Below are 50,770 nucleotides of genomic sequence, written 5' to 3' on the forward strand. Positions count from 1 at the left end.
CGTTCAATCAATAAAAAGTATGATAAAAAAATGTTATGATGCTCTACATCGAGAAATGTTGAATAAAAAGCACCTTGGCAGGGCTTTAAATGGATAAGCATGACAAAGCGTAGAGTAAAACCAGAGCATGTGCGACGTGAAGAAATTATTAGCGCCGCATTTTATGTAATTTCTGAAGTGGGGTTATCCAATACCACCATTGCACAGATTGCAAAAAAGGCCGAACTATCGACTGGTATTGTGAGTCACTATTTTGGTGACAAACAGGGATTGATCAATACCTGTATGCAAGAAATGCTCAACGTTTTGCGTCAAAAGACTGACCAATACAAAGCCGAAGCAGATACGCATCCAGAAAGCCAGATCAAGGCCATTATTGATTCCAACTTCGATATCAGTCAGGTCAACAAACAAGCCATGCGGGTCTGGTTAGACTTTTGGTCTGCCAGTATGCACCTTCCCGAACTTGGACGTTTACAACGAATTAATGATCAACGCCTGTATTCCAACTTGAAACATTATTTTCTTATGTTGGTCGATGATAAACAACAGGCAAGCATCGCTGCTCGCGGATTAGCAGCTTTGATTGACGGATTATGGTTACGCGGCAGTTTAAGTAGTCACGACGAGTTTGACAGCCAACTGGCCCGTTCCATTGCTTACGATTATGTAAAAACGCAAATTCAATTTGCGAACAAGCCTTTGCAGGAGAAACAGAATGAGTGATGCACAAGTTCACCAGTTATATATCCACGGACGTTATGTCGCAGCGACCAGTGGCAAAACATTTAACAGCATTAACCCTGCCAACGGTGAAGTGATCGCAACACTTCAACAAGCATCACAACAAGACATTGAAGCGGCTGTTCAAAGCGCACAACAAGGCCAAAAAATCTGGGCAGCGATGACGGCGATGGAGCGTTCACGCATCTTACGTCGTGCAGTTGATATCTTACGTGAACGTAATGACGAACTTGCCCAGCTCGAAACCCTCGATACCGGTAAAGCCTATAGCGAAACCTCAACTGTGGATATCGTAACAGGCGCAGATGTACTCGAATACTACGCAGGTCTTGCAACCGCGATTCAAGGCGAGCAAGTGCCACTGCGCGAATCAAGCTTCTTTTATACTCGTCGTGAACCCCTCGGTGTAGTGGCTGGTATCGGTGCTTGGAACTATCCAATTCAAATCGCCATGTGGAAATCTGCGCCTGCCCTAGCAGCGGGTAATGCCATGATTTTCAAACCAAGCGAAACCACCCCACTGACTGCATTTAAACTTGCTGAAATCTATACCGAAGCGGGCGTACCAGACGGCGTATTTAACGTGGTCCAAGGTGCGGGTCGTGATATCGGTCAATGGTTAACTGAACATCCTGTGATTGAAAAAATCTCGTTCACGGGTGGTGTCGAAACAGGCAAGAAAGTGATGGCCAGTGCTGCGGGTTCAACCTTGAAAGAAGTCACGATGGAGCTGGGCGGTAAATCCCCCCTGATTATTTGTGATGATGCCAACCTCGACCGCGCTGCGGATATCGCAGTGATGGCAAACTTCTTTAGCTCAGGTCAAGTCTGCACCAATGGTACCCGTGTGTTTGTACCAAAAGCCTTGCTTGCTGACTTTGAAGCAGCCGTTGTGGAACGGGTAAAACGTATCCGTATCGGTGATCCGATGGCTGAGCAAACCAATTTCGGACCTCTCACCAGTTTCCCGCATATGGAAAAAGTGTTGTCTTTCATTGAGTCAGGCAAACAGCAAGGTGCAAAACTGTTGATCGGTGGTGGCCGTGCCACTGAAGGCGACTTAGCCAAAGGTGCTTATGTACTCCCGACGGTATTCAGCAACTGCCAAGATGATATGGCAATTGTGCAAGAAGAAATCTTTGGCCCAGTGATGAGCATTCTCAGCTATGAAACTGAGGAAGAAGTAATCCGTCGTGCCAATGACACCACCTTTGGCTTAGCCGCAGGTGTTGTGACACAAGACATCACCAAAGCGCATCGCATGATTCATCAACTTGAAGCAGGTATCTGCTGGATCAATACCTGGGGCGAATCGCCTGCGGAAATGCCAGTCGGTGGCTACAAGCAATCTGGTGTTGGCCGTGAAAATGGCTTAACCACTTTGGGTCATTACACCCGTATCAAATCCGTTCAAGTTGAGTTGGGTGAGTATCACAGCATTTTCTAATGCCCTTAGCTTTCACCCTCAAAATTAATCCTCAATGCCGAGCAATCCCATGATTGCATCGGCATCCTCAAGAATAGAAAAAGGGATAACGATGAATACTCAAGCATATGACTACATTATCATTGGCGCAGGATCTGCCGGAAATGTGCTCGCAACACGTCTGACTGAAGACAAAGACGTGACTGTTTTATTATTGGAAGCAGGTGGTCCAGACTACCGTTTAGATTTCCGTACTCAAATGCCAGCTGCTTTGGCTTTTCCTTTACAAGGTCGTCGCTATAACTGGGCCTATGAAACCGATCCTGAACCACACATGAACAATCGCCGTATGGAGTGTGGTCGTGGTAAGGGCTTAGGTGGTTCTTCTCTGATTAACGGCATGTGCTATATCCGTGGTAATGCCATGGACTTGGATCAGTGGGCAACAATGAAAGGTCTGGAAGACTGGACCTATGCAGACTGCTTGCCGTATTACAAAAAAGCCGAAACTCGTGATATCGGTGGTAATGACTACCACGGTGACAAGGGTCCAGTATCCGTCGCAACCCCTAAAAATGGCAACAATGTCTTATTCCATGCCATGGTTGAAGCAGGCGTACAGGCAGGTTACCCACGTACCGATGACTTAAATGGTTATCAACAAGAAGGCTTTGGCCCAATGGACCGTACTGTGACCCCAAAAGGTCGCCGTTCTAGTACAGCCCGTGGTTATCTGGATCTAGCCAAAGGTCGTCCGAATTTGACCATCGTCACGCATGCCACCACCAACCGCATCCTGTTCAATCAAAAACAGGCCGTGGGTGTGGAATATATTATTGGTGCAGACAAAGCCAATATGAAACAGGCACAAGCGAAACGTGAAGTCTTGCTCTGTGCAGGTGCAATTGCATCGCCACAAATCTTGCAACGCTCAGGTGTGGGTGAAAGCAACTTCCTGAAATCGATGGATATTGATGTCGTGCATGACTTGCCGGGCGTAGGTGAGAACCTGCAAGACCACTTAGAAATGTACTTGCAATACCAATGTACGCAACCTGTATCACTCTACCCTGCACTGCAATGGTATAACCAGCCTGCAATCGGTGCTGAATGGTTATTCAATGGCACTGGCGTTGGCGCGAGCAATCAGTTCGAAGCGGGTGGCTTTATCCGTAGCTCGGAAGAGTTTGACTGGCCGAATATCCAATATCACTTCTTACCTGTTGCGATTAACTACAACGGTAGTAATGCAGTAAAAGAGCATGGCTTCCAAGCCCATGTCGGTTCAATGCGCTCACCGTCGCGTGGTCGTATCAAGCTGAAATCAAAAGATCCGTTTGAGCATCCAAGTATTCTGTTCAACTACATGTCAACTGAACAAGACTGGCGTGAATTCCGTGATGCGATCCGTATCACCCGTGAAATCATGGCGCAACCTGCACTTGATCCATATCGTGGTGAAGAAATCAGTCCGGGTAAACATATCCAAACCGATGCAGAACTAGATGAATTCGTCCGCACCCATGCCGAAACAGCATTTCACCCATCATGTAGCTGTAAGATGGGCGAAGACGATATGGCCGTAGTCGATGGTCAAGGTCGCGTTCATGGCGTACAAGGCTTACGTGTGGTTGATGCTTCCATCATGCCACTGATCATTACTGGTAACCTGAATGCCACCACCATTATGATCGCAGAAAAAATTGCCGATAAAATCCGTGGCAAGAAACTCCCTCGCTCTGAAGCGGGTTATTACAAAGCGGGTACAGCACCTGTACGTCAAGCGCCGTTACGTCCAATACTATAAGGAAGATATTCCTCAGGGGATACCCGAAGCTCAGCTTCGGGTTTCACTTCATTCAGGGAGAAATGATGAAAAAAACTTTATTCTTAATTGCACCTTTGGCTTTTTACTTTCAAAGCACCCACGCCACTGAAACCCCTTCACCCTACTCGGCCAATATCACTGCGGCCAGCCAATACGTTTCTCGCGGTTTTCAACAAACTTGGGGTAAACCTGCCTTACAAGGTGGACTGGATTACAACCATGCCAACGGTTTTTATGCAGGGACTTGGGCATCGACGGTAAGTGATCATTTTATTCGGGATGCCTCGGTCGAGTGGGATGTATATACTGGCTATAGCCACAGTTTTGGTGATATCACCGTTGGCACCAAAGTCGCTTATTACTATTATCCTGGGGCAAAAACCACTGCGGATACCGGCCATACCCGTTTTGATTATGGGGAAATTATCCCTGAGATCAGCTATGGGCCACTCAGCGTTAAATATGCGATGACCTATACCCAAGATTATTTCGGCAATAACTCGGATACTTTGGGCGTCGGCAACAATAAGCATTCACGTGGCTCGGGGTATTTGGATGTCAATTGGCATCAACCGATTACGCAAGGTTGGTCTGTCGATGCCCATTATGGCAACCAACGCATTAAAAACTTTTCTGCAGCCAGCTTCCAAGATGCCAGTTTTGCCGTCAACAAAGAACTGCCATATAACCTTTCAAGCAGCTTGACCTATAGCAAAGCATGGGATAAAGACGGTTTTTATCAGCAATACAGCAATGGTAATCCCAACGCCAAAGTATCGAATCCGATTGATTCAACCGTAACCCTGTCATTGACCAAAAGTTTCTAATCCAAACGGGATCAAGACTTCTGACATAAAAAAGCCGCTTCATTGAAAGCGGCTTTTTAGAATCTTGAATATTAAGGCTTGATCAGTTCAATCGTTGAACCTGCACGTTTTGGATCAATCAAAATCTTGGCATGTTGCTCTGGGTCGCGCAGCGCCTCAAACGCATTGCCGACGCCTTCCAAACCGACCACACCCGTGATCAATGGTGAACAATCAACTTTACCTTCCGCAATCATATGCAGGGTGTCACGGAACTCAAGTGGGGTATAACCCAGCACATACTGGATTTCTAATTCTTTATTGATCGCCAACGCAGGTTCGATCTTATCACTTTGCATACAAACCCCTACTCCGACAATACGTGAGAATAAAGGTGCACCCTCCAAGATCTGCTGCATGATCCCAGCCACACCCACGCATTCAAAAATCACCGGACGTTTTGGCAGTAACCCGAGTTTATCCCCGACACGCATGGCATTCACCCACGGTAATGAGTAGGTCTGAACCTTATCAAAAATCCCCATGCCCATATTAATCGCTTCTGAGACATTGCCCAATAAGCCAAGCTCTTTCCAACTGCTAAATGGCGATTGCTGTTTAGGATCAATCAAGATATCTGCACCACACTGCTCGGCCAAGCGACGGCGATTCGGTGAAAAATCACTGGCGACTACGGTTTTGACACCCGCTGCTTTGAGCATAATAATCACACCCAAACCCACGGGACCACAGCCAATCACAATCGCTGGCTCATTTTTCTTGATTCGACTACGACGTACTGCATGCAGCGCAACAGCCATCGGCTCAGTCAGTGCGGCACTGTCCGCATCTAAACCATTCGGCACTTCAAACATCAAACTGGATTGCACTAAGACCTGTTCTGCATAACCACCTGAAGCACTCGGTGACAGCCCCGTCGGCACATAGCCTTGTGGATCGACATTTAATAAGGGCATGGCACAAACCAAAGTATCGGCTTTCAATTTACGGCGTGTTTTTGGACCGTAATCCAAGACTTTGCCGCAGAACTCATGCCCGAAAACCAATTTATCCGAGGACTTTGCCACCCCATTAAAGCCAACTCGCGCTGCCAAATCATGCATATGATCACAGTGATGCTGCATGTGTAAATCAGAACCACAGATACCGCAACGTACCACTTCAAGTAAGACTTGCCCCTTTGCAGGAACCAATTGAAGGCTGTCTTCCAGTTTTAACTCAGCGTTATGACAAATCAGAGATTTCATAGGATGCTTTCCTTTTTTGTTTTATTCCCATTGTTCGCTTTTAGCACTTTGACCCGTTGCTGTACCAAGCAAACAACACATGACTCAATCCTGACAAGGATAATTGTCAAAAACTATGACCTAAATATCAATATATCGCAGTAATAAAGTCAGCAAATGATGTATTTTAAAATCGCTCAATTGATTCAAAAAAAGTTTAAAAATTATTCTCTTTTAACTTCAAATAGATGAATCTATTTTTCTAAATTGCTTCCCTATTTTTATTAAAACAATCAAATTTAAACCTTGCATTTAATAGTGTCTTTATGACACTATATATTTACTGGCTTTAAGCCACTATAAAAGAGAAATTAAAAATGACGATTCAACTTATGACAACTCAAGCCAATGTTCCCATCGAGTTTTTGCAGTTTTCAGGTGGTGAACGTCATATTCAACTACAACCTGAGTTATTGAACCAATTACAAGCTGACACGCAGATCAAAGCCTCACTTCAGAACAGTACAGATGTGATGGATTATCTATTATTGGAAAATGTGTTACTAGAACAAGGCACTCGCCTTTCGGTGGAAATCCCTTATTTTCCCTATGCACGTCAAGACCGTATCTGTGCACAAGGTCAGGCCTTCTCTCTAGATTTAATGACCAAGCTATTGAATAGCAATAGCGAAAAATTTGTGGGACAACGTCAGAAAATTGTGGTGTGGGATTGCCATAGCCCAGTGACCCTTGAGCTGTTACGCAAAAATACCAGCTTCCAACAGGTAATCAATATTGAACCGATTGAGATTATCCAGCAAAGCCCAGCATTAATGCAGATTTTAAGCGCCGACAATACGGTATTGATCTGCCCTGATGCAGGTGCAATACAACGCACCCAAGCGATTGCAAACGGTATCAATCCGAAACGCCAACAGACCATTGAAGTGATTCACTGTGAAAAGAAACGTGATCCAAGCACTGGCAAAATTAGAACAACGGCGGTGGATAGCCCTGATTTGACAGGAAAAACAGCCGTGATCACCGATGATATTTGCGATGGTGGTGCCACCTTTATTGGTATTGCCAAACAACTACGCAGCCTAAATTGCCAAAACATTATTTTGTATGTCACCCATGGCATTTTTAGCAAAGGTCTCGCGGTATTTGATGGCTTGGTCGATCAGCTCTTTACCAGCAATAGCCTGCCACAAGCAGAAGCAAGCAAACTCAATATCATCAATTTTCAAAATCAAGATTAAAGCAAAAGGCCGATAAAAATGAGTATTAAAATTAACCCACTCAATGCAATTGATTTCTATAAAGCAGACCACCGTCGCCAGTATCCAGTGGGAACTGAATACGTCTATGCCAACTTTACCCCGCGTTCATCACGTTTAGCCAAAATGCTGCCTGACTTTGATGACAAGATTGTGTTCTTTGGTCTGCAAGGCTTTATCAAACACTTTCTGATTGAAACTTGGAATGAAGGCTTCTTCAATCAAGCTAAAGCCAAAGTGGTGGCAGCCTATAAACGCCGTATGGACAACGCTTTAGGTGAAGGTGCTGTGCCCGTCGAGCACATCGAAGCCTTGCACGATCTTGGTTATTTACCATTAAAAATTAAAGCCTTGCCAGAAGGTAGCCGCGTCAATATCAAAGTACCAGTATTGACCATCATCAATACTGATCCGAATTTCTTTTGGTTAACCAACTATATTGAAACCGTGCTCAGTGCCGAACTCTGGAAAAGCTGTACCACCGCCAGCATTGCCTATGAATACAAACGCTTGTTGACCCAATATGCAGAAAAAACAGGTGCACCTTTAGACTTTGTTGCTGTTCAAGGCCATGATTTTAGTAGCCGTGGGATGAGTGGGATCTATGATGCAGCCCAATCAGGCGTGGGGCACTTGACCAGTTTTATCGGTACCGATTCAGTTGCATCAATTGACTATGCTGAAGAATATTATAACGCCACTGGTGTCATCGGTGTTTCAGTGCCTGCAACAGAACACAGTGTGATGTGTATGGGCAGTGAAGAAAGTGAAATCGAAACCTTTAGACGCCTGATCTGTGAGCTTTATCCTGCTGGGGTAGTCAGTATCGTTTCAGATACTTGGGATTTCTGGCGTGTGATTACCGAGTTTAGCGTGGAATTAAAAGCAGAGATTTTAAAACGCCAACCGAATGCCCTCGGACTCGCCAAAGTGGTGTTTCGCCCTGACTCAGGTGATCCCGTGAAAATTATCTGCGGCGATCCTGATGCTGAGCGAGATAGTCCTGCTTATAAAGGTGCAGTGCAATGTTTATGGGAGATTTTTGGCGGCACAGAAACAACGCAAGGCTATAAAGTACTGAATGAGCGTGTTGGCTTAATCTATGGTGACTCAATTACCCTAGAACGTGCACAAAATATCTTAAAAGGTTTGGAAGCCAAAGGCTTTGCTTCCAACAATCTGGTTTTTGGAATTGGCAGCTATACCTATAACTATTTGACTCGCGATAGCTTTGGTTTTGCTGTAAAAGCCACGTGGGGGCAGGTCAATGGCGTCGGTCGCGAACTGTTTAAAGATCCAGTGACCGACTCGGGTGTTAAAAAATCAGCCAAGGGCTTATTACGGGTTGAACAAACCGAAAATGGTTTTGAGCTCTTTGATCAACAAAGCTTTGAACAGGAGAAGATGGGGGCACTGCAAACAGTATTTGAAAATGGTCAATTGTTAAGAGAATGCTCGCTCGATCAAATTCGGGAGAGATTGGTCTAAGCAATATCAAGACCTCTAATTTGCAGTTCATCTACGTTACATCATGACAGGCGGCATGAATGCCGCCCATTTAACAATCTTGCACGAAATTCAGAATGCTATTTTGAACTGGGCTCAGGATGCAGCATCAACTAACCGCAGCAATGAACAGTTTTTGCTTAGGCCTTATCCCCAAAAGTATGCAATTGCCAATACACAAAAGTTTTGATTTCTCGATGACGAATGTTGCTATGCCGAAACAAGCTAAACTGTTTTTTCATTTATAAACAGCACATTCAAATCTATAAAAACCTTTATACTTGATTCACTCATCCATGAGATAACACCAAATGACCTATACGTCCGAACAGGAATACCTTGCCCACTACCAAAAAACAGACTATGACACCCCACTGTTTACGGTCGATATGGCAATTTTTTCTGTGGCAAAAGGTCAATTACAAGTCTTAATGATTCAGCGCTCCAACTTTCCCGAAAAAGGCAAATGGGCGCTACCGGGTGGCTTTGTCGATTTAAAAACCGACCCAGACTTAATGGCAACGGCACACCGCAAACTACTTGAAAAAACAGGGATTCATTCCCCTTACCTAGAACAAGTCGAAACCATTGGCAATCAACATCGTGATCCACGCGGCTGGTCGATTACCGCTTTATATTTTGCCCTGATTGATTTTGACAAATTTGAAATTCAAGCAAGTCACACCACTGAGCATAGTCAATGGCTTCCGATCGATCAAGCATTACAACTGGATTTAGCCTTTGATCATCAACAACTGCTCCAACTCGCTTATGATCGCCTTGGCAACAAAACCCGTTACACCGCTCTACCCGCCAGTCTCATGCCTGAGCTTTTTACCCTGACCGAATTACAAACCATTTATGAAATTATTTTAGGTCATACATTAGAAAAGAAATCATTCAGACGGCGTATGCAGGAAGCAGGTGCAGTTGAAGAAACAGGACAGCAAAAAATTGTCGGCAAGCGCCCTGCTCAATTGTTTCGCTATGCACTGGAAAATTATAACTTCACCTTTCCACGTATGTTGGAAACGCCACGCAACAACGCTGAAAATGAAAAGAGCTAAGATATTTCTAGCTTAGCTCCAATTACTGATCGTTTAAGTTTACTTCCACGTTTGACGAATTAAGTCCACCGCTTTTTCAGCAATCATAATCGTCGGTGCATTGGTATTACCATTCACCACGGTTGGCATAATGGAGGCATCAATAACTCGCAGTCCCTCAATACCATAGACTTTCAGTTCAGGATCAACCACGGCCATCTCATCCACACCCATTTTACAACTGCCGACTGGGTGATACACCGTATCGACACGTTGGCGTAAAATCTCACGAATTTCATCATCAGACTGCACATTGGCGGTAAACATATCCTCTTTAATTTTTTCACTTAAAGCGGGTGCGTTCATTAACTTTTGCGTGACTTTATAACCATCGACCATATCCTGAAGATCTTGTTCATCCTCAAGGAATTTAAAGTCAATCAGCAATGGATCATCCACATGTTTACCACTGAGTTTGACTGAACCACGCGCACGCGGATTCAACAAACAGACGTGGCATGAAATCCCGTGTCCCATATGCATGGTGCGCGCATGGTTATCCACCACCGCAATCACGAAATGCAGTTGTAGATTTGGCTTATCCAGCTCAGGACGAGTTTTTAAGAAACCACCACACTCAGCAAAATTGGTGGTGATCAAACCGCGACGCTCTTTACGATAACGTCCAATCTGCTTGACTAGATCTAGGCTTCCACCCACTGACACCCCAAAGGTTCCCTCCATTTGCTTGGTCTTATAAGCAAAAATAAAGTCTGGATGGTCATGCAGGTTTTCACCCACACCCGCCAAATCTTTAACAACGGGAATACCGTGCTTTTCAAGCTCTTGACGTGGGCCAATACCAGATAGCATCAAGATTTGTGGTGACTGGAATGCTCCTGCTGACAATAAGACTTCTTTCTTGGCTCGAACAACTGTGCTTTGTTCATTGTGTTTATATTCGACCCCAACAGCACGACCATTTTCAATCACAATTTTTGACACCAAAGCTTTGGTAATCACATGTAGATTGGAGCGCTGGCCTAAATGAGGAAATAGATAACCTCGGGCAGCACTCCAGCGTTCGCCATTTTTTTGCGTGACCTGATAAACACCGAGTCCTTCTTGTTCTGCACCATTGAAATCATCATTGAGTGGATAATTCACCTGCTTCGCAGCTTCAACAAAAGTTTTTTGATAAGGATTATCTGAACGTAATTCACTGACATTAAGTGGACCATGCTGCCCATGATATTCATTACGAATGCGCTCGTTATGCTCTGATTTTATAAAATATGGTAAAACATCGTCATAAGACCATCCCGCATTACCCAAAGCAGCCCAATGATCGTAGTCACTGCGATGTCCACGGATATACACCATTGCATTGATGGCAGAACTTCCACCTAAGCACTTACCTCGCGGTTGATAGCCTTTTCGGCCATTCAATCCTTTTTGTGGAATGGTTTCTAAAGCCCAGTTATTAATTTTAGTCGGAATACTAATCACTGCTGCTGAAGGTGTATTCACCAACCAACTATTGCCATCACCACCAGCTTCTAATAAACATACCGAAATATTTGGATTTTCTGATAATCGCCCAGCCAGTACCGATCCTACTGAACCACCACCTATAATTACAAAATCAAAAGCTGTTTCTGTCATCGCTATACTCTGTTTTTTCTTTTTAAAAAGTGGAAGCATTATGCCGAACACGGCATTTAAATACTGTTGTAGTTGTCTAACCAATTCATATCAATATAAGCAACTTAACTGGATCATCCTCAAAGCGCAATAGCCAAATCAAGCAATGCCCTTGCAGTAAAAATGCAATCTTTCAGAAGCCAATAAGTCACCTCCTAATAATATTCATTCATGTCTATTTAAAACTGGCAAAAGGCTCAGAATGGACTCATCAATCAACACTTCAAACTTACTCCTTTAACACATCAGGACAATGTTTGCATTCCACTTTACTTTGAATAGCCAAACCAAGTAAATAAATCACTTATTAGTTTTATTAAAACAAATTTTTCAAATAACTGAATATTATTTACTGGATAAAATAATGAAGGCACTCATCACCAAAGGTTGTCATACAGACCACGGTGGCATAGTACAAGAGGCAGATCACACCTTTCTCATTGAAGGGATTCCAGCACATGTAGAAGGAATGAAGCACTATTGCCCCAAATGCCAAGTGATGGCTACAGCTCAATCCTCAGGCAAAGGCTTTTTAATGGCAGGCACTAGAACAATTATTATGGCAGGTGACAAAGCCACTTGCGGCGCAACCTTTTTCCCGAATCAAAGCCTTGTGGTGAGAGATAACGGAATCGGTACAGGCCCGAATAGTTCATCCGCTGTTAGCAACTTCCTCAATACCAGCAGCCCTCAGGTTTTCGATGAACAAGTGGCAGCTGAGTTTAGTTTTGCCGAAGGTATGCCCTACTTGATCGAAACAGCTGACGGTAAAATCTTTCAAGGCACAATTGGTACTGATGGGAAACTGCCACGGATTGAAACCGAGGGACATGCTTCTTATAAACTCTATTTAGGTGAAGAAGCACTCACCAAGCGTGGTGGTGATGCCAGTTAATCAATCGGGGACTGTTAAAACAAATCCCAAACGAGGTTCTGTTGCGGCTTGTAGTATGGTGGGTATTGTGCCAATAACATTTAAAGAGTTATGGGATAATTACTATGGTGACAAAACTCCACCTTATACTGTAAATGGAAAAATACCTGACGAGTTTGAAAATCAATGTGCAATTCGAATGAGTGTTACATTTCATCGCACTGGTATAAAAATGACTTCTTTCTCAGAAAAACTAATAAAACCAGAAAAAAATGAAGCAACTATTGGTCGCTTACTTTTAAAAGGATTACCCACCTCAACAAGAGCAAATGAATTTGCCCAGTGGTTACAAACACGTCCAGTTTGTGGTATCGGCCCAGCGGAGGATATCACTGGCAAAGATTGGCAGAAAAAAATTAAAGGCCGTACAGGAATTGTTTACTTTGGAGACTTTTGGCAAAGAGATGGGCTAGAAGAGCTTAGAGATATTGCCTCTGGAGGACATATAGATCTATGGAATAATTTTAGGCTAACCAATAATTGGACAACAGTACCTAGATTCTTTTTTGGTATAAATAGAATGAATATAGGTCGATATCAATATACGGATTATGCTCAATCCAAGCGAATATTATTTTTTGAGGTCAAATGATAAAAAAGATTATATACCCTATCTTAAGTCTCATCATTATCATTGTTTTAATGCAACTTTCGCATGAAATTTTTATTAACTTATTAAAACATAAAAGGCCATGTATAGAAGGTTGCAGTGGTTCATTTAAGAACTTTTTAATGATCTATACTTGGTTTTGGTTCATCTTAAGCATGTTGGCTGGTTATCTTATAGCAGCCAAAAAAGCGAGCTATAAATTCATCATGATCTTAGTTCTTGTATTTTTAATCTCTACATTTATCGTGAATTGGTACGCCGCGACCTACGGCTACGGACTCAATTTAAGCTATTAAATTTAAAAAATCCAGACGTAAAAAAACCGCTAACTTAGCGGTATTTTATCTCATCTTTTAAGATGATGGTCGGAGCAGTAGGATTCGAACCTACGACCCCCTGGTCCCAAACCAGGTGCACTACCAGGCTGTGCTATGCTCCGAAATTGGGGTGAATGACGGGATTCGAACCCGCGACAACTGGAATCACAATCCAGGGCTCTACCAACTGAGCTACATCCACCATCAAAACTTTGATTCTATATACCAAGCTGCCAAATGGCGCGCCTGACAGGATTCGAACCTGTGACCATCCGCTTAGAAGGCGGATGCTCTATCCAACTGAGCTACAGGCGCATAACGATGATAATACTATCACGATACTTCGCCGATATTTAAAACTATGTTTTTCAACACATTTTAAATGGTCGGAGCAGTAGGATTCGAACCTACGACCCCCTGGTCCCAAACCAGGTGCACTACCAGGCTGTGCTATGCTCCGATTTCTTTTCAGCTTTTAGTATATCGCACATCGTGCGGTACGGTGTGCATTCTAGGCGCGACGCCCTAGAACGTCAACACCTATTTTCCAAAAAACTAATAAATCCTTATCAAATGTATATTTAACAAGCATTTTCAGACATTTTAGCGTTTCAAAGAAGCACTAAAGTTCAACATTCGATCTAAGGGTAATTTCGCACGTTCAGCTAAGGCTGGATCGACGTGTATTTCTTGATCAGCATGCTGCAATACATGCAAAATACCATCCAGTTCATTCATTGCCATCCACGGGCAATGTGCACATGAACGACACGTTGCACCCTCACCTGCAGTTGGCGCTTCAAATAATTCTTTATCTGGTGCGGCTTGCTGCATTTTATAGAAAATGCCGCGATCTGTTGCCACGATCATTTGTTTATGCGGCAAGGTCTGTGCTGCTTTAATCAATTGCGAGGTACTTCCCACCGCATCAGCAATATCTACCACCGATTCAGGTGACTCAGGATGAACCAAGACCGCAGCATCAGGATAGAGTGCCTTCATTTGCGCAATACCACGGGCGCGGAACTCTTCATGCACGATACATGCACCATCCCACAACAACATTTCAGCGCCTGTTTTCTTTTGAATATAGCGACCTAAATGCTGATCTGGCGCCCAAATAATTTTTTCACCCAAGCTATCTAAGTGCTCAATGATCTCTACCGCACAACTTGAAGTCACCACCCAATCGGCACGTGCTTTCACAGCCGCCGAGGTGTTGGCATAGACCACCACGGTATGATCAGGGTGCTGATCACAGAATGCAGTGAATTCATCCACAGGACAGCCCAAATCGAGTGAACAGGTTGCTTCTAGGGTTGGCATCAACACGGTTTTTTCAGGGGATAAGATTTTTGAGGTTTCGCCCATAAACTTCACGCCTGCCACCACAAGCGTTGTTGCAGGATGATCACGACCAAAACGCGCCATTTCCAATGAATCAGAAACACAGCCACCCGTGAGCTCGGCAAGCTCTTGCACTTCCGGATCACAGTAATAGTGAGCCACAAGCACTGCATTGCGTTTTTTCAACTCTGCTGCAATTTGGGCAAACTTTTCTTGTTTCACTTCTGGGCTAAGGCTATTGTCCTTTGGCTCGCCCAAACGATCTAAATGCGCCTGCACAATATTTTTGGCTTCGTTCGCAATTAAATTCGCATCATTCATAAAACGTCTTCTCTATCCTGCGTGCTTGCATCACTGCAAACTTTTAACGTGGGTAATGGCGTGATCATTTGGGAAAAATCACCTCATCCACAAACTAGCTTATAAAAAAAGCCCCACTGTGGAGGCTTTATTATAACGCAAATTTATGAGCGATAATCGGCATTAATTTTGACATAGTCGTAAGAAAAGTCACAGGTATAAACCGTATCTTTTGCTGTACCACGACCAAGATCGATACGAATGCTAATTTCCTTCTCCGCCATGACGGCTGCGCCTGCTTCTTCGGTATAGTCTGGGTTTGCACCACCATCTAAGCAGATTTGTACATCACCAAGCCAAACTTGAACTTTGCTGCTATCTAGGTTTGGCACGCCCGCCTTACCAATCGCCATTACAATACGCCCCCAGTTTGGATCTGAAGCGAATAAAGCCGTTTTAATTAACGGTGACTCAGCAACACTATAGGCCACATCACAACATTCTTGGGTATTGGCTCCGCCTTCCACCTGAACAGTAATGAACTTGGTCGCGCCTTCACCATCACGCACAATCAATTGCGCCAAACGATTCATAATACGTGCAAGCACATCGAGCACTTGTTGATAACGTGCATCGTCTTGGCTCTGAATTTCAGCACCGCCAGCTAGACCCGTTGCGACAAAGATACAAGAGTCATTGGTCGAGGTATCACCATCAATGGTAATGCGGTTAAAGGAATGCTCAACCGTGGTTTGCAATAAACGCTGTACCAATTCAGCACTAATCGGGGCATCGGTTGCAACGAAGCTGAGCATGGTTGCCATATTCGGACGAATCATGCCAGCGCCTTTGCTAACTCCCGTCATGGTATAGGTCACACCATCCAGCTCAAACTGTTCAGATGCACCTTTTGGTGTGGTATCGGTGGTCATGATGCCTGATGCCGCGTCCGCCCAACGATCTGCATTTAAATCATTTAATGCAGGTTGAATGCCTTGTACTAAACGTTCAATCGGGAGTTGCTCACCAATCACACCAGTTGAAAAGGGTAAAATCTGATTGGCTTGAACACCGGTTAACTCAGCTAACTTGGCACAAGTCGCTTCTGCATTTTTATAACCAACTGTTCCTGTTGCAGCATTGGCATTACCCGTGTTGATAATCAGGTAACGTGGGGTATTTTCTGTTAAATGCTTTTTACTCAATTGAACAGGCGCAGCCGCAAAAGCGCTTTGGGTAAATACCCCTGCAACATTTGAGCCTTCGGCAAATTCAAAAATGACTAAATCTCGTCGATTTGGATAACGTACATACGCCTCAGTTGAGCCAATTTTTACACCCTGCACCACATGCATAAGTGGCATTGTTACGTCACCAACAGCCATTTTTAAACTTCCATTCAATTTGTTATGAAAAAGAAAATGAATACATACCCTATATATGAGACTCGGAAAGGTCATCTACAACCTGCGTGGTATTTGTAATATCCCGTTTCTGCGATAGATAAAACAAATGCAACAAGTGAACAGGTTTTGTAGATGACAATGCCTTTGGTTACTTTGGGCGAAACCAAAGTAACTCGAACCGAAGGTTATTCCTAATATTGAATTACACTAAGCAAGACACCGCCTCGCTAATAACTGAGTTACGGTTCAAGTCATAAAATATGTCGATTCATATCTGTTAAGTAGCTTATTCCAAAAAGAAATGAAAATCGAGTATTAACACTACAGATTATGGAATTTGGCTTTGCTCTAAACTCAGTAAAATCTGCTTCTTATCCAAACCACCCGCAAAACCCACCAAAGCCCCACTCGAACCAATCACCCGATGACACGGCGCAATAATCGAAATCGGATTCTTACCATTGGCTGCCCCAACCGCACGAACCGCTTTTTCATTCCCTAACTGAATAGCAATGTCTTTATAACTGCGTGTTTCCCCATAAGGAATGCTCAATAAAGCCTGCCAGACTTGTTGCTGAAATGCAGTACCTTGGAAATCAAGTGGTAAATCAAACTGCTGACGTTGCCCTACAAAATATTGTTCTAATTGTTGTTTGACACGATGCAGCATTGGATGCTGGCGATCTTCAATCAGCTCAGAAAGCCGCACCCGTTTATGGTCTTCATTGTCCCACATCACGGCGACAAGTGCCTGATCATGAGCAACCAGTTTTAATGCACCCACAGGAGAATCCATGTACATATACACCAGTTGCATCACGCTCTCCTCAATCATTAATTTGATGATAACTTCATCAACACAAGACCTGAAACGATTAATACCGCTGCGATCATGCGCATAGCCGTCATCGGTTCATTCAAGATCAAAATGCCGACAACAAATGATCCAATCGCACCAATTCCCGTCCAGATGGTATAGGCCGTCCCAAGTGGTAAAGTCCGCATCGACATCGAAAGTAATACCACACTTAAAATCATGAAAACAATGGTCACGATACTTGGCGTTAACTTGGTAAATCCTTCAGACATCTTCATAGAATATGCCCAAATAACTTCAAAAATACCTGCCAAAATTAAAATTGCCCATGCCATTTTATTACGCTCAACTTTATCGAGTGTCGGGTCGTCCCAACGTGATTTTTTCGAGGGAGGTCGTCCTCCTAGGTGCAGTAGTGTACTGTGGAATTTTTAAATATGTGATTTGTTCTGTATCTATATTGACTAAGCTTTTGAAAAAATGAAGCTCTTTATTTAATTCGACTACTGCCAGACAATTTGATCGACCCGCATCAACTCACACGCGCCATTACCCGTATCTTCTCGAGATAAAGAGCTTTTCCAACGCCAACCATCTTTGGCCTGAATCTCAATCAGCGAGCCTTTTAAATACACCAAATCATCTTGTTTAATTTTTTTCATTTGTGTTGCAATTGCGGCATTGGCGGGGACGAGATGCATATTGGCACTGTGTGTTGCAATCTGACGCAGTGGAATGGGTGGCTCATGATCGATAGACCAACGATACCAACGGTTACTTTGGGAAATATCAATCTGTTTATACACCTGAGGGTTGGCCATTTCACCCCAACCTACGGCAATATCCATAGGAGAAAACTCAGCTTCACGCCCCAAGTTATAGTCTTCTCTGGAAAGCACACGGAAGGAACCCTCATAATTTTCTAATGCCACAACTTGTACACCTTGCTGAGTCGTAATCTGACTGATATCAGGTGTAGGCTTAATCCATTTTGTCCACAGCATCCAGCCGAGTGCAATCACTAGCAAGCCATACATCCATCTCGGCATGTTATTGATCCTGTTTATTGCCTAAAGCTTTTATCCATTGCTTAAATCGTGTTAAAGCAGTTGAAAAGAACTGTTGAATCAGGCTTAAGACATTTTCATCTTGCTGCTGATCTTTATTCTGAGCGACTTGTGGTTTAGAGGTCGCCAGTTCCATCGGTTCATAATGCGGCATGGTTTGCTGTAATTCTGCACCAAGATTCAAGCGCTGTAATGCGGCAGTCACCTCAGCAATCGGGTCCTGATGATAGAGGGCTAAATGGCGTGCTTCTAAATCAATACAGTGTTCAATGAGTTGATCTGAAAAAGGCAGTAATGCTTTTCTTACGCGCTGTGCTTCTACTGGGCTGCACATATGGGGAATATAATAAAAACTCACATGCATACTGCCATCGGCAGGAATCAACTCAAGCTGAGAAGCCGACACACGTTGAGATTTTTCTCTCAAGTTAGTCGACGCGTTTAGTTTATCTATTATTGGATTGTCTTGTTGTTCTAAAGCCATTTATGCACCATGAATGACTCAAAAAAGATACTGTCAGTATAAACCAACAGTATCTCGAAAAAATGACATTTTAAACAAAATATCAGAACTTTAGCGACAGACCAGCACCATAGACCCAACCGGTTTTGGAGTCACTGGCAGTTTGCCAGTTGGTTTCCTTACGCCCTTTGCTATAACCATAGCCAACATCGATAAAAGGCATCACTCGATTCTTGACGATTTCATAGCGGGTTTTAACCCCCACTTCAGCATCGGCAAGACCTGTTTTAGCAGCATACTTGGATTCATCTCGCAGTACCCATTCCATTTCCAGATATGGTTGCAGGATCAACTTTTGAGTCAGCAACAAATCTCGTTCTGTTTCCAACACAAAGCGCCATTGTTGGTCTTGTCCGACATACAGATGTGCATCGGTTTCGAAGAAATACTGCGCCATGCCGTGAAAACCGACAACACCCTCAAATTGTTCCTTATCCACCTCACGCTCAGGGTTATAGCGATAATTTACCCCAGCCTGTACATCCCAGAAATCTGCAATATTCCGACTGTATAGCGCAGCCAGACTTTGCTCCGATTTTTCTGACTCGGCCTTGGCATAGTCCGCAATGATGAATAATTTATTTTCATCAGTTCCCACCCAAGTTTTTAACTTGGATTTGAGCGTGCCCTGCCCATCTTCATCAAGTAGCCATTGCGTATCTAACTGCGTCGACTGATAAATCTGTCCGCCATGTTCCTTATAATGGTCAGCATGCCCATCTTGATTCTGTATCTGAGAGGAAATACTTGGGCTTTGATGCTGTGAATGGTCCATCGGCATGGATGCATTCATTGTCATGTTCTGCTGTGCCGACATATCCATTTGCATCGAGTGATCATGTCCTTCATGTGCATAGGTCAATGCACTGAAAGAAGAGACAATGCCACCAATCGCCAATAATTGTGTATAACGTTTCATCTTAGAAGATTGCTTAGTGATGTGCATGGCTCGCTCCTTGAGATGATTGAACTGGTGTTGTTTGTGCTGCTTTGCTGTCATCCACATTGGCGACAATTAACTTACTCATCATGCCCGCACTCATGTGATACAACAGATGACAATGGATCGCCCATTCACCGATTTCATCCGCAGTCAATAAAGCCGTAACGGTCTTACCCGGTGGTACGACCAGAGTATGTTTATTTGGCATATCTTGAGGTGCCTGACCATTTTCCAGCTGCATAAACATGCCATGTAAATGCATCGGATGCGCCATCATACTGTCATTGACAAATTTGAGTCGGATACGCTCACCATAACGCACGGTTAAAGGCTTGAAGTCAGGATCGCTAAATTTCTTGCCATCAATGGTCCAGATATAACGCTCCATGGTTCCACCCAAACGAATTACCACTTCACGTTCTGCTGGACGGCTATAGCTTTCAGGTTGTGGCTTTAAAGATTGCAAATCTGCATAACTTAACGCTTTATGACCTGCTGGCGTTGCTGCATTGGCCCAACCCTGCACGGTATCCGTGTTTGAAGTGTCCGTAGTGGCAGTTGATTGATGCTGGCTATGGTCCATATTGCTCATATCCATTTGAGCATGTGCACTGTGATCCATAGTGGACTGCGAAGTTGTTGCAGTCTTCGCCATGTCTTGCGGCATCTGGTGCTGACTATGATCCATATCCGCCATATTCATTTGAGCATGTGCACTGTGATCCATAGCAGGCTGCGAAGTCGTTGCAGTCTTCGCCATATCTTGCGGCATCTGGTGCTGGCTATGATCCATATCCGCCATATTCATTTGGCCATGTGCACTGTGATCCATAGCGGGCTGTGAAGTTGTTGCAGTCTTCGCCTTATCTTGCGGCATCTGATGCTGGCTATGATCCATCTTGCCCATATCCATTTGACCATGTGCACCATGATCCATCCCCATATCTTCCATGGTTAATAAGGCACGTGGACGCGCTTTAGGAATCTGAACCTTTTGGGTATTGGGCGTCATGCTATTGTGCAGTGAGCCAATAGCAAAGCCAGTACGGTCAATCGACTCTGCTTCAATCTGATAATGGGCTTGTTTAGGCTCAACCAATACATCATAAGTTTCGGCTGTTCCAATACGGAATTCATCCACAGGAACAGGTTTCACGGGCTGGCCATCGGCACTGACCACCGTCATTTTTAAGTTGGGAATACGTACATCAAAGAAAGACATTGCTGAAGCATTGATAAAACGTAAACGTACTTTTTCACCCGCGTTAAAAGCACCAGTCCAGTTTTGTTGTGGTGTCTGACCATTGACCAAGAAGGTGTAGCCATCTACATCGCCCATGTCGGTTTTGGCCATACGCATCTGATTCCATGCGGAACGGTCTTGCCAGGTGGCTTTTAAACCCTGCGTTTTAACTTGTTTCCAGACATCACCCAGTGTTTCACGATGATTTTGGTAGTATTCAGCAGATTTTTTCAAATTCGCCATGATCTTGTCACTTTCCGTTTCATGGAAATCCGACAACATCACCACATAATCACGTTCAGCTTTTTCATGGGCAGCAACAGGTTGCTTGCCTTTTGGATAAATCACCAACGCGCCATACAAACCATCTTGTTCCTGCCCTTTGCTATGTGCGTGATACCAATAGGTGCCGTTTTGACGTACTTTGAAGCGGTATTCAAAACTGCCATTCGGCTTAATCCCTTGGAAACCATTAAAACCTGGTACACCATCCATCAATCCAGGTAACAGCAATCCATGCCAATGCAAAGAGGTATCTTGATTTTTGAGTTGGTTATGCACATGAATGACCGCTTCATCACCCTCTTCAAACTCTAAGAGCGGGGCGATAAATTTACCGTTTACGGTAATGCGTTTGACGGGCTTGCCAGTGACATTCACCATCCCTTCATTAATGTTCAGATGATATTCTTTAATTGCAGCCAAAGTATAAGGCGCAAACAATAGGCTTAAGCTAGCGACAACACCAGCATATAGTTTTGAAGACATGATAATTTCCTAATCTGTTAGCTTTTCAAATTGCTCTGTTCATGAATAGAAAGAGCCGAGTAAAGACAGATCAGGCTTTAGGAGGGCGTAAAATCTCTTGCCAATAACCAGCAAGATGTCGAGCTTGATAGTCCGTATTGGTACGTGTGCTGAGCTCTAAAAATGGTGAAGATGCTAAACTTGGGCTGTTTTGATCTAATCCCAGATTTATGCTTTGACAATGTGAGGTACTATTGCAGTCCAGACAATGTTGATCGCTATGCATGTTCCCATCATGGCACTGTGCTGAACTCAGTGAGTCACTTTTCGAATTTGGCATCTGATGATGTTGATCCATCATTTGCTGATCGTGACACGCCATGCTTGGCATAACCGTTGAAGTATTTTGATCGGATTGAATCGCTTGTACAGCAGCAACAGCCACGCCACTTCCCCCGATGAAAAATATCATCAGGAATACAAACCACAGGCGTTTGTATCGCTTAAGAAGTTGCACTTATGTTCCTTATTCCAATCATCAAAAAAATAACTTAATCTGCCTAGGATAATTTCTTTTGCAGTTATGCACAATCATCTTTGTGTTTGAATTTCGATCATCCCACCCAAACCTCGCTCCAAACTGCTGCTTTATCAAGCTAAACAGCACATCAATAAGTATGAGCAAAAATAAAGCAAAATGAATAAGTTAATGCACAAAAAAAGGACAGAAAACTGTCCTTTTTTCATCATTTTGTTGCCAATATAAACAACTGAAATCATTTTGTTTATTTTAACAACATTTTATCCACCTGGTTATCAACACGGTTATCCACCGAGTTATAAACAAAGTTATCCACAAGACTATGTGAATAATAGAATGAAAATACTAAACTTCTTTTGCACCAACTTGTGCCAACTCTGCACGCATTTGATCAATCACGGTTTTATAGTCTGGCTGACCAAAAATTGCTGAGCCTGCAACAAACATATCTGCACCAGCTTCTGCGATTTCACGAATATTGGCCGGTCCTACGCCGCCATCTACTTCTAAACGAATATCACGACCACTGGCATCAATAATTTTGCGTGCTTGACGAAGCTTTTCCAAAGTCATTGGAATAAATTTCTGCCCACCAAAGCCTGGGTTTACACTCATCAACAAAATTTGGTCAACTTTATCCAATACATAATCAAGATAGTGCAATGGCGTTGCTGGGTTGAACACCAAGCCTGCTTTGGCGCCACCGGCCTTAATCAACTGTAATGAGCGATCAATATGATCCGTTGCTTCTGGGTGGAAGGTAATAATATCTGCACCGGCTTCTAAGAAATCACCGATCATACGATCAACAGGTGAAACCATGAGATGCACATCAATCGGCGCTTTGATGCCATAGTTTTTCAGTGCCTTACATACCCCTGCACCAAAAGTCAGGTTAGGTACATAGTGGTTGTCCATCACATCAAAATGTACAACGTCTGCGCCCGCAGCTAGAACTTTCTCTACGTCTTCACCTAAACGTGCAAAATCAGCAGATAAAATCGAAGGCGCAATTAAATAAGGCTTGGACATGGACGACCTGGCAAACTCTAAGAAAATAATGCAAGGATTATAGCAAATTTAGCGAACTTAAGTCTGTTACAAAGTCATTATTAGGACATTGCAAACTTGCAACAACGCGTTGCATCTGAACTATTTTTATCTTTTCTCAGCTTTGCTATGGTATGGAGTGAAATAAGAGGATGTCTAAAACATGAACAGTACGACTCAAATCACAACCACTGAAGGAAAACGAATCAGTAAGCGCTTACTGAACCATTGGAAACATAAGTTTGAAGTCTTAGAAACCGAAACCCATTCAAAAATTTTTATGCCGACTGCTACGGTGACACTTACACCACAGGAACAACATTTGGCTGTACTGATTGAAAATCAACAAGAAGATGTAGCGCGTCTAGAACAGGTGGTACTGGATCATTTAAACCGGATGGCGCAACAGGAATTCGTTGCTGAATGGCAGCATAGTTAAAAAATAAAAAGTGTTAAATCAGCGGGCAGATCCGTATTTCAACTCAATCTGTCCGCTTAAAATTAAAAATAGTATTTTGTTTTGGATATCATGTATGCCTTAAATAGGGAAAGCATATGAATAAGAAATTTTCATCCGTCATGTTAATGACGGCAATCATCAGCCTAACGACCATCGGTTGTAGTAAAAAACCAGAAAAACAAGAGTCAGCCGAGACAAGTGCCCCGACTCCAGAACATCAATCAGCTGAAGCACAAACAAAAACCGATAGCTTCAATATCGATCAAATTCCGATTTCGAATGTTGAACTTGGAGATTTTCCATTTATTCAACTCCCTAAAGGCTATCATTTTGCTCATCAATCCACTGAAAAATTCGCTCAAATGGAGTTTTGGGTCGGAGACAAACTTGAGAAAGTTGAGGGTCAGCTTTTCAATGGACGGATCGATGCGGAAGAAAATAACAAACAAGCCTCCTTCTTGGAGCTACAGCGTAATTTGGATGCGGTTATTAGCAGCCTAGGCGGCAAAAAAATTACAGACAGTAAAATTCCGACAGAACTCAGCACCCAACTTTCAGAAAAATATGGTGTAGCTTATGTGGATGGATTAGGTGATATTTATAACAATCCAACGCAAAGCTATGTGATTCATCAAAATCATCGAGATATCTGGTTTCAAATCACTCAAAGTGGACTATCAGCGGGTTTATTGGTCTTAGAAACCCGACCTATAGAAATCACCGCACAAGCCCTATCGGCAAATCAGTTAAAAGCAGCTTTAGATCAAAATAATAAAGTTGATATACAGATTAACTTTGAAACAGATAAAGCAACACTATTAGCAAACTCAGATGAACAAATCACCCAAATACTGAACTTATTAAAAAGTGATGATGCGCTAAAACTTGAAATTAATGGCTATACCGATAACTCAGGCGAGTCCGCACATAATTTAAAACTCTCTCAAGCAAGAGCACAAACTGTTGTCAAAGCATTGACCGATGCAGGGATTGATCCATCTCGTTTAAAGGCGCAAGGCTTTGGCGATACCAAACCGGTTTCAAGTAACGAGAGTGAAGAAGGTAAAGCAAAAAACAGAAGAGTCGAATTAGTAAAATTATAATGCTCTAACAAATTAGGGGCTGCTGGCATTTTCAGCTATGCCTTATGTTATAGGCTCAAACAACAGCCCCTAAGCAGAACCTTTCGGTTGTTAATTTTTTTCTAATTGAATCGCATGGAACTGTAAATGATCATCGATAAAACTTTGAATGAAGTAATAGCCGTGATCATAGCCTTGGTGTTGACGTAAAGTCAGGTGTTGCCCTGCATCCAGACAAGCTTGCTTAAACTTTTCAGGGTTCAATTGCGCATAGAACTGATCATCCAAACCTTGATCAATTAAAATTTCATCAAATACACTGCCCTTTTGCTGAACCAAAGCCGTCGCATCATGTGCGAGCCATTGTTGTTGATCAGGACCCAAATATTGGGTGAATGCCTTTTCACCCCAAGGACAAATACTTGGTGCACAAATTGGCGCAAACGCCGAAACCGATTTAAATTGCTCTGGGTATTTAAAGGCCAAGGTTAGAGCGCCATGTCCACCCATTGAATGCCCGAAAATACCGATTTGGTTTTCGATCACAGGCAATTCTTGCAAGACATGTGCATACAGTTCATCTACTAGATAGGACTCCATCTGATAATGCGCAGCCCAAGGCTGTTGCGTTGCATTGAGATAAAAGCCAGCACCCTGACCAATATCCCAGTGATCACCTTGAGCCACATCATCTCCACGTGGAGAAGTATCAGGCGTAATCAAAATCAGACTTAATCGAGCAGCCATTCGTTGCGCATGTGCTTTGATGGCAAAGGTTTCTTCAGTACAGGTCAGCCCTGCAAGATAAAACAAAGCTGAACAAGGCTTCCCCGCTAAAGCAGCAGGAGGCATATATACACCCACCTTACTGCTTCCCTTTAAATGTTGAGATTCCAGCTGATAAATACGTTGCTCACCCTCAAAACAGCGGTTTTTTTGCAGTAGCTGCATGTTCATCATCCTGTGTTTTGGTTATATCTGTCGAAGCGATATTCTGAGTTGGAAATAAATAGGGCTCAAGCTGTGGCAGCATCAGTTCCATATTGCGTCCAATCGCCCACTGGGGTTCAGAAGGTTCTACGCCCTGTGCAATTTCCCATTTAGTCACGGTTTGTTTGGCTTGCTCAAATGCAGTTTTCATTGAATATTGTTCGCGCATCGCCAAATCAAAGAACGCTCGACCAAAATAAGTATAATCCGCTTCATTATTACAGCCAAACGAGGTTTTATCTGCGGCAGACGCCGTAATAATTAAAGTATCGGGTGACTGTAATGCAGGAATAAAACTACCTGAATAACAGGCTGAAATCACGATCACACGCCAGCGAATCCCCGATTTATCCAATGTTTCTCTTAACCATTTAGGATCAACTTGGTCTAAATTTAAGGGTGCATTTTCAATTTCAAAATGATTACGCTCACCATGCGAGGTCATATACAGAAACAAGACATCACTATCCCGATTCATCTGCTGACCAATACGGCGTAAAGCCAATTCCATACTGGTTTTAGAGGCAATCGGGACCTCTAAACGTGTCGCAGGATTATTAATCAGCATAATCGAGCGCCCAAAGGTTCCAAAACGCGTATCGAACTGTTCTCTTATTCGCTCAATTTCAGATTTAAACACATCCACATAGCTATCACCGGCCACCCCCATAAAATACCAATGGCTTTTGGCGATATCACCATATTGAATTTGATCCAGCGCTTTATCTAACAAATGACTTTGTGCATAAAAAGCATCTTCAGCGAAGCTTGGTGGGGTTTCTTCCACTTTCCAAATCGGCTGATCTTTCACTGAAAGCTGCCAAACCACCATAGTGGCAATGGTTGCGACAAAAACCAAGGCACGTTCCCACCACGGCCAATTCAAGGCACGTGAAAAAACCCAGATCACAGCCAAACTTTGCCAAACAAACAGTCCAACAAATAAGGGGGGCAGGAAGCCGTTATAAATACTGTCAGGAATAAAATTGAGATAGCCGTTCGAGCCCAAATACTGAATGATGCATTGCAACAGTAGAATATTGGTATCCAGCACCAACCATAACAAGGCAGGTACCAGCATCAGACGTGGCTGGTTCATGCGTTGCGAAAGGAATATACCAACAATGAGAGCAATGAAAGGCCAAAGTGCATAACCAATTAGACCTTGGGAGTTAAACTCTCCCACTTGGCCTGCGACTAACCAGCTATATAAAGAGTTGGTACATCCTCCGAGAATTCCCCAAATAATCAGTTGGGTAATCGAGGGATGAACGATCTGTAAGGAACGACGAGACCCGAGGAACAACCACATTCCAGCAATTTGGTTACTTTTAAAATCATGCCAAATATTAATAGAGGGTTTAAGGTCTATCATAAAATTCTTCGGGAGTTTCTCTTTTCAAGCCTAAACTGAAAATATGCCATTCTAATCATTGAATGGACAGTACTTTTCCTAAAAAACGCGATGCGCGACTGTAGTGTAAGCTCGACAAGAATTTTTTAGCAATCATGCTTTTGCACTATATCACAAATCTTTACCGAGCATTGACGCAAGCCAAACAATCATTCAATTCTGATTCAAATTTGACCTTTTGGAAAATAGGCATCAAAACGGCAGGCATCACCGAGCCATTGATGATCAGGGGCTTGATCTGCCAGATAAACTGCGTGACGTGGACGCTTCACAATAACACGTTTGGCAATCTGTTGAGCCAAATGCAGTAGCTGATCACCTAAATCCATCTCGCCATCTTCAGGCAACAACATATGCAACAATTGCATTTGTTTTTTGACTTGTGCCTGTTTTTTGACTGCTTGTTGATTCTGATCACGCTGTGGGAACATTGGATCTAAATACACCACATCCACCTGCTCGCCTTGCTGACCTAATTGCTGTAAATAGGTATTGGAATCTGCATAAATTAGCTCAATTCGCTGCATAGAGCTTTGCAAAAATGGATCTTGCTCAGCGTTGGCTTTGCTATATTCCAATAGCATAAACAGAATCGGATGGCGCTCAACTAAACGAACATTCGCCCCCAGATGGGCCATCAATAAACTGTCATGCCCTAAACCTGCGGTGGCATCAATTAAGGTTGGCTTTTCACCCAACTGACAGGCTCTGGCAATCATTTCTGATTTCAGGCTGGCTCTTTTCAGACGAGGAATTTCAGCACGCCAATCAGGCTGCATTTTCATGCCATTGGCAGCGAGACTGAGCCCATCCTCATCCAAAATCAATGCCATGTCAGGATTCAAACGTAAAAAACGTGCATTAATTTTTTCAACCACCTGCCCGTTGAGCTGCACATTTAGTTCAGCCAAACGAGTTTGCAGTTGTTGAAACGGTTGTTCATATTCCGCTGGATACCAACATCGCATTTGCATTACCAATGCACCCAACCTGTCCACCATGTTGCAAGAATAAACAAGCCAAAGATAATGCGATAGTACGCAAATGCGGTGAAGTCATGTTTAGAGACATAGCGAATCAAAGCGCGAATCACCACCAAAGCCGAAACAAAGGCAACAATGATTCCTACGCCTAGCACAGCCATATCATTGCTATGCAACTCATGACGCATCTTGTACATATCTAGTAAGCCTGCACCCATCAGCACTGGAATCCCTAAAAAGAAGGAAAACTCTGCCGCAGCTTTACGTGATACGCCTAAGAATAATGAGCCAATAATGGTCGAGCCTGAACGAGACGTTCCTGGAATCAAAGCCAGACACTGAATCAAACCAATTAAAGTCGCTTGTTTAAAACTCAGATCATCCACTTCTTGAGTGACGATCTGATGTGGACGGCGTTCCGCCCATAAAATAATAAAACCACCGACAATCAAGGCGATCGCAACGGTAATCGCATTAAATAAATAAGCTTTAACCACATCGCCGAAGGTCAAACCAATAATCACAATTGGAATTGAGGCAATGATCAGATTCAGGCTTAAACGGCGGCCTTGCTCTTGCCCTGTTAATGCACCAATCAGTGCACCCCACAATTTACCCCAATATTCATAGATCACGGCCGCAATTGCACCAATCTGTACAGCCACCGCAAACATATCCCTTTTTTCAACAGTCCAGAAATCCAACAGCTGACCTGTTAAAATCAAATGTCCTGTACTTGAAATCGGTAGAAATTCGGTAATCCCTTCCACCAACCCCATAATTGCTGCTTTAAATAGCAATAAAAGATCCATAATTAACCTTAGTTCGCTTTACCTTGTTCGGGAATTTTTTTCCAAGCATCATCACGTAAATACACAGGCAGCGCATATTCAGCATCGACCCATTTTTGTTGTGCCGCATACACGCGTGCAATCGTTGCAATGTCCTGCGCCGTTGCCTTAATGTTGACATTTGACGTGTGCTGATTGGAAGCCGCTTCTGAGTCTATGTCAGTTGGCTTAATTAATTCTGAACCCGAACCGATCGCTGTAAATTGACAATACGCTGTGGCCTGCTCATAACTTAACAATTTCTCATCATCAATGGCCTGCATCATGCCCTGCTCATCTAGACTAAAATTGGCAATATAGACTTCTTGCATACGCGCATCGAGAACAGCTGTCACCTGCTCTAAACCATTGAGACGATAAGCCGCCTGCGCCAAAGCCTGTAAACTTGAAACAGGAATAACAGGTAAATCTTGCGACCACGCTAAGGCCTGTGCTACCGCCGCATTGATGCGTACACCACTGAATGATCCTGGACCACGACTAAATGCGATCGCAGTTAAGTCAGCCAATTGCGTATCCGTTTGCAACAGGGCTTGTTCCGTTAAAGGTAAAATGGTTTGAGTTTGTGCCTTGGTTCGCTCATCCAATTGAAAATAGAGTTCTTGAGTATCATCAATTAATGAAACAGAACACTGCTCATTTGCAGTTTCCAATGCAAGCAACTTCATGCAAAAACCTTAGAGAAAAAGAGATAAAAAACGTCGAGTATCATACTCCACTCAAACGCGATAGGCGAGTTATTGTCTTTTTATCACCATAAAAAAGCCAAGCATAAACTTGGCTGATTACACTGAAATGATTAAAACTGGAACGGCGCTAAATCTAAGAAATTTTTATAATGTTCGGCATAATGCAAGGCACTTAAACGCAATCGGGCAGCGCCCTGCTCATCCAGCGTTTTCACTACTTTACCCGGTGATCCCATCACGACTGAATTATCAGGAATCACTTTCCCTTCAGGAATCAGTGCATTGGCTCCAATAATACAATTCTTGCCAATCACTGCATTGTTAAGGATTACAGCATTCATGCCAATTAAGGAATTATCACCAATCGTACAACCGTGCAGCATCACCTTATGCCCAATCGTGACATATTCCCCCACATTCAATTCGATGCCTGCATCAGTATGTAATACTGCATTTTCCTGAATATTGGAAAAATTGCCAATTCTTATCACACAATTATCGGCACGAACCACAGCGCCAAACCAAATACTCACCTGACGACCCAATTCTGCTTGACCAATTACTGTTGCTGTTGGAGCAACCCAGCCATCCCAAGGTTCATGTAACGCTTTTGGGCTCAATCCCTGATAGGTATACATCATGATTAATAACTCTTAAAAAAATTAGAATTTAGATAACCCAAAATGAGGTGGATTCACCAAGAACGGCCAATTTTTTTGATAACCTAAACCATACTGAAATAAGGAAATTAACATGCGAGCCGTAAGTCCCCACACAATTTCACTTTCCACCTGCATACTTGGAAAATACAGCGATTGCCTAGCCAAACGGACTTCATAAGGCAAAGGTGGAGCATCCATCAACTCTTGTAATGGTGCAAAGAAAATTCGATCAATTTCTGTAGGTTGAGCGATTAAATCGACCTGAGCAGGGATTAATCCCACAATGGGTTTAACCGAGAGACCACTGCGTGCACGCTGAATCGGTAAATCACCCAGAAGTTTAACATCAAATGGATTTAGGGCTGTTTCTTCCTGTGCCTCACGTAAGGCAACCACGATATTACTGGTATCGCTTGGATCACGTTTTCCACCGGGAAAAGACACCTCTCCCGCATGTTGAGACAACTGCATAGAACGGCGGGTCAGTAAGACTTTCGGTTGAATTTCTTGGGTAATTGCAATCAAAACCGCAGCATCCGCCTGCTGGATTCGTTTGGAAAAACGCAACCGTTGTTGTAAAAGTTGTATTAACGATGGTTCTTCCATATGACTCATCTCTTTTTCTCTTTTTCCTTATTCAGCATCATAGCCGAAATTTTAACTGCAATCATAGATCATGATGCCAAGTCATCAAAATTCAGTTATGCTGAGCTATCTCTACGGTTGATGATAATTATGAGCTTTTGCGTTGCGTGTGGACATCAAACTGAAGCAAAAATTCCACTCGGTGATCATAAAACACGACTTGTCTGCACTCATTGTGGCAACATTCACTACGAAAACCCCAAAGTGATTTGTGGTGCATTGGCCCTATGGGATGACAAGGTGCTGTTATGTCGCCGCGCAATTGAGCCACGCTATGGTCTGTGGACCTTACCTGCTGGTTATATGGAGCTCTTTGAAACCATGGAGCAAGGTGCGGCACGTGAAACCCGTGAGGAAGCCGAGGCCGAAGTAGAAATCGAACAGCTGTATTGTATGTACAATATTCCACGTATTGGCCAAATCTATGTCCTATTCAAAGCGCATTTAAAACAAGGCTTATTTGGTGCGGGTGAAGAAAGTATCGAATGCCGTTTGTTTGAAGAACATGAAATTCCTTGGACCGAATTGGCTTTTCCGAGTGTAGAACAAACACTTCGACATTATTTTGCGGATCGTAAAATAGGGACTTTTCCAACCCATTTAGAAACGCTAGGAACACGACTCGACCATACGGGTTAAAATAAAAAAAGACCGCCATTGCGGTCTTTTTTATTGATATATACTAAGATTTCACTTTAATTGCATTACATGCTGGTATTCTTTGGTCTGCAATACGGATACTTGCAGTTCCTTGATAACCTTTTGCAAAAGCACGCTCTTGAGCCGTTGGTTCAACCAACTTGCTCTTATCTGTTCCTTCTTTATCGTAAGCATTGATATAAGCGGTCAGATATAAAGCAGAATTATTCAACCAAGAAACCGTATTATTTGAGAAGTTGGTTAAGTTAATTCCTGTGGCTTGGCCATTTAATAAGTTATGCACATTAATTTTCGCACCACTAATATTATTTTGACCATTTAAGGAGGTAAAGTTCAAACCGAGTAATACACCTTCGATAGCACCAAATTTTGGATTTGCTAAAATCATACGCACGGTAATTGATTTATCATTCGCCGAATAAAGTGCCCCACCTGTCGTACCCACTCGATATTGTGTTACACCATACTCATCAATAAATGTACCATCAGCTTGTGGTTCTGCTTTAGCACAGCTCCCTGACATATCTGTTGCGGTTGCATCCTTTTTAATATCAGTGCGAATATCACCGTGTTCATCAATCACGATCCCTAAATCAACTGATGGAAGGGTGGTCTCTTGAAATTTAAAAGTCAGAGTTGCATATAATGGGAATGCATAACGCTGTCCCGATCTAACATTCTCTTCTGTAGTAAAGACATCTTTTGGTAAATAACTAGCTGGGTTGACCTTAAATACATCCGTCACCCCTTTATAGTTTACACCAGCAAGGCTCTGCTGCCATAAACCCAAATCTTTTGCATTGTTAAATGGATCCGTCGATTTTAATTTCATCAACTGTCGATAGACAGCCTCAGTACTGGCGATGTTGGTTCCATTAATCAACTTACCCTGTGTCATTAACACATCTTCGCTTGCATTATTGTTTAATGTAAAACGTAGTGGCTGATTCGAGTTAATCTCTTGATTAACCAAGTTAAACCATTCTTTTTGGGCATTGACTTGTAGCTTTTCTGGTTTCGTTGTTCCTAGCAATACAATAGGCGGAGATACGACACCATTGGTAATAATCGGGCTTCCTCGCCACTGTTGACCAAAACCAATCGTATAACCCTGACGATCTGTTAATAATTCAAACCGCCCCATCGAGTGCCGTAAACTAGCCCCTTTATCTTCACCGATATTGAGACAGTCCTTATAAAGTTCTCTATTACATCCAAAGAGGCCATCAGGAAATATACCACTGCCCTCGTTAGGAACTGCCACAACTGTACCATTGCTACCGGCTTTAAAAAGAGGGAGTTCAGCATACAATACCCCCACATTACTTAGATTCAGTAATTGTGTGACAACGGCAAAAGCCTGCTCATCATTGATTTTGCTTACATCCAACCATGGCTTTAAAATTTCAGCATATGCGCCACTACTTAGTTCGGTCACACCAATATCACGACTGATAGCAGCAAGCGCATTTTTCTTTTCCGTGCTGAACTCAATTGGTTGTACATCACCAATGACATTCATATCATTTGCAACACTCTGGCTCTGAAAAATTTTAGCCAAAGCCATGGCAACTCTGATCGTATCATCACTGACACTTAAGCTAGCAGGTGTCTGTCCCGTTAAGCCTGTCGCTAAATCAAGAATTCTGATTCGCGCAGGTACTGCTGCTACTTTCGTTTTTGTAATGTTATCTAATTGAACTGTACCTAAACTAATTTTTCTTGGACTTTCAGCACCTTGAAGATAAAAAGTTACAGTATCACCTAACTTACACGCACCTGTAACGATATTACCGTCTAGTTTTGTAGCAAAGTGATTGACCTTATCACTGCTACAATCAAAATTTAAACCCGCTACTGGGTAATCTAGAACAAACTGTAAACAATCCGTCGCAGTAATATCACAACTGGTATTTGAAGTTACCCCTGTTACACCTTTATTGGGGTCTTCATTGATTTTGGCACTTTCACCACCGCAACCATGTAAAAAAATAGCCAACGTTGAAAGTGCAAATGGCAATAATATTTTTTTGTTCATCATTGGTTAATCCTATCCATGATTACTGTAAAACAGAAATTTTTATCTGTCCTTGATTAGAAAGTTCTTGTTCAGAAACATCGACCGCCGATGCTAGTGGCGTCATCATCATGTAATGCGCACCTACTGGTACTTTTATCACACCTTGGATACCCGAATGTTGTAACACTGTCGCAGCAGTTTTACTATTTTTAAATCCACTTACACCCTCTTCAATACACCCTTTTTCGTCCAAAAATACAACTAAAGGCCAGTAATAAACAGGTTTTTCATTATTGGAAGAATATGAATCAATTTGCATATACTGAATAGAAGAGTCTAGTTTCACTAGCTCATATTCAAATTTTTCCTTAAGAGGCTTTCTTGGCCATAATCCGATATCTTTTTTAAGTGTCAGAGTTTTGATTGATTTTTTATAACTCTCTAAAAAACAACGATCATTTTCAAAAGCTAATTTTAGATCATCACTCGATAAACGAATATAAGTGCCAGATAACGCAATTGGAGCTGTTGATTGCTGTGATCGATTTAGAATTTTATCTAGAACTGACCGACTTACTCCTTTTTTCCGTTCTATCGTTTCAGTACGCCCAGTGCCATCAGGTATCGTATAAAAGCGTTTTTTTCCATCCAAATTAAATTCTTGATTTTCTAAATATTCATTATTGACATAATCCACACCATCAACCTTATTAAATCCAACTATTGAGGTAGTTTCATTTGAAGAATTAGAAACACTTTTAGTTAATGGTGTTTTTTCAACTGTTGGCTTCTCTATTGTCAAAGGGTTGGAAGAAACTTGAGTCTCACTTAATTTTTTAGTTGGTACTGAAGATTCTTTTCCAGATTCATTATTGACTATCTTCGTCGTTTTAGATGAATCGACTGCTCGTTCAATAACTTTGGGCTCTGGGACTTTTGACTCAATTAAAATCTTTTCAGCTGTATTTTGTTGGCTTTGTTTGGTTTCAAATGATTTAGGGGTTTCTACCGCCCTTTTCTGTTCAAGTGGTACAATTCCTGTTTCTACTGGATTGATCTTAGTAATCGTTGGTTGTGATGCTTTTTCAGCATGAGGTTCCTGTTGCTGCTTACGAGGCTCTGCTTCTTTTTTTCCAATTTTCATAGGCACAACCATTGGACGACCATCTGGACCAATAATCGTATAGAAACCATCCGCATAAACAGTCGAAACACTTGATACCATTAAAAGTAATAATGAAATAGCAAGTGCCGATTGCTGAGTCCTTTTCTTTTGCATTACCATCTTGTTCTGTAGTTAATCCCGAGTAAAGTGACTTTTGTATTTGTTTTGACGTTCAAACCTGCATAAGGGTTTAATAACAGGTTATTCACCCCTGTTTGGTTTGAAAGACTACTGGTATTTGCAGGAATATCGTCACGGCTACGTAAAAAGCCAAGTGATAAATCTAAATCTGTGTCCTGATCAAAACGATAACCGATCCCTAAACCGAACAATTGTGCATTGTTAATCGGCACCATGGTATTCCGTTTATCATCAGGAATTGAACTAGTACGAGGCTCATAGCCCATACGTAATTTCAAGCGATCTGTTGCAGAATACTCAAAGCCAATCCCCCAACGCCAAGAAGACTGAAACTTTAATGGTAAAGATAATGATCGATCGGTTACATCGTTAGATAAAAGCTTAGCAACTTTTAACAAAGAAATTTGGCGATCAAACTCAAATCTAAACTTGTCCCAAGCAGAGAAATCCGTCCAACCTAAATCAAAGTTCATTTGCAAATCAGGGAAGATTTTATATTTAATCCCAGCTTTAAAATGCTGTGGATATTTAAAATCCATTGCTAACAACCCAGATTCTATTGGGGGTGCATAACTTGGAAATCCTAAAATTGCTGCAAGAATCTGACCTGTTGCAGATGAGTTCAACCCAGCAATTAATTGTTGTGGCGCTTCCGCAACATTAATTAAATATTTACCTTTTAACCGCATCTTCGCCTCACTTTGGTACACCATCCCAAAGCTAAAGTCATCCGTAGGTTCCCACAATAAACCCAAGTTATAGCTTGGACTTAAAGACTGTTCTAGTGAAACATCCAGAGATCCGACCTTACTAAAAGGATCCATTCCTTCTTTGGCATTACAAATACCAAAAAGCAGGAGGTCAGTAATAATGTCTCCATTTTGTTTAAATGGTCCACAAACGACTTCATCGACCATACGTAATACCCCAATCAGCTCATTTGGGAAACGTAAATCCGTTTTCATCGCAATGGCTTGATAGGACATCCCAATTGAAGCACCGAGATATAAATTATCATTGACCTGATAACCAAATGAAGGCGATAAATAGGTAATTCGCTCTAGAGCAACCTGCTGCCCCATATAGTTACTTGGATTACCATCTTCTGCACCAAAACCAGCTACAAGTGGTGCATAAATTGCTGTTGCGTAAGTTACTTTTGAGCCAGGTGGTTTATAAGAAATACCAGCAGTGGGCGCAACTAATGGGGAGTTCGGTCCTAAATCTACAATTTTCTTTAAAACAGGCACATAAATACTGGCATATTCAACATCACCACTTACCGTTCCTTTAAAGTCAGTACAAATATTCGAGTCAACTTCAGGCCCATCATTACAAACAATCGGATCATCCGAATAGCCAAAAACATTGTAGCCAGCAGGCGCAGCATAATCTCGTTTAATAGCAAAGTTCGCTAGAATCCCTTGCACATCAGTTTGTAAACCGTCTAGTTTAGCAAGTGCTGCAGGGTTGAAGTGAACTGCACTAATTCCAGGGGGATCCGCGGTAACTGCATTCCCTAATGATAAAGAACGCAAATCTACAGATAGGTCTTGTCCGAGTTGTGCATGGGTAGCACTCGATAGCCCAGCAAAAAAAATCGCTATCGTTAATGGACATAATTTAAGGTGTTTCACCATTATTACATCTCCTTAACGAGCTTTTTTACCAAAACCTATGATATCAAGCGGGAAAGATAAGCCTAGTGATACATCTGGTGCATCTTCCGTTAAACCGATCCCGACAGTACCATTCACAATTGTTTCAGGTGATACACGTACCCCTAAAGCAAATGACAACATAGCACTACTCTGGTCAGCAGATTTATAACTTTCATCATTCTCGAAATAGAATTTCGCCCCAGTATTAAAACTTTGTTGATATGACATGGTCAATGACACGTCATAGTTAAATGAATAGGCAAAACCAAAAGAGAATCCACCGCTGAGACCTGGATCAAAACTTTCTAAAACGCGGCTTCCGCGCAATTGATTGAGTCCAGACTCTTTTAGACCATAACTAGTTGAAACTGATGCAAACAATACGACAGGGTCAATATATTTACGTGTACTTGCTCCAGCACCAACTGAATAATAACCTTTACCTGTTGATAGCTCATCGACCCCTACTTCATATGGGCTATCACCTGTTTTAGTTGATAAGCTACCAAATAGGACCAATGGCAAACGGCCCTGTTTTAACGGAAAAGGTTCCCAACGCGCACCAAAATTAATATCACCTAAACCTGCAGCTGTTTGGTCTTTCAATAACTCTTTTTTCGCCACAAAAGGTAACGAAGCAGATAACGTCAAATTGTCTAATAAACCGTATTGAACCGTAAACGTATTGGTTAAGGTATGGTTAGCATCTTCTTCAACACGTAATCTAGATAATGAGCTATTACTATCATTCAAGGCCAAGTCAAGGCGGCTATCACGATAATAGGTATAGTCCAAATCATAATAAGATGAAAAAATGCCTTTCTTAATTAATGAATACTGGCGCTCATTGGACGTGAATACTTCTTGTAAATTAGTTTCCTGTGTTGCATCAGTTTCTTTTTTTTGTAAAGCACTTGCAGCTTGGTCTGCTTGATTCCCCTCAGCGACCGCACTGGTATCTACAACAGGATTTGCTGGACTTTCAGCTACTGTATTCACTGGTACTTCAGCTACTGATGCCTGATCTGTTCCAGATGCTACAGGCTCAACAGGTGATGCTTGTTCTGCTGCGTAAAGTGTTGATGTGATTGCACTTAAACTTAAGGCCAACACACTCATATTCATCCATGTACGATTCATTTTACTTTGCATCCTATTACATTAATTTTACTGATTTTTCTAAATTTACTTCCGCTTGTAATATAAGCGCATATAAGTCGTTATCGGTTGGTTATACGTTTCTGAATTAGGATCTGCATCCAATACTCGACGCATTGTCGAAGCTTTGTCCGCAAGATGCTCAAATTTTTGCGTTGGAAATTGAATTTCAGCAAGGGCATACCGATTTACAGTTGCATCCTCAACATGACGCATATCCGCATCTTGCAATGCTAATAAGCTCTTTTGGTATTGTTGAGGAATATCAACAATAAATAATGTATTGTTATCCCATATTTCTTTGAAACGAGTTTCATCAAAGCTAATATTACCTAACGCAGGATCAGCGACATAAACTCGCCCATCTTTATATGCTTTATATACAACAAAATGCTTAAAGCCAGCATAAGTAATAGGAACAATCGCTGGTTGCTTTAACGAGATAAGATCTGAAAATTCCCCACGATAGCCTCCACTATTAATCCCTAAAGCGGAAACAAAACGTTTCATATCTAATAAAGAGAAACTACGACGCTCAATAATACGCTGATACTCACCATACTGGAGTAGACCGCTCATTGTTTGCTGTTCAGTTAAACGTAACCCCCCATAACCGTTTAATAACGTTGTTAAGGCAGCCGAACCACAACTATAATCATAAGCCTGACGAACGATCCCCCGAAACTGATCCTCTGTAGCAGGTTTAATCACTACTGCTTCACGGTGGTTGCGAGTAAAGGAAGGATAACGAGAATCCAAGGTTTCTGTATAATATACAGATCCTTCTGGTTTTTTTTCTATTTCAAAGGCTTGCGTTGTAAAGTAATACATCAATGCCGAGCCTAAAGCGATCTCTAACATAAGTCTCTTTTTCTAACAATGGCAGCACTTGCCTTATTCATCTTATTTTTAGTGTCTATGACACTACATCCCTGCAAGATGAAGATACCTTCTTTTATAAAAAAATACATCTTTTTTTTGGTTTTTTTTGACAGAATGTTATTTTTTTTATTATTACACCGACAATTTGACAAATCTTGCCTTTAAGCAAACATTTTTATAACAATTATTTATAATTTTAACTTTTTTACTTCTAAAAATAAAACCGAATAATTTACTTAAAGCCTATGAATAATAGGCATAAAATTACAACACATCAGCAGCATAATTTAAAACACTCAAACAACTCAGGATTATTACTTCCTTCTGCATTATTTACCTTATAGAAACTCTACTTAAAAACAAAAAAAGCGCAAAATGCGCTTTTTTTTGTTTGATAACTGATTAGTGACCAGAAATCGTAATTACTGCGCCAGAACCAGCTGTAGGACCAGTACCGTAAGTAGTTTTTAAACCTTGGATTTCTACATCACCGATTGAACCAGCAGTCGCACTACCTAAATGAACACCTTTAATGTAAATATCTGTACCGTTTGCTGGAGATTGACTTACAATTCTTAAGAACCCGTCATTAGCACCTGCAACACTTTCACCAACTACACTTACATTTGCCTTAACAGTCATGTCATTACTGCCATTATCAGCAACTTTAATGCTGTCTAAACGAATTTCACCCGCCAATGTACTTGCAACAGCTCCTGAAGTTTGCTGACCAATTGTTGATTTATCTTTAATACCTAGATTGGTAATTTCCAAACCACCAGCCATCGTCGTATTCAACATGATCATTGCGCCTTGAGGAGCAGCACCTAATTGGATATTCGCATCCATCGTACCTGTTTTTAATGTTAAACCAGATAAGATTTCATTTGCTGCGCCAGTAGTGCCACGTTGAATATTTGTTGTACCTTGAGTTCCAGAAGCAGCAACTTCGATTTTACCAAGACTAATATTCAAACCAGATACTTTAGCTGCAACATTAAGGAACGCACCGCCAGTTGCTGTAGTACCAGCATCCGTATCAATTTTCAAATCAGCCAAGTTATGAGAAGGCAACAATGCAGCCGTATTTGGTGTAACTGAAACGTTGTTTACAACAATTGCACCAGCAACACCTGTTCCACCAGAACCAATTGTACCTGCTGCGCCGCTGTTGTTCGCATAACCATCAGTATCATGAATTAATAATTTATCGATCGTAACAGAGCTAATACCAAGACCAATATTAATCCCATCTTGACCTGTTGCAGCGCTTAGTGCAGCATCATCCATTGACTGCATAGCCATTGCATTTGCGCTAATCGCCATTGAAGAAACTAAAGCTAGTTTAGTAAACATTTTCATTGAGCACTCTCCCAAGAGCATTTATTTTTTGACTTACACTACTCTAAACTGTCCACGGTCGTTTTATTCTTAAATGACAACTTGAACTTCCAATCCTTGAGTAGTTCGCTTAGCAATTACTAAATTACCTGTTTGTTATTTTATGTTCAACTCCTGTTAACTGCTTTTTATCCACAAACCGACAAACGGCATATAAAACAATCGACAATAATTTTTTTAAAAAATTGTGACAACAACATGTAATTATTCATGATTTTTATTATATTTTTTTGAACACCAAATCTAAACTTAAATCTGTTAACCATTTATCATCGTCAAAAATCAGATAAGAAGTGTTAACAAAAGTGCTTTATTCATTCTAATCTGATAAATACATCATTTATTTGATCTAAGCAATCTTCGAGCAAAAGCATCCGTTTTTTCATCAAACAGTAGGATAAACATCAGTTTGATATTTTTGGATGTAGTACAATTTCTCTCTTCAAATGTATAGCCAGTATTTCCGTTTTATGTCTTATTTTCAGCAAAAGCTTAACACGCAACTCACTTCTGCATTTGAGCTTCTGTCCCGACTGTTTGATTTGACTGGCTTAGTTTATTTGCATGACCAAGGTGCACCTGTTATTGCATTTTTACCCAAAGAGTTTCTAATTTTTCAGCAATCTAAGCTTCAACAATTTCAACAAATACAATTCAATCAATATCAAATCAAATCAGAAGTACGCTCTCTCCTCGACTTCTCTCAGTTTGATGGCACCTCCTCTTCTGATCATCCTGATGGATTTTATGGTGGATATATTGGCTTCTTTAGTTATGACTATAGTGCAGATCAATTTACAACAATTGATGCATGCCCACAGCCAAGTTTTTTCTTGGGTCAATACACCAGCTTTTTAAAGTTTCAGCAAGGTGAATGGTACTTTTATAGTGATGAAGCTCAGGCCGAAAGTATCTATCAACACATTTCCGATTTGATCAATACACCAAAACAACTCAATGCACTATCTTTAAATCAGCAATGCCACCCTCGTTGGACGAAACAGCAGTACTTCACTGCATTCAACCAAGTTCAGGAGTACATCAAAGCGGGTGATTGTTATCAAATTAACTTGACTCAAGAATTTACAGCGCATGTACAAGGTTCATTATTAAGCCGCGCCAATGATTTATGGGAACTCACCCAAGCACCTTATGCTGGTTATCTCAAAATCAATGATTTTGAATTGCTCAGTTGCTCTCCTGAACTGTTTATTGAATTCAAGCACAACCGAGAAATTAAAACACGTCCAATCAAAGGCACCATGCCACGTTTTAACGATCCACAACAAGATCAGATCTCAAAGGATAAACTCAGCCACTCTGAAAAAGATCAGGCTGAGAATGTCATGATTGTCGATTTGCTCCGCAATGACTTGAGTGTCTATGCTGAAACAGGCTCTGTTGAAACAACCAAATTATTTGAAATTGAAAGCTTTAATCAAGTCCATCATATGGTCAGCGAAATTACGGCAACTTTAAAAGCAGACATCAATCCAATGCAAATGCTACTGTCTGCCCTGCCTGGCGGTTCAATCACAGGTGCACCAAAGATTCGTGCTATGCAAATCATTGAAGAATTAGAAGGTGCACCGCGTGGCGCTTATTGTGGCAGCTTAGGTTATTTTAATTTCGATGGTACAGGTTGCTGGAATATCTTGATTCGTAGTATTCAAAAATATCAGGATCAATTATCGATGTGGGCGGGTGGCGGCATCACCATTGCCTCTGATGCAGAAGCAGAATATCAAGAATGCTTTGATAAAATTTCTGCCATGCTTGATTTACTCAATACATGGCAGACTTCTGAACAATAAGCGTCAATACAAATTTATAAAATTTGCGTTTTAAGCGTATCGACTAAACGCTGGTTTTGTTCATCTGTACCAATCGTGATACGCAAGAATTGATTAATACGCGGCTTATTGAAATAACGCACAATAATCCCCTGTTCACGCAATTGTTGAGACAACTGGGCAGCATCATGTTGCGGATGTGTGGCAAAGATAAAATTGGCTTTCGAAGGCAATACCTCAAAGCCTAAAGCTATGAGATCACTCACTAATTTTTCTCGACTCTCAATCACTTTGGCACATTGCGCTTCAAAATAAGCTTGATCTTCGAATGATGCCACGGCTGCTGCTATTGCAAAACGATCAATTGGATAGGAGTTAAAACTATTTTTTACGGCTTCAAGTCCCGCAATCAAATGTGCTTGTGCAATGGCAAAACCAACGCGTAAGCCTGCCAATGAACGTGACTTAGAGGTCGTTTGGCAAACCACTAAATTTTCATAGCGATTAACCAATTGCACTGCTGACTCAGCACCAAAATCAACATAGGCTTCATCAATTACGACCACGCGATCTGGATTTGCCTTGAGTACCTGCTCAATCTTATCTAAACCGAGCGCGATACTGGTTGGCGCATTTGGATTGGTGATGATAATACCGCCATTTTCCTGTTCATAATCCGATACATCTATTTCGAATTTTTCATTCAAAGGAATCTGTTTGGTTTGTGTTGCAAAAAACTGGCTATAAACAGGATAAAAACTATAGGTAATATCTGGATAGAGAATCGGTTGTTTCTGGATAAAAAAAGCTTTGAAGATATGTGCCAATACTTCATCCGACCCATTACCGACAAAGACTTGTGCCACATCAACATGCTGCTGCTTGGCAATCGCCTGTTTTAACACCGTCGCGTCTGGGTCAGGGTATAGACGTAAGGCATCAGCATGATCTGCTAAAACAGCTTGCACTGCTTCTACCACTTTTGGTGATGGCGGATATGGGTTTTCATTGGTATTGAGTTTGAGTAAGTTTTGAATTTTAGGCTGCTCACCGGGTACATACGGCTCTAATTCACGAACCTCGGGGCTCCAAAAACGCATTTGTTCTGCTGTAAACGTCATTATTCTACTCTCATGTATCCTAAAAAAGGGGCTAACCAGCCCCTATCAATCTTTGAATCGGTTATTGGTAACGATAACGGGCTGAGCGCGCATGGGCATCAAGATTTTCTTGCACTGCCAGAACATCGGCTGCTTTTGCCAAGCTTTTCACCCCCTCTTCAGAGCACATAATTAAGCTAGAGCGTTTCTGAAAATCATAAACACCGAGCGGTGAAGAAAAACGTGCCGTACCCGATGTCGGCAAGACATGGTTTGGACCAGCACAATAATCACCAATGGCTTCTGGGGTATAACGTCCCATAAAGATTGCACCCGCATGACGAATCTCCTGACTCATCAATTCAGCATCATCAAGACAAAGTTCTAAATGCTCAGGTGCGACCTGATTAATCAATTCAACTGCTTCTGCACGATCTTTTACCAACACCAATGCACCACGATTTTGAATCGAAGTTTTGGCAATTTCTGCTTTTGGTAATTCAGTTAAATGCTTTTCAATCGCGGCTTCAACTGCATTTAACAGCGTTTCATCTGGAGTAATGAAAATCGCTTGTGCAACCGTATCGTGCTCAGCTTGAGACAATACGTCCATGGCTAACCATTCAGCATTATTTTCACCTTCGGCATAGACCAAAATTTCCGAAGGCCCTGCAATCATATCGATACCAACTTGACCAAAGACCGCACGTTTTGCGGCTGCTACAAATCGATTGCCTGGTCCGGTAATTTTGTCTACTGCTGGAATGGTTTGTGTTCCATAAGCCAATGCTGCAACGGCCTGTGCACCACCAATGGTAAACACTCGGCTCACCCCAGCTAAATAGGCAGCTGCTAATACCAATGGATTCAACTCACCATTTGGTGCCGGAACCACCATAATAATTTCAGGAACCCCTGCAACATGTGCAGGCAAAGCATTCATAAGTACCGATGATGGATAAGAGGCTAATCCGCCAGGCACATAAATCCCTACACGATCCAAAGGTGTGACTTTTTGACCTAAGGTATTACCCAACTCATCGATATAGGTCCAACCTTCCTGCTTTTGTGCTTGATGGAACGAACGAATGCGTTTTGCAGCAAGCTCTAATGCTTCACGGATTTCAACACTTAAACCATCAAATGCGGTTTTGAGCTGTGCTTGAGTCAGTTCTAAATCAGAGAATTGATGCGCTGGATGTCGATCGAACTGTTGCGTTAATTTAAGCACATGATCATCACCATGCTGACGTACATCAGCAATAATTTGATCTACAGTTTGAATTAATTGAGGATCATTAACCGTTTCAAATGCTAAAAGTTCAGCAAATGTCTGTTTAAAATTTTGATCCTGAGTCGATAAACGTCGCATCAATTTACCCACAAGGCGAATAAGAGAGCACTAAGTTTACTCTTTTTCAGTGTGCTTGTGGGCACAATATAGGCTAAAAAAATCAATCAGAAAGAGAAGGTTCTTCGATCAATCCACAATCTCTACTTTTATCTTTTTAATCAAAACATTTAGCTATCAAAAACAAAAGTTAAATTTTTTTTATTCCATTTGTCACAAAACAAAAGGCTGAGTCGTCAAATGAATACCTACGTTGATTTTAATCAGGAACACTATAATGACGACACTCAATATTCATCCTAAAAAACACTTACCAGAGTCAATTCATCACCTCTATCAAGTCCATCAAAATATTCTTGATTCAGCTTTGATAGATCGCTCGCTTTATCATCTTGTTCTATTACGCGCCTCACAAATCAATGGCTGTGCTTTTTGTGTGAAGATGCATATTGCTGAAGCTTTGGCAGATGGTGAAATACAATCACGTTTGGACCGTTTGGTTGTATGGCGACATTGCAATGATTATACGGATCAGGAAAAAGCTGCCTTTGCTTGGGTTGAAGCACTCACGACTTTACACCCGCTCACTGATTATGAGCCGTTACGTATAACACTATTAAAATATTTCAGTGAGCCACAAATTTCAGCTTTAACTTTACTGATTGGCATGATTAATTTGTGGAATCGAATTGCAATTTCACAGCATTAACATCCATGAAAGCATCAGGCATGATTAGCCAACAAGATTTAACTATTTTTGAGACAAGCCGAACATTCCTGTTCGGTCTTGCTTATCGACTATTAGGGACAACAAGTGATGCTGAAGACGTCTTACAGGATATTTTTATAAAATGGCAACAGCAACCTAAGCAAGATATTCTCAATCCTCAAGCTTGGCTGACCTCTGTATGCACACGCCATTGCATTGATCTACTCCGTGCTCACCACAGGTCTAGAACTGAATATACGGGAACATGGTTACCTGAACCCTATCATCATACAGAAACATTCTCGGTCGAATCCGACTATACCCTCTCCACAGCTTTCCTTTTGATTCTTGAAAAACTTTCAGTTAAAGAGCGTGCGGCATATTTACTACATGACATCTTTAATCTTGACTATGTTGAAATTTCGGAAATCCTTCGGGAACAACAAAGTAATTGTCGACAATTGGTGGCCCGCAGCAGAAAACGTATTGCAGATGAACCGAATGTTCTCTCGAATCATCCGACTCAGCAGCAAATCAACTTACTCAATGCCTTCAAGGTCGCCATTCATTCACATGACCTGAATCAACTCACACAGTTACTTAGTGACGATATCCAATTTGCAGCGGATGGCGGTGGTAAAGTCTCAGCTATTCGACAGCCTTTCATTGGCCAACCACCTATATTACGTTTCTTTGAACGCTTGCTTTTTCAAGCGTGGACAGAGCTCTCTTGGGAAATGGGCCATATCAATGGCAGTGTCGGTTTTAAACTCTATGACTCAGACCATTGTTGTGTCATGGTACTTACTTTTGCTTTCAATGATCAGCAACAACTGCAAAGCATTTATTCTTTACGTAATCCAGATAAACTCAAATAAAAAGGCCAACCGAAGCTGACCTTTTTATTCAATTCAATCTAAAACTTAGTTTTGACGTGCTTTAATGGCTTGTTCGAGTTGCGTCAAAATCGGATTTAACACCGCTTGCTTACGCTTAAAGCTTGCCTTATTGACGATTAAGCGTGAAGAAACTTTGCAAATTTCTTCTAATGGCTCTAAGCCATTAGCACGTAAAGTATTACCTGTATCGACCACGTCGACAATGTAATCACCCAAGCCAACCAAAGGTGCAAGTTCCATTGATCCGTATAGCTTAATGACATCCACCTGCTCACCAAGGCTTGCATAGTATTGACGAGTCAAATTGACGTATTTAGTCGCGATCTTTAAACGGCCTTTTGGTCGTTCCATGCCGACTTTACCCGCCGTCATCAACTTACAATTGGCAATTTTTAGGTCAAGCAACTCATAAACATGTTGCGCACCATGTTCCATCAATACATCTTTACCCGCTACACCAAAGTCTGCTGCACCATTCTCAACATAAGTCGGAACATCAGACGCCCGTAGAATCAAAATACGAACTTTTTTGTGCGTAGTTGGAAAAATCAATTTGCGTGATTTATCTGGATCTTCAAGTAAATTAATACCCGCCTTTTCAAGCAACGGTAATGTTTCCTTTAAGATACGACCTTTACTGAGTGCTAAAGTTAAACCATGATCAAAATTGCCCATTACGTCAAAATTTGGATCATCGTTTCTTAAGTCATTCATCCTTTTACTCGCTTAATCTGAGCACCTAAACTTTGCAATTTTTCTTCTACATGTTCGTAGCCACGATCGATATGGTAGATACGATCAACCAGTGTTTCACCTTCAGCAACCAAAGCAGCTAAAACAAGTGAGAATGAAGCACGTAGATCGGTTGCCATTACAGGTGCAGCCTGAAGTGTTTCCACACCTGTTACCACCGCATCATGTCCCTCCACTTGGATATTCGCACCCATACGTGAAAGCTCTGGTACATGCATAAAACGGTTTTCGAAAATGGTTTCAGAAATCGTTGCAAAACCACGACCAATCACATTGACAGCCATAATTTGTGCTTGCATGTCTGTTGGAAATTCTGGATGTGGCAGTGTTCTAAAGCTCACAGCTTTAGGACGTTTGCCCTGCATATCCAACTCAATCCAATCATCACCACGCGTGACTTCCGCACCCATTTCTTCGAACTTATCCAATACTGCTTCTAATAATGAAGGATCAGTATGGGTAGTCTTCACTCGTCCACCAGTAATGGCAGCGGCAGCTAAATATGAACCTGTTTCAATACGGTCTGCAACTACGGCATATTCACAACCATGCAAACTTTCAACACCCGTAACAACTAAAGTATCTGTATCTAAACCTTCAATTTTAGCGCCCATCTTAATCAACATTTGCGCAAGATCGGTGATTTCTGGTTCACGAGCAGCATTACGAATCGTGGTCACACCTTCAGCAAGTGCAGCAGCCATCAAGATATTCTCGGTACCACCAACGGTCACCATATCAAAAACAACTTCACCGCCTTTCAAACGACCATCAACTGAAGCATGGACATAGCCATTTTCAACTTCAATCTGCGCACCTAAAGCTTCTAAAGCTTTTAAGTGTTGATCGACTGGACGTGAGCCAATCGCACAGCCGCCTGGTAATGATACTTTTGCATTACCATAGCGTGCTAACAAAGGACCGAGCACCAAAATAGATGCACGCATGGTGCGTACAAGTTCATATGGTGCAAACTGGTTATCTAATGTTGATGCGTCAGCACAAACCGTTTCACCTTCATAGCTCATGGTCACACCAAGACCAGCAATCAACTTAACCAATGTGTTTACATCTTTTAGATTAGGTACATTGGTTAGCTTAATCGGAGAGTCAGCAAGGATCATTGCTGCAAGTAAAGGTAAAGCAGCATTTTTAGCACCAGAAATGCGTACTTCACCTTCGAGCTTAACACCGCCCGTAATTAAAAATTTATCCATTAATATTTAAGCTCCGAAAAGGCTTGCTTTGCGCCATTCGTCTTTTGTCATTGCGCGAATCGTAACAGCGTGAACTGCGCCACTCGCAATATAAGAATTTAGAGGTGCATAAACGGCTTGTTGACGAGCAACGGTACGCTTACCTTCAAACTGATCATCCACAATACGAAGGTCAAATTTCCCAGCTTGACCGCTCACTGCTACTTCTGCTTCAGGGAAAGCTTCTTTTAAAATTTGCGTGAGCTGCTCACTATTCATTACAAGGCCTCTTATACAACCATTGGTGTAAAACCAGCTATTTTACTATAACTTTTTCACATAATTCAGTAAGCAGTTTCTTTTTTTATCAATAAAAAAAGAGGCTTCACAAAAAGCCTCTTATACAAAATAAAAAATTAACTCAAAAGTGCCAGTTCATGCTGATACGAACATTGAATTTTTCGATGTTTTGCTAGCTGGCGTTTTAATTTGTCTGTCAGTTTTCGAATTGAAGTATACATATCATCGGCTGTCGCCTGTGCAAACAGTTCTACCCCCGGCAAACGTATAATCGCTTCAGCGATATGATTTGCACTACCTTTGTGTGAACGTTTGTCAATTTGATGATCTTTAGCCAGCTTGATTTGCATACTATTGACCTGATCTAGATGCTTGGTCATTTGACTAAACTTTTCTTTTATATTTTCTTCAATGGCTGGTGTAATGGTTAAATGGTGCCCACGAATCGTTATTTGCATAATTCTATCCCTCACCTTTTTCTCAGGATACAAGAAAATCGCTTCAGCAAATTTAATGCACATTATCAGTGGTTCAATATCCATTAAATCATTTCAGCGATTCCTCTAGTGATCATTAAAAAAATTCATTATTCCGTAATAATGAACCCCTAGAATAGTCACACCTTGAAATTTAGATCAAGACTTTTCTTTCAGAAGATGAGGCAATATGTAACGATTCACGATATTTTGCTACCGTGCGTCGAGCCACCTCAATCCCTTCATTCTTCAACATTTCAGCAATTGCATTATCCGACAAAGGCTTACGTGGATTCTCGCTTGAAACGAGTTTTTTAATCATGGCTCGAATTGCCGTCGATGAAGCCTCACCACCTGTTGTTGTTCCAACATGACTAGAAAAGAAGTATTTCAATTCAAATAAACCACGTGGTGTCAGCATATATTTATTGGTTGTCACACGAGATACGGTCGACTCATGTAATTCAACCTCTTCTGCCACATCACGAAGTACTAAAGGCTTCATCGCTTCTGGGCCTTGCTCCAAAAAAGCTCTCTGATGCTCAACAATGCAGGTTGCTACTTTCAACAATGTCTTATGACGCTCATCGATACTCTTGATAAAATTCTTCGCTTCCAGCATTTGATTGCGCAAATAGACATTATCATCACTTTGATCAGCTCTACGAATCATGCCTGAATAAAAAGAATTAATGCGTAACTTAGGCAATACATCAGGGTTAAGCTGAACTTGCCAATGTTGATCTTTCTTCGACACGACTACATCAGGGACTTGGTATTCAGATTCTTGTTGATTGAACTCTAACCCAGGATAAGGCTTCAAAGTCTTTAACAAATCAACGGCACTTTTTAATTGCTCTTTAGATAACCCTGTTTGCTTTAACAACTTATTCAAATCATTCGAAATCAATAACTCATAATATTTCAATAAATTTCTAGCTTCCGCTAGATAAGGAACTTTTTCATTAAAAGTTTCAAGTTGGATTTTCAAGCATTCTGCTAAATTTCTGGAACCGACACCAATAGGATCAAGACGTTGAATATGTTTTAAAACAACAATAATTTCATCTTGCTCAACTTCTTCCTCACTCTCCATTTCCTGTAAAAGACGGGAAACAGCAAGTAAAATGTCATCCAACTCTGCGTCGAGGAATCCTTTATCATCAAGGGAGTCTACGATGCAATATGCAATCAATTTATCTACCGTTGAAAAATGCAAGAGATTGACTTGATCTAAAATATGCTCTTTGAGGCTTAAATGTACCTGACGATTGTCTTCTCTTTCTTCATATTCTGGTGAGGCCAACGCTGTAGATTGATGGGTATAAATATCATCCCATTCAGTATCAACGGGTAAATCATTTGGAAGATGATCCGCATTCAGTTCAGTGGTTAAGTCTCCATTCTCTTTTTCTTCTAGTGAAGAAAGACTTTCCATGGTCCCCATGTCTTCTATTTTTTCAAGTAATGGATTACTGTCTAACTGGATTTGAATTTCTTGTTCAAGTTCTAAACTGGATAACTGTAAAAGACGTATGGCCTGCTGCAATTGAGGAGTTAACGATAAGCTGTTCGCAACTTTCAATCCAACAGATAATTTCATAGTCTTTCCTTTTATTAAAATAAGCAAAAAACATGCCTATAAAAATATTTATAACATAAAGCAATGTTTCCGCATACAAGGAAAAAGCTTTTCAACTGACTAATCTGTTCAAAAAACTAGCACATGTACAATCTTTTATAAAAAACAATCTAAAATTGTCAGAAAGGACTTTTCTTTACACCTTCTATAAAAGCCCTAGCTCAGATTTTACGACTGATTCCCTCCACTACCTATTTTCGTCCGCCCAATAAAAAACACCCCCAACGGTTGGTTGGGGGTGTTCTAATTTAAAAG

47 protein-coding genes and 4 tRNA genes are annotated in these 50,770 nt (G+C 41.7%); 15 read left to right on the forward strand and 36 right to left on the reverse strand.

The features are described from left to right. Positions 1–99 precede the first annotated feature (99 nt). From betI to B2727_RS09365, 4 genes are all read left to right on the forward strand, one after another. On the forward strand, positions 100–726 hold the full coding sequence (betI, locus tag B2727_RS09350) for a transcriptional regulator BetI (RefSeq protein WP_004804724.1): 627 nt from the start codon (positions 100–102) through the stop codon (positions 724–726). After that, positions 719–2,191: a betaine-aldehyde dehydrogenase gene (betB, locus tag B2727_RS09355; protein WP_004804721.1), complete on the forward strand. Its 1,473-nt coding sequence runs from the start codon at positions 719–721 to the stop codon at positions 2,189–2,191. The genes betI and betB overlap by 8 nt, the downstream gene beginning before the upstream one ends. 91 nt (positions 2,192–2,282) lie before the next feature. Beyond that, on the forward strand, positions 2,283–3,977 hold the full coding sequence (betA, locus tag B2727_RS09360; protein ID WP_033133480.1) for a choline dehydrogenase: 1,695 nt from the start codon (positions 2,283–2,285) through the stop codon (positions 3,975–3,977). A gap of 65 nt (positions 3,978–4,042) precedes the next feature. Continuing rightward, positions 4,043–4,825, forward strand: coding sequence for a TorF family putative porin (locus B2727_RS09365; protein WP_033133479.1), 783 nt, complete (start codon positions 4,043–4,045; stop codon positions 4,823–4,825). Between the two features lie 71 nt (positions 4,826–4,896). Here the strand turns inward: B2727_RS09365 and B2727_RS09370 are convergent, their stop codons facing one another. Next, entirely contained in the window at positions 4,897–6,072 is a 1,176-nt protein-coding gene (locus B2727_RS09370) for a zinc-binding dehydrogenase (RefSeq protein WP_005205683.1), read from the reverse strand. Between the two features lie 356 nt (positions 6,073–6,428). Here B2727_RS09370 and B2727_RS09375 point away from each other — a divergent pair, with 356 nt between their 5' ends. From B2727_RS09375 to B2727_RS09385, 3 genes are all read left to right on the forward strand, one after another. Continuing rightward, complete coding sequence (locus B2727_RS09375) at positions 6,429–7,313, forward strand: phosphoribosyltransferase family protein (protein WP_033133478.1); 885 nt, start codon at positions 6,429–6,431, stop codon at positions 7,311–7,313. A gap of 18 nt (positions 7,314–7,331) precedes the next feature. Continuing rightward, positions 7,332–8,819, forward strand: a complete 1,488-nt coding sequence (locus B2727_RS09380) for a nicotinate phosphoribosyltransferase (protein WP_033133477.1) — start codon at positions 7,332–7,334, stop codon at positions 8,817–8,819. 329 nt (positions 8,820–9,148) lie between these two features. Further along, the gene (locus tag B2727_RS09385; RefSeq protein WP_033133476.1) at positions 9,149–9,904 is read left to right on the forward strand and encodes an NUDIX hydrolase; all 756 of its coding nucleotides are present in this window, start codon (positions 9,149–9,151) and stop codon (positions 9,902–9,904) included. Positions 9,905–9,943: 39 nt separating this feature from the next. Here B2727_RS09385 and B2727_RS09390 read toward each other — a convergent pair whose 3' ends face one another. Next, on the reverse strand, positions 9,944–11,548 hold the full coding sequence (locus B2727_RS09390) for a GMC family oxidoreductase (protein WP_033133475.1): 1,605 nt from the start codon (positions 11,546–11,548) through the stop codon (positions 9,944–9,946). A gap of 403 nt (positions 11,549–11,951) precedes the next feature. Here B2727_RS09390 and B2727_RS09395 point away from each other — a divergent pair, with 403 nt between their 5' ends. Continuing rightward, positions 11,952–12,482: a PAAR domain-containing protein gene (locus tag B2727_RS09395; protein ID WP_033133474.1), complete on the forward strand. Its 531-nt coding sequence runs from the start codon at positions 11,952–11,954 to the stop codon at positions 12,480–12,482. Beyond that, positions 12,472–13,113, forward strand: a complete 642-nt coding sequence (locus B2727_RS09400) for a T6SS effector amidase Tae4 family protein (protein WP_033133473.1) — start codon at positions 12,472–12,474, stop codon at positions 13,111–13,113. The genes B2727_RS09395 and B2727_RS09400 overlap by 11 nt, the downstream gene beginning before the upstream one ends. A gap of 380 nt (positions 13,114–13,493) precedes the next feature. Here B2727_RS09400 and B2727_RS09405 read toward each other — a convergent pair. The 14 genes from B2727_RS09405 to rpe all read right to left on the reverse strand — a co-directional run bounded on the left by B2727_RS09405 (position 13,494) and on the right by rpe (position 23,414). Continuing rightward, a tRNA-Pro gene (locus B2727_RS09405) sits at positions 13,494–13,570 on the reverse strand. Between the two features lie 4 nt (positions 13,571–13,574). Continuing rightward, a tRNA-His gene (locus tag B2727_RS09410) sits at positions 13,575–13,650 on the reverse strand. Positions 13,651–13,686: 36 nt separating this feature from the next. Further along, positions 13,687–13,763 (reverse strand) — tRNA-Arg (locus B2727_RS09415). 68 nt (positions 13,764–13,831) lie between these two features. Then, positions 13,832–13,908, reverse strand: a tRNA-Pro gene (locus tag B2727_RS09420). Between the two features lie 143 nt (positions 13,909–14,051). Next, the gene (nadA, locus tag B2727_RS09425; RefSeq protein ID WP_004655525.1) at positions 14,052–15,116 is read right to left on the reverse strand and encodes a quinolinate synthase NadA; all 1,065 of its coding nucleotides are present in this window, start codon (positions 15,114–15,116) and stop codon (positions 14,052–14,054) included. A 143-nt stretch (positions 15,117–15,259) separates the two neighbouring features. Further along, complete coding sequence (gene argJ / locus B2727_RS09430) at positions 15,260–16,480, reverse strand: bifunctional glutamate N-acetyltransferase/amino-acid acetyltransferase ArgJ (RefSeq protein ID WP_033133471.1); 1,221 nt, start codon at positions 16,478–16,480, stop codon at positions 15,260–15,262. Between the two features lie 349 nt (positions 16,481–16,829). Further along, complete coding sequence (locus B2727_RS09435) at positions 16,830–17,318, reverse strand: methylated-DNA--[protein]-cysteine S-methyltransferase (protein WP_033133470.1); 489 nt, start codon at positions 17,316–17,318, stop codon at positions 16,830–16,832. Positions 17,319–17,335: 17 nt separating this feature from the next. Further along, positions 17,336–17,653, reverse strand: a complete 318-nt coding sequence (locus B2727_RS09440; RefSeq protein ID WP_004655532.1) for a DMT family transporter — start codon at positions 17,651–17,653, stop codon at positions 17,336–17,338. A 168-nt stretch (positions 17,654–17,821) separates the two neighbouring features. After that, on the reverse strand, positions 17,822–18,367 hold the full coding sequence (locus tag B2727_RS09445; protein ID WP_033133469.1) for a hypothetical protein: 546 nt from the start codon (positions 18,365–18,367) through the stop codon (positions 17,822–17,824). Between the two features lies 1 nt (position 18,368). Next, positions 18,369–18,869 (reverse strand): hypothetical protein, encoded by a 501-nt coding sequence (locus B2727_RS09450; protein ID WP_033133468.1) that lies wholly within the window; start codon positions 18,867–18,869, stop codon positions 18,369–18,371. 82 nt (positions 18,870–18,951) lie between these two features. After that, on the reverse strand, positions 18,952–19,854 hold the full coding sequence (locus tag B2727_RS09455; protein ID WP_033133467.1) for a copper resistance protein B: 903 nt from the start codon (positions 19,852–19,854) through the stop codon (positions 18,952–18,954). Further along, on the reverse strand, positions 19,841–21,862 hold the full coding sequence (locus B2727_RS09460) for a multicopper oxidase domain-containing protein (RefSeq protein ID WP_033133466.1): 2,022 nt from the start codon (positions 21,860–21,862) through the stop codon (positions 19,841–19,843). Before B2727_RS09460 ends, B2727_RS09455 begins: the two co-directional genes overlap by 14 nt. Before the next feature lie 70 nt (positions 21,863–21,932). Continuing rightward, on the reverse strand, positions 21,933–22,358 hold the full coding sequence (locus tag B2727_RS09465) for a hypothetical protein (RefSeq protein WP_033133465.1): 426 nt from the start codon (positions 22,356–22,358) through the stop codon (positions 21,933–21,935). A gap of 369 nt (positions 22,359–22,727) precedes the next feature. Continuing rightward, positions 22,728–23,414, reverse strand: coding sequence for a ribulose-phosphate 3-epimerase (gene rpe / locus B2727_RS09470; RefSeq protein WP_004804570.1), 687 nt, complete (start codon positions 23,412–23,414; stop codon positions 22,728–22,730). Between the two features lie 181 nt (positions 23,415–23,595). Here rpe and B2727_RS09475 point away from each other — a divergent pair, with 181 nt between their 5' ends. After that, a complete protein-coding gene (locus B2727_RS09475) occupies positions 23,596–23,871 on the forward strand; it encodes a DUF2218 domain-containing protein (RefSeq protein ID WP_004655547.1) in 276 nt (91 codons plus the stop codon). A gap of 116 nt (positions 23,872–23,987) precedes the next feature. Next, positions 23,988–24,995: an OmpA family protein gene (locus B2727_RS09480; protein WP_033133464.1), complete on the forward strand. Its 1,008-nt coding sequence runs from the start codon at positions 23,988–23,990 to the stop codon at positions 24,993–24,995. A gap of 90 nt (positions 24,996–25,085) precedes the next feature. Here B2727_RS09480 and fghA read toward each other — a convergent pair whose 3' ends face one another. The 7 genes from fghA to B2727_RS09515 form a co-directional block, all read right to left on the reverse strand. Beyond that, positions 25,086–25,925, reverse strand: coding sequence for an S-formylglutathione hydrolase (fghA, locus tag B2727_RS09485; RefSeq protein WP_033133463.1), 840 nt, complete (start codon positions 25,923–25,925; stop codon positions 25,086–25,088). Then, positions 25,894–27,339, reverse strand: a complete 1,446-nt coding sequence (locus tag B2727_RS09490; protein WP_033133462.1) for a C13 family peptidase — start codon at positions 27,337–27,339, stop codon at positions 25,894–25,896. The genes fghA and B2727_RS09490 overlap by 32 nt, the downstream gene beginning before the upstream one ends. A 203-nt stretch (positions 27,340–27,542) precedes the next feature. Continuing rightward, complete coding sequence (locus B2727_RS09495; RefSeq protein ID WP_033133461.1) at positions 27,543–28,352, reverse strand: class I SAM-dependent methyltransferase; 810 nt, start codon at positions 28,350–28,352, stop codon at positions 27,543–27,545. After that, on the reverse strand, positions 28,352–29,173 hold the full coding sequence (locus tag B2727_RS09500) for an undecaprenyl-diphosphate phosphatase (protein WP_004655558.1): 822 nt from the start codon (positions 29,171–29,173) through the stop codon (positions 28,352–28,354). The genes B2727_RS09495 and B2727_RS09500 overlap by 1 nt, the downstream gene beginning before the upstream one ends. An 8-nt stretch (positions 29,174–29,181) precedes the next feature. Beyond that, positions 29,182–29,880: a tRNA (adenosine(37)-N6)-threonylcarbamoyltransferase complex dimerization subunit type 1 TsaB gene (gene tsaB, locus B2727_RS09505; RefSeq protein ID WP_005205726.1), complete on the reverse strand. Its 699-nt coding sequence runs from the start codon at positions 29,878–29,880 to the stop codon at positions 29,182–29,184. Between the two features lie 131 nt (positions 29,881–30,011). Further along, positions 30,012–30,539, reverse strand: coding sequence for a gamma carbonic anhydrase family protein (locus tag B2727_RS09510; RefSeq protein ID WP_162180581.1), 528 nt, complete (start codon positions 30,537–30,539; stop codon positions 30,012–30,014). Positions 30,540–30,563: 24 nt separating this feature from the next. Then, positions 30,564–31,178 (reverse strand): CoA pyrophosphatase, encoded by a 615-nt coding sequence (locus B2727_RS09515; RefSeq protein WP_162180579.1) that lies wholly within the window; start codon positions 31,176–31,178, stop codon positions 30,564–30,566. Positions 31,179–31,298: 120 nt separating this feature from the next. Here B2727_RS09515 and B2727_RS09520 point away from each other — a divergent pair, with 120 nt between their 5' ends. Next, positions 31,299–31,847, forward strand: coding sequence for an NUDIX hydrolase (locus B2727_RS09520; RefSeq protein ID WP_033133506.1), 549 nt, complete (start codon positions 31,299–31,301; stop codon positions 31,845–31,847). A gap of 43 nt (positions 31,848–31,890) precedes the next feature. Here the strand turns inward: B2727_RS09520 and B2727_RS09525 are convergent, their stop codons facing one another. From B2727_RS09525 to B2727_RS09550, 6 genes are all read right to left on the reverse strand, one after another. Continuing rightward, positions 31,891–33,909, reverse strand: coding sequence for a hypothetical protein (locus B2727_RS09525; RefSeq protein WP_033133459.1), 2,019 nt, complete (start codon positions 33,907–33,909; stop codon positions 31,891–31,893). A 19-nt stretch (positions 33,910–33,928) separates the two neighbouring features. Next, complete coding sequence (gene filE, locus B2727_RS09530) at positions 33,929–35,167, reverse strand: putative pilus assembly protein FilE (RefSeq protein ID WP_033133458.1); 1,239 nt, start codon at positions 35,165–35,167, stop codon at positions 33,929–33,931. Then, a complete protein-coding gene (locus tag B2727_RS09535; protein ID WP_171066456.1) occupies positions 35,167–36,831 on the reverse strand; it encodes an OmpP1/FadL family transporter in 1,665 nt (554 codons plus the stop codon). The genes filE and B2727_RS09535 overlap by 1 nt, the downstream gene beginning before the upstream one ends. A 15-nt stretch (positions 36,832–36,846) precedes the next feature. Beyond that, positions 36,847–37,995 (reverse strand): hypothetical protein, encoded by a 1,149-nt coding sequence (locus B2727_RS09540; RefSeq protein WP_033133457.1) that lies wholly within the window; start codon positions 37,993–37,995, stop codon positions 36,847–36,849. Between the two features lie 45 nt (positions 37,996–38,040). Further along, on the reverse strand, positions 38,041–38,874 hold the full coding sequence (locus tag B2727_RS09545) for a C39 family peptidase (RefSeq protein ID WP_004804539.1): 834 nt from the start codon (positions 38,872–38,874) through the stop codon (positions 38,041–38,043). A 423-nt stretch (positions 38,875–39,297) separates the two neighbouring features. Continuing rightward, entirely contained in the window at positions 39,298–40,257 is a 960-nt protein-coding gene (locus B2727_RS09550; RefSeq protein ID WP_033133456.1) for a DUF6160 family protein, read from the reverse strand. 509 nt (positions 40,258–40,766) lie between these two features. Between B2727_RS09550 and B2727_RS09555 the strand changes: the two genes are divergently transcribed. After that, positions 40,767–42,110, forward strand: coding sequence for an anthranilate synthase component I family protein (locus B2727_RS09555; protein WP_033133505.1), 1,344 nt, complete (start codon positions 40,767–40,769; stop codon positions 42,108–42,110). 14 nt (positions 42,111–42,124) lie between these two features. On the opposite strand, the gene hisC is transcribed toward B2727_RS09555, so the two are convergent. Both hisC and hisD read right to left on the reverse strand, forming a co-directional pair. Beyond that, a complete protein-coding gene (hisC, locus tag B2727_RS09560; protein WP_033133455.1) occupies positions 42,125–43,210 on the reverse strand; it encodes a histidinol-phosphate transaminase in 1,086 nt (361 codons plus the stop codon). Between the two features lie 61 nt (positions 43,211–43,271). Beyond that, on the reverse strand, positions 43,272–44,561 hold the full coding sequence (gene hisD / locus B2727_RS09565) for a histidinol dehydrogenase (RefSeq protein ID WP_033133454.1): 1,290 nt from the start codon (positions 44,559–44,561) through the stop codon (positions 43,272–43,274). Between the two features lie 256 nt (positions 44,562–44,817). On the opposite strand from hisD, the gene B2727_RS09570 reads away from it, so the two are divergent. Both B2727_RS09570 and B2727_RS09575 read left to right on the forward strand, forming a co-directional pair. Then, entirely contained in the window at positions 44,818–45,249 is a 432-nt protein-coding gene (locus B2727_RS09570; protein ID WP_005191407.1) for a carboxymuconolactone decarboxylase family protein, read from the forward strand. Positions 45,250–45,254: 5 nt separating this feature from the next. Continuing rightward, complete coding sequence (locus B2727_RS09575; protein ID WP_033133453.1) at positions 45,255–46,127, forward strand: sigma-70 family RNA polymerase sigma factor; 873 nt, start codon at positions 45,255–45,257, stop codon at positions 46,125–46,127. 45 nt (positions 46,128–46,172) lie between these two features. Here the strand turns inward: B2727_RS09575 and hisG are convergent, their stop codons facing one another. The 5 genes from hisG to B2727_RS09600 all read right to left on the reverse strand — a co-directional run bounded on the left by hisG (position 46,173) and on the right by B2727_RS09600 (position 50,476). Beyond that, complete coding sequence (gene hisG, locus B2727_RS09580; protein WP_005151374.1) at positions 46,173–46,862, reverse strand: ATP phosphoribosyltransferase; 690 nt, start codon at positions 46,860–46,862, stop codon at positions 46,173–46,175. Further along, on the reverse strand, positions 46,859–48,118 hold the full coding sequence (murA, locus tag B2727_RS09585; protein WP_004804524.1) for a UDP-N-acetylglucosamine 1-carboxyvinyltransferase: 1,260 nt from the start codon (positions 48,116–48,118) through the stop codon (positions 46,859–46,861). The genes hisG and murA overlap by 4 nt, the downstream gene beginning before the upstream one ends. Positions 48,119–48,124: 6 nt before the next feature. Further along, on the reverse strand, positions 48,125–48,376 hold the full coding sequence (ibaG, locus tag B2727_RS09590) for a BolA family iron metabolism protein IbaG (protein ID WP_005151378.1): 252 nt from the start codon (positions 48,374–48,376) through the stop codon (positions 48,125–48,127). A gap of 137 nt (positions 48,377–48,513) precedes the next feature. Continuing rightward, complete coding sequence (gene hpf, locus B2727_RS09595) at positions 48,514–48,855, reverse strand: ribosome hibernation-promoting factor, HPF/YfiA family (RefSeq protein ID WP_004655596.1); 342 nt, start codon at positions 48,853–48,855, stop codon at positions 48,514–48,516. A gap of 172 nt (positions 48,856–49,027) precedes the next feature. After that, complete coding sequence (locus tag B2727_RS09600) at positions 49,028–50,476, reverse strand: RNA polymerase factor sigma-54 (RefSeq protein ID WP_005205749.1); 1,449 nt, start codon at positions 50,474–50,476, stop codon at positions 49,028–49,030. Between the last annotated feature and the right edge of the window lie 294 nt (positions 50,477–50,770).

The sequence above is a fragment of the Acinetobacter sp. UBA991 genome, assembly GCF_002292065.1.
GTDB lineage: Bacteria > Pseudomonadota > Gammaproteobacteria > Pseudomonadales > Moraxellaceae > Acinetobacter > Acinetobacter higginsii.

Coding starts and splice junctions, on each gene's coding strand:
- filE (WP_033133458.1), bottom strand. CDS start 35,167: ATGCAAAAGAAAAGGACTCAGCAATCGGCACTTGCTATTTCATTATTA.
- fghA (WP_033133463.1), bottom strand. CDS start 25,925: ATGCAGCTACTGCAAAAAAACCGCTGTTTTGAGGGTGAGCAACGTATT.
- B2727_RS09365 (WP_033133479.1), top strand. CDS start 4,043: ATGAAAAAAACTTTATTCTTAATTGCACCTTTGGCTTTTTACTTTCAA.
- B2727_RS09390 (WP_033133475.1), bottom strand. CDS start 11,548: ATGACAGAAACAGCTTTTGATTTTGTAATTATAGGTGGTGGTTCAGTA.
- tsaB (WP_005205726.1), bottom strand. CDS start 29,880: ATGAAGTTGCTTGCATTGGAAACTGCAAATGAGCAGTGTTCTGTTTCA.
- B2727_RS09490 (WP_033133462.1), bottom strand. CDS start 27,339: ATGATAGACCTTAAACCCTCTATTAATATTTGGCATGATTTTAAAAGT.
- B2727_RS09600 (WP_005205749.1), bottom strand. CDS start 50,476: ATGAAATTATCTGTTGGATTGAAAGTTGCGAACAGCTTATCGTTAACT.
- betI (WP_004804724.1), top strand. CDS start 100: ATGACAAAGCGTAGAGTAAAACCAGAGCATGTGCGACGTGAAGAAATT.
- B2727_RS09525 (WP_033133459.1), bottom strand. CDS start 33,909: ATGATGAACAAAAAAATATTATTGCCATTTGCACTTTCAACGTTGGCT.
- nadA (WP_004655525.1), bottom strand. CDS start 15,116: ATGAATGATGCGAATTTAATTGCGAACGAAGCCAAAAATATTGTGCAG.
- B2727_RS09545 (WP_004804539.1), bottom strand. CDS start 38,874: ATGTTAGAGATCGCTTTAGGCTCGGCATTGATGTATTACTTTACAACG.
- B2727_RS09440 (WP_004655532.1), bottom strand. CDS start 17,653: ATGGCATGGGCAATTTTAATTTTGGCAGGTATTTTTGAAGTTATTTGG.
- B2727_RS09570 (WP_005191407.1), top strand. CDS start 44,818: ATGACGACACTCAATATTCATCCTAAAAAACACTTACCAGAGTCAATT.
- B2727_RS09445 (WP_033133469.1), bottom strand. CDS start 18,367: ATGCCGAGATGGATGTATGGCTTGCTAGTGATTGCACTCGGCTGGATG.
- B2727_RS09395 (WP_033133474.1), top strand. CDS start 11,952: ATGAAGGCACTCATCACCAAAGGTTGTCATACAGACCACGGTGGCATA.
- B2727_RS09515 (WP_162180579.1), bottom strand. CDS start 31,178: ATGAGTCATATGGAAGAACCATCGTTAATACAACTTTTACAACAACGG.
- B2727_RS09510 (WP_162180581.1), bottom strand. CDS start 30,539: ATGTATACCTATCAGGGATTGAGCCCAAAAGCGTTACATGAACCTTGG.
- B2727_RS09475 (WP_004655547.1), top strand. CDS start 23,596: ATGAACAGTACGACTCAAATCACAACCACTGAAGGAAAACGAATCAGT.
- B2727_RS09520 (WP_033133506.1), top strand. CDS start 31,299: ATGAGCTTTTGCGTTGCGTGTGGACATCAAACTGAAGCAAAAATTCCA.
- B2727_RS09385 (WP_033133476.1), top strand. CDS start 9,149: ATGACCTATACGTCCGAACAGGAATACCTTGCCCACTACCAAAAAACA.
- B2727_RS09480 (WP_033133464.1), top strand. CDS start 23,988: ATGAATAAGAAATTTTCATCCGTCATGTTAATGACGGCAATCATCAGC.
- hisC (WP_033133455.1), bottom strand. CDS start 43,210: ATGACGTTTACAGCAGAACAAATGCGTTTTTGGAGCCCCGAGGTTCGT.
- hisG (WP_005151374.1), bottom strand. CDS start 46,862: ATGAATGACTTAAGAAACGATGATCCAAATTTTGACGTAATGGGCAAT.
- B2727_RS09495 (WP_033133461.1), bottom strand. CDS start 28,352: ATGCAAATGCGATGTTGGTATCCAGCGGAATATGAACAACCGTTTCAA.
- B2727_RS09375 (WP_033133478.1), top strand. CDS start 6,429: ATGACGATTCAACTTATGACAACTCAAGCCAATGTTCCCATCGAGTTT.
- hpf (WP_004655596.1), bottom strand. CDS start 48,855: ATGCAAATAACGATTCGTGGGCACCATTTAACCATTACACCAGCCATT.
- B2727_RS09450 (WP_033133468.1), bottom strand. CDS start 18,869: ATGGCTTTAGAACAACAAGACAATCCAATAATAGATAAACTAAACGCG.
- B2727_RS09435 (WP_033133470.1), bottom strand. CDS start 17,318: ATGCAACTGGTGTATATGTACATGGATTCTCCTGTGGGTGCATTAAAA.
- B2727_RS09500 (WP_004655558.1), bottom strand. CDS start 29,173: ATGGATCTTTTATTGCTATTTAAAGCAGCAATTATGGGGTTGGTGGAA.
- rpe (WP_004804570.1), bottom strand. CDS start 23,414: ATGTCCAAGCCTTATTTAATTGCGCCTTCGATTTTATCTGCTGATTTT.
- B2727_RS09380 (WP_033133477.1), top strand. CDS start 7,332: ATGAGTATTAAAATTAACCCACTCAATGCAATTGATTTCTATAAAGCA.
- betA (WP_033133480.1), top strand. CDS start 2,283: ATGAATACTCAAGCATATGACTACATTATCATTGGCGCAGGATCTGCC.
- hisD (WP_033133454.1), bottom strand. CDS start 44,561: ATGCGACGTTTATCGACTCAGGATCAAAATTTTAAACAGACATTTGCT.
- B2727_RS09370 (WP_005205683.1), bottom strand. CDS start 6,072: ATGAAATCTCTGATTTGTCATAACGCTGAGTTAAAACTGGAAGACAGC.
- B2727_RS09455 (WP_033133467.1), bottom strand. CDS start 19,854: ATGCACATCACTAAGCAATCTTCTAAGATGAAACGTTATACACAATTA.
- ibaG (WP_005151378.1), bottom strand. CDS start 48,376: ATGAATAGTGAGCAGCTCACGCAAATTTTAAAAGAAGCTTTCCCTGAA.
- B2727_RS09555 (WP_033133505.1), top strand. CDS start 40,767: ATGTCTTATTTTCAGCAAAAGCTTAACACGCAACTCACTTCTGCATTT.
- B2727_RS09550 (WP_033133456.1), bottom strand. CDS start 40,257: ATGAAAATGTTTACTAAACTAGCTTTAGTTTCTTCAATGGCGATTAGC.
- B2727_RS09400 (WP_033133473.1), top strand. CDS start 12,472: ATGCCAGTTAATCAATCGGGGACTGTTAAAACAAATCCCAAACGAGGT.
- argJ (WP_033133471.1), bottom strand. CDS start 16,480: ATGGCTGTTGGTGACGTAACAATGCCACTTATGCATGTGGTGCAGGGT.
- B2727_RS09575 (WP_033133453.1), top strand. CDS start 45,255: ATGAAAGCATCAGGCATGATTAGCCAACAAGATTTAACTATTTTTGAG.
- B2727_RS09540 (WP_033133457.1), bottom strand. CDS start 37,995: ATGAATCGTACATGGATGAATATGAGTGTGTTGGCCTTAAGTTTAAGT.
- murA (WP_004804524.1), bottom strand. CDS start 48,118: ATGGATAAATTTTTAATTACGGGCGGTGTTAAGCTCGAAGGTGAAGTA.
- betB (WP_004804721.1), top strand. CDS start 719: ATGAGTGATGCACAAGTTCACCAGTTATATATCCACGGACGTTATGTC.
- B2727_RS09460 (WP_033133466.1), bottom strand. CDS start 21,862: ATGTCTTCAAAACTATATGCTGGTGTTGTCGCTAGCTTAAGCCTATTG.